General features: G+C 36.8%; 59 protein-coding genes and 1 other RNA gene (2 of these 60 running past the window's edge). 19 read left to right on the top strand and 41 right to left on the bottom strand.

From position 1 onward, the window contains the following. On the bottom strand, positions 1-921 hold the 5' portion of the coding sequence (locus RCG25_RS09630) for a formate--tetrahydrofolate ligase (protein WP_308083450.1). It extends 759 nt beyond the left edge of the window; only the first 921 of its 1,680 coding nucleotides appear in the window; it begins with the start codon at positions 919-921; its stop codon lies off the left edge, out of view. A gap of 241 nt (positions 922-1,162) precedes the next feature. Between RCG25_RS09630 and metA the strand changes: the two genes are divergently transcribed. Together metA and RCG25_RS09620 are read left to right on the top strand one after the other, a co-directional pair. Continuing rightward, on the top strand, positions 1,163-2,071 hold the full coding sequence (gene metA / locus RCG25_RS09625; protein ID WP_308083449.1) for a homoserine O-acetyltransferase MetA: 909 nt from the start codon (positions 1,163-1,165) through the stop codon (positions 2,069-2,071). Positions 2,072-2,188: 117 nt separating this feature from the next. Continuing rightward, positions 2,189-2,401, top strand: coding sequence for a DUF3892 domain-containing protein (locus RCG25_RS09620; RefSeq protein WP_308083448.1), 213 nt, complete (start codon positions 2,189-2,191; stop codon positions 2,399-2,401). A 40-nt stretch (positions 2,402-2,441) separates the two neighbouring features. Here RCG25_RS09620 and mntR read toward each other — a convergent pair whose 3' ends face one another. From mntR to RCG25_RS09605, 3 genes are all read right to left on the bottom strand, one after another. Then, the gene (gene mntR / locus RCG25_RS09615) at positions 2,442-2,861 is read right to left on the bottom strand and encodes a transcriptional regulator MntR (protein WP_308083447.1); all 420 of its coding nucleotides are present in this window, start codon (positions 2,859-2,861) and stop codon (positions 2,442-2,444) included. Positions 2,862-2,954: 93 nt separating this feature from the next. Then, positions 2,955-5,123 carry a DNA topoisomerase III gene (locus RCG25_RS09610; protein WP_308083446.1) on the bottom strand — a complete coding sequence of 723 codons (2,169 nt, stop codon included), beginning with the start codon at positions 5,121-5,123 and terminating at the stop codon, positions 2,955-2,957. Between the two features lie 101 nt (positions 5,124-5,224). After that, positions 5,225-5,506 carry a hypothetical protein gene (locus RCG25_RS09605; protein WP_308083445.1) on the bottom strand — a complete coding sequence of 94 codons (282 nt, stop codon included), beginning with the start codon at positions 5,504-5,506 and terminating at the stop codon, positions 5,225-5,227. Between the two features lie 278 nt (positions 5,507-5,784). Here RCG25_RS09605 and cspD point away from each other — a divergent pair, with 278 nt between their 5' ends. Next, complete coding sequence (cspD, locus tag RCG25_RS09600) at positions 5,785-5,985, top strand: cold-shock protein CspD (protein WP_026563856.1); 201 nt, start codon at positions 5,785-5,787, stop codon at positions 5,983-5,985. A 225-nt stretch (positions 5,986-6,210) separates the two neighbouring features. Here the strand turns inward: cspD and RCG25_RS09595 are convergent, their stop codons facing one another. Both RCG25_RS09595 and RCG25_RS09590 read right to left on the bottom strand, forming a co-directional pair. Then, positions 6,211-6,396: a zinc-finger domain-containing protein gene (locus tag RCG25_RS09595; protein ID WP_308083444.1), complete on the bottom strand. Its 186-nt coding sequence runs from the start codon at positions 6,394-6,396 to the stop codon at positions 6,211-6,213. A gap of 20 nt (positions 6,397-6,416) precedes the next feature. Continuing rightward, the gene (locus tag RCG25_RS09590; RefSeq protein WP_308083443.1) at positions 6,417-7,073 is read right to left on the bottom strand and encodes a reverse transcriptase-like protein; all 657 of its coding nucleotides are present in this window, start codon (positions 7,071-7,073) and stop codon (positions 6,417-6,419) included. A 166-nt stretch (positions 7,074-7,239) separates the two neighbouring features. On the opposite strand from RCG25_RS09590, the gene RCG25_RS09585 reads away from it, so the two are divergent. After that, positions 7,240-7,650, top strand: a complete 411-nt coding sequence (locus RCG25_RS09585; protein ID WP_308083442.1) for a reverse transcriptase-like protein — start codon at positions 7,240-7,242, stop codon at positions 7,648-7,650. Between the two features lie 6 nt (positions 7,651-7,656). Further along, positions 7,657-8,577 carry a DMT family transporter gene (locus tag RCG25_RS09580; protein ID WP_308083441.1) on the top strand — a complete coding sequence of 307 codons (921 nt, stop codon included), beginning with the start codon at positions 7,657-7,659 and terminating at the stop codon, positions 8,575-8,577. Between the two features lie 54 nt (positions 8,578-8,631). Here RCG25_RS09580 and RCG25_RS09575 read toward each other — a convergent pair whose 3' ends face one another. After that, positions 8,632-8,901 carry a DUF6123 family protein gene (locus RCG25_RS09575; RefSeq protein WP_308084144.1) on the bottom strand — a complete coding sequence of 90 codons (270 nt, stop codon included), beginning with the start codon at positions 8,899-8,901 and terminating at the stop codon, positions 8,632-8,634. A gap of 41 nt (positions 8,902-8,942) precedes the next feature. Beyond that, a complete protein-coding gene (locus RCG25_RS09570; protein ID WP_308083440.1) occupies positions 8,943-9,434 on the bottom strand; it encodes a divergent PAP2 family protein in 492 nt (163 codons plus the stop codon). A gap of 83 nt (positions 9,435-9,517) precedes the next feature. On the opposite strand from RCG25_RS09570, the gene sspL reads away from it, so the two are divergent. Continuing rightward, positions 9,518-9,655, top strand: a complete 138-nt coding sequence (gene sspL, locus RCG25_RS09565) for a small, acid-soluble spore protein L (protein WP_307287041.1) — start codon at positions 9,518-9,520, stop codon at positions 9,653-9,655. 54 nt (positions 9,656-9,709) lie between these two features. Here sspL and RCG25_RS09560 read toward each other — a convergent pair whose 3' ends face one another. The 6 genes from RCG25_RS09560 to RCG25_RS09535 form a co-directional block, all read right to left on the bottom strand. After that, complete coding sequence (locus tag RCG25_RS09560; RefSeq protein WP_308083439.1) at positions 9,710-10,603, bottom strand: 5'-3' exonuclease; 894 nt, start codon at positions 10,601-10,603, stop codon at positions 9,710-9,712. Between the two features lie 111 nt (positions 10,604-10,714). Further along, on the bottom strand, positions 10,715-11,542 hold the full coding sequence (locus RCG25_RS09555; protein ID WP_308083438.1) for a sulfurtransferase: 828 nt from the start codon (positions 11,540-11,542) through the stop codon (positions 10,715-10,717). A gap of 27 nt (positions 11,543-11,569) precedes the next feature. Continuing rightward, the gene (locus RCG25_RS09550) at positions 11,570-15,229 is read right to left on the bottom strand and encodes a dynamin family protein (protein WP_308083437.1); all 3,660 of its coding nucleotides are present in this window, start codon (positions 15,227-15,229) and stop codon (positions 11,570-11,572) included. A gap of 539 nt (positions 15,230-15,768) precedes the next feature. Next, positions 15,769-16,338, bottom strand: coding sequence for an isoprenylcysteine carboxyl methyltransferase family protein (locus tag RCG25_RS09545; protein ID WP_308083436.1), 570 nt, complete (start codon positions 16,336-16,338; stop codon positions 15,769-15,771). Next, positions 16,339-17,427: a type III polyketide synthase gene (locus RCG25_RS09540; protein WP_308084143.1), complete on the bottom strand. Its 1,089-nt coding sequence runs from the start codon at positions 17,425-17,427 to the stop codon at positions 16,339-16,341. 204 nt (positions 17,428-17,631) lie between these two features. Continuing rightward, entirely contained in the window at positions 17,632-17,757 is a 126-nt protein-coding gene (locus RCG25_RS09535; protein ID WP_308083435.1) for a hypothetical protein, read from the bottom strand. 538 nt (positions 17,758-18,295) lie between these two features. Here RCG25_RS09535 and RCG25_RS09530 point away from each other — a divergent pair. Genes RCG25_RS09530 through RCG25_RS09520 form a run of 3 tightly spaced genes read left to right on the top strand, consistent with a single transcriptional unit; the run spans position 18,296 to position 20,611 of the window. Then, positions 18,296-18,445, top strand: a complete 150-nt coding sequence (locus RCG25_RS09530; RefSeq protein WP_308083434.1) for a cytochrome c oxidase subunit 2A — start codon at positions 18,296-18,298, stop codon at positions 18,443-18,445. Between the two features lie 22 nt (positions 18,446-18,467). Continuing rightward, positions 18,468-18,944 carry a cytochrome c oxidase subunit II gene (locus tag RCG25_RS09525; protein ID WP_308083433.1) on the top strand — a complete coding sequence of 159 codons (477 nt, stop codon included), beginning with the start codon at positions 18,468-18,470 and terminating at the stop codon, positions 18,942-18,944. Further along, entirely contained in the window at positions 18,944-20,611 is a 1,668-nt protein-coding gene (locus RCG25_RS09520; protein WP_308083432.1) for a b(o/a)3-type cytochrome-c oxidase subunit 1, read from the top strand. The genes RCG25_RS09525 and RCG25_RS09520 overlap by 1 nt, the downstream gene beginning before the upstream one ends. 27 nt (positions 20,612-20,638) lie before the next feature. On the opposite strand, the gene RCG25_RS09515 is transcribed toward RCG25_RS09520, so the two are convergent. From RCG25_RS09515 to RCG25_RS09500, 4 genes are all read right to left on the bottom strand, one after another. Continuing rightward, positions 20,639-21,550: a DMT family transporter gene (locus tag RCG25_RS09515; RefSeq protein ID WP_308083431.1), complete on the bottom strand. Its 912-nt coding sequence runs from the start codon at positions 21,548-21,550 to the stop codon at positions 20,639-20,641. After that, positions 21,547-23,055, bottom strand: a complete 1,509-nt coding sequence (locus tag RCG25_RS09510) for a carboxypeptidase M32 (protein ID WP_308083430.1) — start codon at positions 23,053-23,055, stop codon at positions 21,547-21,549. The genes RCG25_RS09515 and RCG25_RS09510 overlap by 4 nt, the downstream gene beginning before the upstream one ends. Before the next feature lie 209 nt (positions 23,056-23,264). Further along, the gene (locus RCG25_RS09505; protein ID WP_374121041.1) at positions 23,265-23,501 is read right to left on the bottom strand and encodes a DUF2249 domain-containing protein; all 237 of its coding nucleotides are present in this window, start codon (positions 23,499-23,501) and stop codon (positions 23,265-23,267) included. Positions 23,502-23,893: 392 nt separating this feature from the next. Beyond that, entirely contained in the window at positions 23,894-26,257 is a 2,364-nt protein-coding gene (locus tag RCG25_RS09500) for a nitric-oxide reductase large subunit (RefSeq protein WP_308083429.1), read from the bottom strand. 214 nt (positions 26,258-26,471) lie between these two features. Here RCG25_RS09500 and RCG25_RS09495 point away from each other — a divergent pair, with 214 nt between their 5' ends. From RCG25_RS09495 to RCG25_RS09475, 5 genes are read left to right on the top strand one after another with little or no spacing between them, the layout of a single operon-like run. Continuing rightward, the gene (locus RCG25_RS09495) at positions 26,472-27,164 is read left to right on the top strand and encodes a Crp/Fnr family transcriptional regulator (protein WP_308083428.1); all 693 of its coding nucleotides are present in this window, start codon (positions 26,472-26,474) and stop codon (positions 27,162-27,164) included. A 20-nt stretch (positions 27,165-27,184) separates the two neighbouring features. Continuing rightward, positions 27,185-27,418 (top strand): DUF2249 domain-containing protein, encoded by a 234-nt coding sequence (locus tag RCG25_RS09490; RefSeq protein WP_308083427.1) that lies wholly within the window; start codon positions 27,185-27,187, stop codon positions 27,416-27,418. A 48-nt stretch (positions 27,419-27,466) separates the two neighbouring features. Then, on the top strand, positions 27,467-27,673 hold the full coding sequence (locus RCG25_RS09485) for a DUF2249 domain-containing protein (RefSeq protein ID WP_308083426.1): 207 nt from the start codon (positions 27,467-27,469) through the stop codon (positions 27,671-27,673). Between the two features lie 14 nt (positions 27,674-27,687). Next, positions 27,688-28,932: a hypothetical protein gene (locus tag RCG25_RS09480; protein ID WP_308083425.1), complete on the top strand. Its 1,245-nt coding sequence runs from the start codon at positions 27,688-27,690 to the stop codon at positions 28,930-28,932. A gap of 13 nt (positions 28,933-28,945) precedes the next feature. Next, positions 28,946-29,245: a metal-sulfur cluster assembly factor gene (locus tag RCG25_RS09475; RefSeq protein ID WP_308083424.1), complete on the top strand. Its 300-nt coding sequence runs from the start codon at positions 28,946-28,948 to the stop codon at positions 29,243-29,245. 206 nt (positions 29,246-29,451) lie between these two features. On the opposite strand, the gene RCG25_RS09470 is transcribed toward RCG25_RS09475, so the two are convergent. The 8 genes from RCG25_RS09470 to RCG25_RS09430 all read right to left on the bottom strand — a co-directional run bounded on the left by RCG25_RS09470 (position 29,452) and on the right by RCG25_RS09430 (position 38,804). Continuing rightward, positions 29,452-31,377, bottom strand: coding sequence for an ATP-dependent DNA helicase (locus tag RCG25_RS09470; RefSeq protein WP_308083423.1), 1,926 nt, complete (start codon positions 31,375-31,377; stop codon positions 29,452-29,454). 95 nt (positions 31,378-31,472) lie between these two features. Continuing rightward, positions 31,473-32,615, bottom strand: coding sequence for a THUMP domain-containing class I SAM-dependent RNA methyltransferase (locus RCG25_RS09465; RefSeq protein ID WP_308083422.1), 1,143 nt, complete (start codon positions 32,613-32,615; stop codon positions 31,473-31,475). A gap of 176 nt (positions 32,616-32,791) precedes the next feature. Then, positions 32,792-33,189, bottom strand: an RNA gene (rnpB, locus tag RCG25_RS09460) — RNase P RNA component class B. A gap of 81 nt (positions 33,190-33,270) precedes the next feature. Next, entirely contained in the window at positions 33,271-33,573 is a 303-nt protein-coding gene (gpsB, locus tag RCG25_RS09455) for a cell division regulator GpsB (RefSeq protein ID WP_308083421.1), read from the bottom strand. 138 nt (positions 33,574-33,711) lie between these two features. Beyond that, positions 33,712-34,269, bottom strand: coding sequence for an SLOG family protein (locus RCG25_RS09450; RefSeq protein WP_308084141.1), 558 nt, complete (start codon positions 34,267-34,269; stop codon positions 33,712-33,714). A 127-nt stretch (positions 34,270-34,396) separates the two neighbouring features. Continuing rightward, positions 34,397-34,813, bottom strand: coding sequence for a CotD family spore coat protein (locus RCG25_RS09445; RefSeq protein WP_308083420.1), 417 nt, complete (start codon positions 34,811-34,813; stop codon positions 34,397-34,399). Positions 34,814-35,241: 428 nt separating this feature from the next. Further along, positions 35,242-36,510 (bottom strand): ribonuclease H-like domain-containing protein, encoded by a 1,269-nt coding sequence (locus tag RCG25_RS09435; protein WP_308083419.1) that lies wholly within the window; start codon positions 36,508-36,510, stop codon positions 35,242-35,244. Further along, on the bottom strand, positions 36,501-38,804 hold the full coding sequence (locus RCG25_RS09430; protein ID WP_308083418.1) for a DEAD/DEAH box helicase: 2,304 nt from the start codon (positions 38,802-38,804) through the stop codon (positions 36,501-36,503). Before RCG25_RS09430 ends, RCG25_RS09435 begins: the two co-directional genes overlap by 10 nt. Before the next feature lie 127 nt (positions 38,805-38,931). Here RCG25_RS09430 and RCG25_RS09425 point away from each other — a divergent pair, with 127 nt between their 5' ends. Beyond that, entirely contained in the window at positions 38,932-39,630 is a 699-nt protein-coding gene (locus RCG25_RS09425) for a Crp/Fnr family transcriptional regulator (protein WP_308083417.1), read from the top strand. 36 nt (positions 39,631-39,666) lie between these two features. Here RCG25_RS09425 and hcp read toward each other — a convergent pair whose 3' ends face one another. After that, on the bottom strand, positions 39,667-40,965 hold the full coding sequence (gene hcp, locus RCG25_RS09420; protein ID WP_308083416.1) for a hydroxylamine reductase: 1,299 nt from the start codon (positions 40,963-40,965) through the stop codon (positions 39,667-39,669). A gap of 190 nt (positions 40,966-41,155) precedes the next feature. Between hcp and RCG25_RS09415 the strand changes: the two genes are divergently transcribed. Further along, a complete protein-coding gene (locus RCG25_RS09415; RefSeq protein WP_308083415.1) occupies positions 41,156-41,638 on the top strand; it encodes an Hsp20/alpha crystallin family protein in 483 nt (160 codons plus the stop codon). Between the two features lie 54 nt (positions 41,639-41,692). Here RCG25_RS09415 and RCG25_RS09410 read toward each other — a convergent pair whose 3' ends face one another. Further along, complete coding sequence (locus tag RCG25_RS09410) at positions 41,693-42,247, bottom strand: YppG family protein (protein ID WP_308083414.1); 555 nt, start codon at positions 42,245-42,247, stop codon at positions 41,693-41,695. 380 nt (positions 42,248-42,627) lie between these two features. Between RCG25_RS09410 and yppF the strand changes: the two genes are divergently transcribed. Then, complete coding sequence (gene yppF, locus RCG25_RS09405; protein ID WP_308083413.1) at positions 42,628-42,837, top strand: YppF family protein; 210 nt, start codon at positions 42,628-42,630, stop codon at positions 42,835-42,837. A gap of 35 nt (positions 42,838-42,872) precedes the next feature. On the opposite strand, the gene RCG25_RS09400 is transcribed toward yppF, so the two are convergent. The 3 genes from RCG25_RS09400 to RCG25_RS09390 all read right to left on the bottom strand — a co-directional run bounded on the left by RCG25_RS09400 (position 42,873) and on the right by RCG25_RS09390 (position 44,915). Next, positions 42,873-43,229 carry a DUF1798 family protein gene (locus tag RCG25_RS09400; RefSeq protein ID WP_308083412.1) on the bottom strand — a complete coding sequence of 119 codons (357 nt, stop codon included), beginning with the start codon at positions 43,227-43,229 and terminating at the stop codon, positions 42,873-42,875. 86 nt (positions 43,230-43,315) lie between these two features. Then, positions 43,316-43,591 carry a hypothetical protein gene (locus RCG25_RS09395; protein ID WP_308083411.1) on the bottom strand — a complete coding sequence of 92 codons (276 nt, stop codon included), beginning with the start codon at positions 43,589-43,591 and terminating at the stop codon, positions 43,316-43,318. Between the two features lie 340 nt (positions 43,592-43,931). Next, complete coding sequence (locus RCG25_RS09390) at positions 43,932-44,915, bottom strand: DUF2515 family protein (RefSeq protein ID WP_308083410.1); 984 nt, start codon at positions 44,913-44,915, stop codon at positions 43,932-43,934. Positions 44,916-45,107: 192 nt separating this feature from the next. Here RCG25_RS09390 and recU point away from each other — a divergent pair, with 192 nt between their 5' ends. Further along, the gene (gene recU, locus RCG25_RS09385) at positions 45,108-45,710 is read left to right on the top strand and encodes a Holliday junction resolvase RecU (protein WP_308083409.1); all 603 of its coding nucleotides are present in this window, start codon (positions 45,108-45,110) and stop codon (positions 45,708-45,710) included. 48 nt (positions 45,711-45,758) lie between these two features. Beyond that, entirely contained in the window at positions 45,759-48,338 is a 2,580-nt protein-coding gene (locus RCG25_RS09380; RefSeq protein WP_308083408.1) for a transglycosylase domain-containing protein, read from the top strand. A gap of 201 nt (positions 48,339-48,539) precedes the next feature. On the opposite strand, the gene RCG25_RS09375 is transcribed toward RCG25_RS09380, so the two are convergent. The 10 genes from RCG25_RS09375 to panC form a co-directional block, all read right to left on the bottom strand. Beyond that, positions 48,540-48,899 (bottom strand): YpoC family protein, encoded by a 360-nt coding sequence (locus tag RCG25_RS09375; protein WP_308083407.1) that lies wholly within the window; start codon positions 48,897-48,899, stop codon positions 48,540-48,542. Further along, a complete protein-coding gene (nth, locus tag RCG25_RS09370; protein ID WP_308083406.1) occupies positions 48,892-49,554 on the bottom strand; it encodes an endonuclease III in 663 nt (220 codons plus the stop codon). Before nth ends, RCG25_RS09375 begins: the two co-directional genes overlap by 8 nt. 256 nt (positions 49,555-49,810) lie before the next feature. Further along, positions 49,811-50,509 carry a DnaD domain-containing protein gene (locus RCG25_RS09365; protein WP_308083405.1) on the bottom strand — a complete coding sequence of 233 codons (699 nt, stop codon included), beginning with the start codon at positions 50,507-50,509 and terminating at the stop codon, positions 49,811-49,813. Positions 50,510-50,650: 141 nt separating this feature from the next. Further along, positions 50,651-51,838 (bottom strand): pyridoxal phosphate-dependent aminotransferase, encoded by a 1,188-nt coding sequence (locus tag RCG25_RS09360; protein ID WP_308084140.1) that lies wholly within the window; start codon positions 51,836-51,838, stop codon positions 50,651-50,653. Positions 51,839-51,867: 29 nt separating this feature from the next. Beyond that, complete coding sequence (locus RCG25_RS09355; protein WP_308083404.1) at positions 51,868-52,341, bottom strand: cell wall elongation regulator TseB-like domain-containing protein; 474 nt, start codon at positions 52,339-52,341, stop codon at positions 51,868-51,870. A gap of 15 nt (positions 52,342-52,356) precedes the next feature. Continuing rightward, entirely contained in the window at positions 52,357-52,527 is a 171-nt protein-coding gene (locus RCG25_RS09350) for a YpmA family protein (protein ID WP_308083403.1), read from the bottom strand. Between the two features lie 121 nt (positions 52,528-52,648). Further along, positions 52,649-53,488 (bottom strand): ComEC/Rec2 family competence protein, encoded by an 840-nt coding sequence (locus RCG25_RS09345; RefSeq protein WP_308083402.1) that lies wholly within the window; start codon positions 53,486-53,488, stop codon positions 52,649-52,651. A 76-nt stretch (positions 53,489-53,564) separates the two neighbouring features. Then, positions 53,565-56,366: an ATP-dependent DNA helicase DinG gene (gene dinG / locus RCG25_RS09340; protein ID WP_308083401.1), complete on the bottom strand. Its 2,802-nt coding sequence runs from the start codon at positions 56,364-56,366 to the stop codon at positions 53,565-53,567. Between the two features lie 143 nt (positions 56,367-56,509). Continuing rightward, entirely contained in the window at positions 56,510-56,893 is a 384-nt protein-coding gene (gene panD, locus RCG25_RS09335) for an aspartate 1-decarboxylase (RefSeq protein ID WP_308083400.1), read from the bottom strand. Positions 56,894-56,922: 29 nt separating this feature from the next. Next, positions 56,923-57,671: the 3' portion of a pantoate--beta-alanine ligase gene (gene panC, locus RCG25_RS09330; RefSeq protein ID WP_308083399.1), read on the bottom strand. 103 nt of this gene lie beyond the right edge of the window; only the last 749 of its 852 coding nucleotides appear in the window; its start codon lies beyond the right edge, outside the window; its stop codon occupies positions 56,923-56,925.

Genomic DNA, 57,671 nt, shown 5'->3' with positions numbered 1-57,671 from the left:
ATCAGCTCCAAAGCCGCCTTCAGTAATGACGTAGTCGGCTAATTTGGTTGCTGCAGTTGTGGCAATTACACTATTGCATCCGTGGGCAATATTAGCAAAAGGTCCGCCGTGGATAAGTGCAGGAGTATGTTCAATTGTTTGAACTAAATTAGGCTTAATAGCCTCTTTTAACAACAAGGTTAATGCACCTTCAACTCCCAGGTCCCCAACTGTAACAGGTTCTTTATTATAATTATAAGCAACGACCATACGAGATAATCGTAACTTTAAATCTTTTAAATCGGTTGCTAAGCATAATACTGCCATAATTTCAGAGGCTACCGTAATATCAAAGCCGTCTTCACGTGGGACACCTTGAAGTGGGCCTCCTAGGCCAATGATGACCTTTCGTAAGGCACGGTCATTTAAATCAACGGCCCGTTTCCAAACAATTCGACGCTGGTCAATCTGTAATTCATTTCCCTGTTGGAGATGATTATCTATTAATGCTGCGAGGGCATTGTTTGCAGTCGTAATTGCATGTAAATCTCCAGTAAAATGCAGGTTAATATCCTCCATTGGAAGAACTTGAGAATATCCTCCACCCGTTGCTCCGCCTTTTATACCCATAGTCGGTCCTAAAGATGGTTCTCGCATCGCAATCATAGCTTTTTTTCCAATACGATTGAGGGCATCCCCTAATCCCACAGTGACTGTCGATTTTCCTTCACCGGCAGGAGTTGGATTAATTGAAGTGACAAGAATAATCTTCCCACTTTCTTTCGTTTTCAGTTTGGATAGAGCTTCATTGGAGATTTTTGCTTTATATTTTCCGTATAGTTCAAGATCATCTTCTACTAAACCAATTTTTTCAGCGATTTCAACAATCGGCTTCATCTTTGATTCTTGCGCAATTTCAATGTCTGACTTTACTTTCGTCATAACCAAATTAATCCCCCGCATTCAGCTATTAATATAAGACTACATTCTCATTGTATCAAATAAGCTGTTTCATTCCGATAAAAATTATGAACAAAATATTATCTTTTCTGAATTTATAATAATGTTTATAATGTAAATATCGAATTTTAAAAATATTCATTGACATGTATTACTTACGGTTGTATTAATGGATTAACTTATAAAAGTAAACGTGGAACTACAAAAATAAGGGGATGGTCACTTGCCTATTAACATTCCAAAGCTATTACCTGCTCGGGAAGTGCTGGAACAAGAAAATATTTTTATCATGGACAACGAACGTGCAACTACTCAGGACATCAGACCATTAAATATTCTTATTTTAAATCTGATGCCTGAAAAAGAAAAAGCAGAGACACAGTTATTACGATTACTCGGAAATACACCGTTACAGATTAACGTGAATTTCTTAAAAACAAATTCATATGAATCTACACATACTAGCAAACAGCATTTAGAACAGTTTTATACTACTTTTTCACAAATTAAAAATCAAAAATTCGATGGAATGATTATTACAGGCGCCCCAGTGGAGCTTTTAGAATTTGACCAAGTAAAGTATTGGCCAGAGTTAACGGAAATCATGGAGTGGACGAACACCAATGTTACTTCTACCTTACATATTTGCTGGGGTGCACAGGCTGCTCTGTACTATCAATATGATATTGGCAAATTCGAACTAGAACGAAAATGCTCTGGCATTTATGCACATCGAATATTTGAACAAAATGATATTTTACTACGTGGATTTGACGATATTTTTTATGCTCCCCATTCTCGCTACACAGATGTATCAATTGAAGCAATTAAAACTAATCCACAATTAAAATTATTAGCTGCTTCAGAGGACGCTGGAGCATTATTAATTGCGTCACGTGATCGAAAGCATGTCATGATTACTGGTCATTTAGAATATGAATCTGATTCTTTAGCACAAGAATATTCAAGGGATTTAAATAAAGGGCTAGAAATTCATATGCCTGAAAACTATTTTCCTAATAATGATCCTACTCAGCCACCAATCAACCGCTGGAGGTCACACGGTCACTTATTTTTTTCAAATTGGCTTAATTATTATGTTTATCAAGAAACACCTTTTACATGGGAATAGGAGCAATAAGCAAACAAGCACTGGAAATATCCAGTGCTTGTTTTTTGTATTTAACTTTCATTTTCGTTTATTATTCATTATTTTTAGAAACACTAGTGCGGAAAGGGGGAAATTCATATGGAAACAATCGTTGCCCTTCACCGCAATCATTTTGGAGAAATCATCAGCTTTGTGACATCAGAAGGACGGATTATTTCATACCGCAAAGCGTTGGTAGAGGCTGAAAATGGTTTAATTCAGGGTATACAAGCCATTGATGATGGGGAAGGAAGAGTTTCCTTACTGCCCGATCAGGATCAGTCCTTTGACCATTATCCAAATCTATTCTAAAAGAGAGGCTGTCATAGAAACAGCCTCTCTTCACTTTATTCTATTGTTCATTTTGTTTTTGGATTTCTTTTAATGCATCCACTCTGTTCTGGTCTTCTTCAAAAAATTGAACGAGATCACCAATTCGATCAATAGAGTCCCAGCTTAAATGATGTTCGATACCTTCAACATCAACATATATATTTTCTTCTTTTACTCCAATAATTTTTAGGAATTGTTCAAGCAATTCATGTCTAAAAACAAGCCGCTTTCCTATTTTATTCCCCTTTGAAGTCAATCGAAGCCCTCGATACTTCTCATACACTAAATATTCATCTTTATCTAACTTTTGTACCATTTTTGTTACTGAGGAGGGATGGACAGACAGCGCTTCGGCAATATCTGATACCCGAGCGTATCCTTTTTCTTCAATTAATATATAAATTTGTTCGATATAATCTTCCATACTTGGTGTTGGCATCCCGTACCCTCCATTGATAAGAATCATTAAAAGTTTACTATAGAAAAAATTAAGTGACAAGGTTCTTTATCACTTAATTCAAACATTCTTGTATTATTTTGGAACTGGTTCATTAAATAAAAACCTTATTTTTCTATCCTTCTCATCAAGAAAAAGTCGAGCGTTAAAGGTTTTCTCTTTGTTCATAAACCCTTCTATCACTTCGGTTTTCCCTTCGGAGAGCAGAAGTTTGATATTTTTTTGGGTAATAGTTTTACCAAGAATCTTTTTTGAAATGGTAAAGTCACACTTGTTTTTTTGATAATTTGAACATCCGTAAAAGCTTCCCTTATCAACAATAGTACCATCACATTTTTTACAAGGGCCCAGTTTAGTATACGATTGTCTTTTATTTTTTTGTTTACCAGGAGTAAATTGGTCACGAACATCCTCCGAAAATGACCACTTTTGTGCCTGTTCTAAACTAGATGAAATTAAATGTATTACCATTTTTCTTGTTTGTTCCATGAATTGCTTCGGTACGGCCGAACCCTCGGATATTTCTTTTAGTTTTTGCTCCCACTTAGCAGTCATTTCTGGTGAGGCCAATATTTCAGGTCCTATCGCCTCAATTAATATTTTGGCCTTAGCTGTTGCATACACCAAGTTCTTTTTTACATCAATATATAAACGATCCTTTAACATAGTGATAATGCCAGCTCTAGTTGCCTCTGTTCCTAACCCCTCTGTCTTTGATAGAATTTTCTCTAGTTCCTTATCATCAATATGCCTGCCAGCCGTTTTCATTAACGTAATTAGTTGACCTTCCGTATACCGTTTCGGTGGCTGAGTTTGACTCTCTTTTACTTCAACCTTTTCAGTTAACCCCTGTTCCCCTTTTTGGAGGGATGGTAGTGCGGGTTCATCCTCACGTTCTTTCGAATGTATTACCCTTTTCCATCCTTCTTCAATTTGTACTTTCCCTTTTGAAATAAAAGAGGCACGACCATCAACAAGTGTGATCACTGTTGTATATTCTGCAATTGATTTATTATAATGCGCTGCAATTAAACTAGTAACTACTAAATCATAGATTTTCCGCTCGTCTGGACTAAGCTTTTCAACATTGGGTATTTGTTCTGTAGGAATTATTGCATAGTGATCCGTAACCTTCTTTTCATTGACATATCGTTTATTATCAGCAATAGATTGGTTAGGCAAAGGAAAATAAGTAGCATAATCTTCCATTTGACTTAATTTATTAAGGATATCTGGGAAAGTATGGGCTTCTTCTTTAGTTACATATCGAGAGTCTGAGCGTGGATAGGAAACATTTCCTTTTTGGTAGAGCTTTTGCATGATATCAAGTGTTTTTTTAGGTGAGAACTTAAAGCGTTTATTCGCTTCCGCTTGAAGTGCTGACAGATTATAGAGAAGAGGCGGTAGAAATTCCTTTCTTTCAGACTGTACCTCGCTGACCTCAGCAGGTTTTTCTCTGCAAAAAGCAGCTATCTTTTCAGCTAACTCTTTCGTTTTCACATGGGTTTCCCCGTCATTTTGCCATTTTCCGCGATACTTTTTTCCATTGATCTTAAAATAAGCTAAAACTTCCCAAAATGGTTCAGACTTGAAATTCTCTATTTCTAGTTCTCTTTTTACAATTAATGCCAATGTCGGAGTTTGCACTCTCCCAACTGAAAAAACATCAGAAAATCCCTGCTTCTGAAGTAGTAAGCTATATAAACGTGACGCATTCATTCCAACTACCCAATCAGCACAAGCCCTTGTATAGGCTTCAAAATATAAGTTTCGAGTATCTTGTTCCTCTAGTAGTTTTTTAAAGCCGTCTCTTATAGCATTTGCCGTTAACGAAGAAATCCAAAGTCTTTTCATCGGTTTTCTACATTTTGTTAACCTAAGTATATTTCTAATGATCAGTTCACCTTCACGGCCCGCATCTCCTGCATGAATAATTTCCGTTACCGCTGGATTTGCCACTAACTGTTTAATGACTTGGTATTGTCTTGCCTTATCTTTTGTTACTTCATATTCAAATTGGTCCGGTATAATCGGCAAATTATCTAAGGACCACTTTTTCCATCCCGACGAATATTTTTCTGGAGCAACTAATTGACAAATATGACCAATTGCCCAGGTAACATAAGCTCCTTGTTGAAAAATATCATTAGGGAAAATTTCAATAAATCCATTTTGCTTTCTATGCTTAAAAATTGACGCTAATGTTGCACCTTGATCCGGTTTTTCTGCAATAATTAATTTCATACTAATTGCTCCCTTTTTACAAAGCATCCCAAATTTATTATATCAAAATAAACTAAATAAAGGTTACCTGATTTAGGTAACCCTCAAAGAATATATAATTCTTACTTTAATTTTTTGACAGCGGATTCTTGTAAATACCAATTTTCCTCTGGAACAATATTTGAAACGGTTAAAATAAGTGACGGAATTCTTTCTACATCAAAGACAATAGCACCAATTTTCTTTGTAAACATAATAAAGGCATTACCATGTGGAAAGTTCGCTAAATCGTCACCAATATGAAGCAGCGACATCAAGATCACCTGTTTTTCTGCTGCATCAATGAATACTTGTGGTGAGAATCGTAAAATCCATTCCTCCCCCGCAATTGAAAATCGAAACATGGTATCCCCGCCTCTATAACAAATATTTTTAATCTAACATATGAGCGAGCAGGAATTTTATGTTACTCTATCGTTAAAATTCTAATTATGTAAAATCCCAATGAAAGTTGATAAAATAACCAAAAAAACGTTTGCATTTCTTGACTGTCCAATTCCCATATTGTATATTTAAATCATCATGTAACAACTATATGCGAATGTATTTTTGCTGTTTTTTACATGATAATATTTATCTTTGGCACCTGGGGTGTCTTTAAGGGCTTAGGAGGAAGAAGTACATGCAAAACGGTAAAGTTAAATGGTTTAACAATGAAAAAGGTTTCGGTTTTATCGAAGTTGAAGGCGGAGACGATGTATTCGTACACTTCAGCGCTATCACAGGTGAAGGCTTCAAATCATTAGAAGAAGGCCAAGAAGTTTCTTTCGAAATCGTTGAAGGAAACCGCGGACCACAAGCTGCTAACGTAGTAAAACTTTAATCTTTACTAACTATAACCAATCAAAGGCTGACGTTTATCGTCAGCCTTTTTAATATGATCAGAAAGTATAAAATTCGACTTCGAGAATTGTCCAGCTCCAGCGCCTAGCCCCTCGGGTCAAATAACCTTCTGCAATAAAAGTCAAAGAGCGACTTTTTTTGCAGAAGAACATTTGCCTGTCGGGGCTGATCAAGGCGCTTCCGCTTTTCTTATTGCAATCAATTATTACCTCAGTTTCTTACCATATTCCTGGAGTTTTTCTCCTACAGTACATTGTGTGATACAGAAACGATGGGCTGCTCTTCTTCCACCCTCTATTTTTACATGCTGATGCAAAAAGCAGCCATCACAAAATTGAACCATAATGTTTTCTAGGTGATTTAACAATTCCTTTCTGCCAGTGTCTCTCACTAAGCAACCGCGCTCCTCGACTATAATATTAGTGTTTTCGCAAATATTTCTTTTCCTTCTAAGGCTTGGGTGGCTAAGCGATCAGCTTCCTTATTATCTTTTCTTGAAATGACTGTATATTTGGGGTTGAGATCAAGCGTTTTCATCTTTTCCTCAATTCGGTCAAGCCAGCGATTTAGTGTTTCCTCATAGCAAGGCCAATCACCGTCCAGCTGTTTTAATACTCCCTGAGAGTCACCCTTAAACTCGCATGACAAATGCTGAACGCCTAGATCCTCTAATATATTTAGTGCATAATAAAAAGCGGCGTATTCAGCTTCATTGTTGTTCTCCAATTGCTCCAAGCGTTCATTCGCCCGAATGCGGTATTTCTTTTTTCCTTGTTTAAAAAAAATAACCGTACCTAGTCCTGCGAGATTAGATTCCTTCTGATATCCCCCATCAAAATAAACCGTAATATCATGTGGCTCTTCCTCTACTTCAGTCAACAGTTTCTTCATTTCTTTTAAAATCCAAGATGTCTCTTTTTCATCATAAAAATATAGTTCGGTAACTTTTCCTGTTGCTTCAAGTTCTTCACCTATTTGTATGGCTGTTTCACCAGATACCCACTCAGATGAAAATTGTACTTTTTCGTTACTTTTTAATTTATATTTCCATTCTAACCTATATTTCATTGTATTCAGCCTCTCATGAATGATTTCAATACACACTTTGGTGTAAAACGTGCTTCTATTTAAATATATATGTTTATCATACCCACTTAAGCAGAAGAAAATATTTTCCTGCATTACTGTGTTAAAATATGATAAACTTTATTAATTAACAAATGGAGGAAACAGCATGATTGAAGTCTATATTGATGGGGCAAGTGCTGGTAACCCTGGTCCAAGTGGAGCTGGGATTTTTATTAAAGGGAACGGTTTGGCTGAAGAATATTCTTTACCACTTGGGACGATGTCAAACCATGAAGCCGAATTCCATGCTTTTATACACGCATTAAAAATATGCCTTGAAAAAGGATTGATGTACTCAGTTGTGTCGTTTCGAACGGATTCGGAATTAATTAATAGGGCTATGGAAAAGGAATTTGTAAAAAACAAACAATTCTCGCCTTTACTTGACGAAGCTTTAGAATTATCAAGAAAAATGGAATTGTTCTTTATGAAATGGATTCCAAGCGCCGAAAATAAGGTAGCAGATAGACTAGCAAGGCTTGCTATACAAAAAAACTCAAGTGAAGGAGCATTATAATTCAACATGAAAAGACCATTAGTTGCAGATTTGAGTTTGCTTTTTGTTACATTAATCTGGGGAACCACTTTTGTTATTGTCCAAAATGCAATTGATTTTTTGGAGCCTTTTGCCTTTAACGGAATTCGATTTTCTATTGCAGCTATATTATTAATTTTTTGTCTTCTAGTTTTTCAAAGGAAACAATTACAGAAATTAAATCTCAAACTAGTTGCCTCAGGAATCTTTATTGGTTTTTGGCTTTTTCTAGGATATGTAACCCAAACGATTGGTCTTTTATATACAACTACATCGAAAGCCGGATTTATTACAGGCCTAAGTGTAGTCTTGGTCCCACTGTTTTCGATGGTACTACTTAAGCAATATCCAAGCAAAAATGCCATAATTGGAGTACTAACTGCCACACTCGGCCTGTTTTTACTAACCATGACAGATGTAACTTCCTTAAATATTGGTGATGGGTTTGTTTTTGTTTGCGCGATTAGTTTTGCCTTACACATTATTTTAACGGGAAAATTCAGTAGTAAGTATCCCACCCTTTTATTAACTGTCATCCAGATTTCTACAGTTGCTTTATTATCAATTGGGTCATCTTTCATATTCGAAAATGGAAAAAAATCCTTTCAATTAGATATACTTATGTCTCAAGACGTTTTATTTGCTTTAATCGTCACAAGTGTTTTTGCTACAGCTTTAGCATTTTTTATTCAAACAAATTTTCAAAAATTCACTTCAGCCACTAGAGTGGCATTAATTTTTGCGATGGAACCTGTTTTTGCCGCCATTGCAGGTTATGCTTGGGCAGATGAGCGATTGTCCTTAAGTGCCTTTTTTGGATGTATTCTTATTTTTATGGGGATGATATTTGCTGAACTTCCAACTAATAAGATTCCCCTACTTAGAAAAAATAAAAGCCTAGAAGGTTGAAAATAGATAAGAACTGTACGAAAAAGAGGTTGACTAAGTCAACCTCTTTCTTCTTTATATTGCTAATAATTCTTTTTCTTTGATGAACTTTATAGCGTCTTTCCTAGTGTCTATTTGGTTTGATATAAGCGTTTCTAATAATGAAACATAAAAACTGCCATCAAAGCATTTCTGTGCTTTTAATGTCAGTTCTATTGCTGTATTGATCATTTCATCGGTTGCATTCGTATAATGTTTTCCGAAAAAAATAAAACCAATAGCATCTTCTTGGAATTGAAAGCCTTTTCCTTCCAAGTAATGCAAATACTCTTCCACTGTTTGCACTGACTTAACCAATCCTCTCCCCCAAATCTTTAAACATCCCTTTAAAATCTTACCTTAAAAATGGAGGATTTTCTATTCTTTTTTGTACAGAGATGACCAATGACCCCTACCAATACACCCATTATAGCTCCACCAATGACTTCTTCTGGTTGATGACCTAGCATCTCTTTAAGTCTTTTTGGTGATTCCTGTTTAAACTCCACACTTTCGTCTTTTTGGATTTTTTCAATTAAATCATTCATTGAGTTTACTTTTAAAGTTAACTCCCCTGTTTGCCTGCGAACACCCTGCGCATCATACATAACAATTAATCCATAGACGAGTGAAAGGGCAAAGTCAAACGTTGGCAGTCCTCTTTGTAAGGCAATATAAGTGGTAAGTGTTGATACGCCTGCCGAATGTGAACTTGGCATTCCACCTGTGCCAAAAAACAGCTCGGGCCGCCATTCTTTCTTTTTAACATAATGTATGGGGATCTTCATGCCTTGAGCTAACCCTATGCTAAAAAGGGCTAGATAAACTCCTTTATTCATGCAATCACCTCTACCATTATTGTTAGAAATCCAAATTTTTTTATTCCCTGTGGAAATACTAACTAAATGGGAGGTGAACGTTCATGAGTAAAAAACATAATGCTAATCGTGGGGTTAAAGCACCCGGTGTGAATCCACAAGGATATGGACAAGATGCTGAGTTCGCTGAAGAGCCAAAAAGCAAGCTTGAAAATGCCGCAAAGAAAAAAAACACTAAATAATATATTATAAAAAAACTGGCTGCCTTTACGGAGACAGCCAGTTCCCTACAAAAATTAAGAAATTATCGCTTCATTTAGCGGCAGCAGGCGCTGCAATCCACGAAGCTCTACTTCCATTAATTTATTTAAAGCTTTATCTTTTTCAATTCGAAGACCTGCTTCCTCCAAAACATAAGACACAGGGACATCACATTTTATTTCTGCAAGTCTTCTGGATAGGTGTAGCATTTCTAAATCCTGTTCAATCTTAGTTTTATTAGACTTTGATAAGCGATCCAAGTTGGAAATAATCCCCTCAATATGGTGAAATTCTTGTAATAGCTTAAGCGCTGTTTTTTCACCAATCCCCTTAACTCCGGGGTAATTATCACTTGGGTCGCCCATAAGCGCTTTTAAATCAACCATTTGTCTAGGTGTTATTCCTTTTTCCTCAAAAAAGGTTTGAGGAGTGTGCACAAGGTAATTCCCATAGCCTTTTTTCATCAGAATGACAGATATACTCTCGTCAAGTAACTGAAGAATATCTTGGTCACCCGTTAAGATTGAAACATGAGCAAAATCCTTTGCTTGTTGAGCAATTGTCCCAATACAATCATCTGCTTCATAGCCCGCTAATCCGATATTTGGAATATCGAATGAAGCAACTACATCTTTCACTAAATCAAATTGTGGAATAAGCTCGATAGGAGCTTCTCCACGATTCCCTTTGTAATCAGGGAATAACTCCGTCCTAAACGTCTTACTCCCCATATCCCAGCAAACGGCAAGGTGAGTTGGTTTGAAAGAAGAAACAGCAGTAAATAAGTGTTTTACAAAGCCGTGAATTCCATTGGTTGGAATCCCTTTTGAATTAATCATAAATTGTCCTGTTACTGCAGTTGCATAAAAGGCTCGGAATAATAATGCCATCCCATCAACAAGCATTAATGAAGGCTTTTGATTATTCAATTTCTAAGTCCCCCTATATTTAAGCGGCAACATCTAAAGATTCAATTTGCCTGCTTTTGAATGGTATTCTAATCACACGCTTTCCATTATATCATAGGTTTGACTTGTCATTTATTCGATTTTATTTCCAGCATAAGAAATCCAGTCACTAAAGCTCCCCACATAAAGCTTTACTTTCTCATATCCAGCTTCTTTTAAAGCAAGGAAATTAGGGGCAGCTGTTACTCCGGAACCGCAGTAAACAATAATTTGACTTTTAACATCGATATTTGAAAATCTTTGTCTTTGTTCCTCAACTGACTTATATTGGTAAGAATGTAAGCCATCCATCCAAGGCTTATTTAGTGCTCCGGGGATATGTCCTGCTTTTTTATCGATTGGTTCTTCCAAACCAAGGTAGCGCTTTTCTTCTCTGGAATCGATCAAAATCCAGTCTTTTAACCGATTTTGGACAACTTCCTCGACTTCATTCGTTGTAGCTAAAATATCAGGATTTAGTTCAACATGAAATTTTACTGTTTCAAACACAGGAATGTCTGCTGTCACTGGGTAACAGGCTTCCAGCCATTGTTTATATCCTCCATTAAGGACAAAGACATTTTTATGACCTAGGTATTTTAGGAGCCACCAAAATCTGGCTGCATAAGCTCCTTCCCCATGATCATAAGCAATAACTGATTTGCATTCATTTATTCCTGCGTTTTCAAGTTTCCTGATCAATTCCTCCATATCTGGCAATGGGTGCCTTCCACCATGTTCCATAACAGGAGCTGACAGATCGTTCTCCAGATCAAAGTAAACCGCACCTGGAATATGGCTTTCGAGATATTCTTTTTTTCCTTTATGCGGATCCGCTAAGGAAAATCGGCAATCGACAATTACGAAATTACTATCATTCATGTTAGTAAACAGCCAATCCCTGTCTTTCACAAAATTCATCCAAGTTCACCCCTTCTCAAAACCAATCTATTTTGGTAACTTTTGCTGAATCTCCATTAACCTTTGGATTGAAACGCCTCCATCCAATGCAGAGAGAAGACTTAAGTAAAAATCATCCGCTTGTTCCTGTAATTTGGTTACTAAACAATTTGTTTCCTTCAGTAATTCAATTTCATAGTGACTTTTCAAATGATCTCCTGACTGCTTTAAGTAATCGTCAGCTGAGACACTTAGAATTCGATTCAGTTCTTCCACCATGTATTGCTTCTCGTTCTTTTCAAAAAAGGATTTTGGATTTTTAAAATGAGCCAATGCTTTAGTAAATTGCTGGTGATCCATCTCTTTAAATGCTAAGGAAAAATCAATTTTTTCATACTTGGATTTCTCAAAGGCCGAAAAGGATAGATCCCCATTCACTTCTTGAAGGTTTCGAATTAGTTGTCCATGATAATCTGTAAGAATCTTTTCAATAAACCGGTCCAATCTTACAGTAGTTGCCCTCATTTCTTGTGCAAGGTCAAAACCAATACTTTCTAGGAATTCATCAAGTGCCGCTTGCAGTGCTTTTTTCAAATTGCGTCCGTCGTCCCTAAGTGTTGACGGATTAAAAGCCTCTTTAAAGAAGTCTCCAAACCTTAAAAATACCCTTTGCTTAATATAGTAAATTAATTCTTCCGCTTCCTGTATTAAACGATTTTGTAGGCTTTCCCCGGATTGTTTTTCTAATAACCCCTTAATTTTAGCCTTTTCTTTTTCAAACTCTGTTCGCTTTTGCTCCTTAACCGTTATGTCTTCTTGTGAACTTTGTATTAACTTATTTACCAATTCAACGACACGATCCAGCTCCTTATCAGCAGAGGAAATAGCCATTTCCGTTAAGTCATTGGAAATAAACTGATAAAACGCCTGTTCAAAATAGTTCATCCCTGATTGCGTGCTTTGAGTTTTATTTTGTTTTTCGTTTAATGCAAGCAAGCTTGATAAGGAATACAAATGTGGATTTCGAATTCCATATTTAATTAATTGGTCCGTCACATATTCAGCCACCAGTTCTTTCTCTTCATTGTTTTCAGCAAGATCAATCGCATTAATGATAAAGAACATTTTATCCATCTGGAAGGATTCTTTTACACGTCCCAGCTGGATTAAAAATTCACGGTCTGCTTTTGAAAAAGCATGATTATAATAGGTGACAAATAAGATAGCATCTGAATTCTTAATATAATCAAAAGCAACCCCTGTGTGGCGAGCATTTATACTGTCTGCTCCAGGTGTATCAACAAGCGTAATCCCTTTTCTTGTTAGCTCACAATCATAATAAAGTTCAATCCACTCTACATAACAGGATTTTTCCTCTTTTGCCACAAATTCATTAAAATCACTTATATCCGTTTCTTTGGTGGTTCCTAGCAGAGGTACTAAAGAGGCAAAGCCTTTTTTGAATGCCTGTAAAAAGGCAAAATGTGTTTTTTCAAGTACACCTTCTTGGCTTTTATCTAGTAAAATCTGGTCAATCATTTTCACTGCATAGTTAAAATCTATAGCATGCAAATCAAAAACCTTTAAGGAGCGATTTACATCTTCGAGCATGGAGCCCTGATCTTTAAATTTCACAAGGACCGTTCCATGCTGCCTTTCAGCTGTAACAGGTTTAATTTTATTGATAGCAGCAGTCGTTGGATTTGGCGATACCGGTAAAACCTTCTCCCCCATTAAAGCATTCGCAAATGAGGACTTCCCAGCACTAAATGCCCCGAATAACGCAACAGTAAACCCTTTATTCTCCAACCTATTTGCCTTTTCTTCCAATTCCTTTGAAATTTTTTGAAAACCGGCTAAATCTTTTATCAGGTTCGATGAAAGATGAAGTCGTTCAACTGTTTGCTTTAAATGATTATCTGACTGCTCTAACATCTCCCCTGCATCCTTGGAAACAATCTTTGTATTCACTATGTTTTTAGATATAATTTCTTGGTTAGTAATAACTTGGGAGTCCTCTTGAATTTTAATCACATCATATTCTTCATCATGCTGACTAAATAGTTGGTTACGATCCTCCTGAAGAATCTCATGTTTTGTAAACAAGTCATCAATCTTTTTATCTTTTATAAAAATAGACTGTTCTGCCTTTTTCAATTCTGTTAAGGCATTAACATACCTTTCAATTTTGGTAAATTCCTCTTCATATTGTTGTTGTAATTTCGATGTTTGAATAGTTAGACATTCTACGAACTTACTTTTGAATTCAGAAAGTTGATTTCTTGCGGATCTTTTTATCTCATTGGCCACATCCTCAGTATAACGAAGTACATATTCCCCCGATACACGTGCTCCAGACTTAACAGCATCCTCTAATAACTGCATAGGAATAGGGATGGAGAAAGCTTGAGCTAACCCTTGCAACTCAATATCTTCAATTTCAGCCTCCTTTATACTGCGGAGTAAAAATTCTCGAATATGCCACTCAAGCTGTGACTTTACTTTATCTAGTAAATCTTGATAGAAACTCTCTAATCTCTTACTTTTCTCTTCGTTTGTCTTTTGTTTGGAGAACAAGAACCCAACTTTAAATTCCGGCTGACAGGATTCTAAATAACTCTCCGCTAAAGCTCTTGTCTGAAATGGCATAATGATTGCATTTTTCAGGATTTGTGAAATTTCATTTTCAAAGTTTTTTTCCTTTATCCCCGTACCTTCACTTATCTTTTTGAGATCTTGAGAGACTCGTTGATGGGATGCTTCTAATTCTTGTCTTTCCTTCTCCGATAGTTCATTTAGTATTTTTAGGATAGGAATGAGCTCTTCATCAGCTAACTTATGTGATTGGTCGATATGATCCTGGGTAATTTTTCTTAACGAATGAAAAACTGACGGGATTAATAAATGTTCTTTCTCACTCAACTTAGATTGAATGAACTGCTGAAGTTCAGAGAAATCATTTAAAGGATGATTTTCAGCCTTTAATGACGTGTAAAAAATCCTTGCTGGTCTTACACCCCAAGATGCGAAAGAGTCAACTACACTTTTTTGGAAATCGGTAAAACTTAATTCGTCATTTTTGTGTTTATCGATTTGATTAATGACTAAATAAACCTCTTTCCCTGCTTCCGTTAATTCCTTTGTAAACAAGAAATTTAATTCTGCTTGGACATGGTTATAATCCATGACATAAAAAATAAGATCCGCAAGATGCAATGCTGACTCTGTTGCAATCCGGTGAGCATCATCTGCAGAGTCAATACCTGGTGTATCCATAATCACCGTATTTTCAGGTAAACGAGAATCCTTGTGGCTGATTTCAATGGATTCAATTTTGTCCCCATCCTTACAATAATTTTTGACTAACCCATAATCATAGGGTGCTAGATATAACCTTGGTTTTTCATTTTTAAAATAAACTTTGGCGTATTCCTCTCCTGCCTTTACTCTTACAAGGTTTGCACTAGTTGGGATTGGACTTGAGGGTAATAAATTCTCACCAACCACTCGATTGATCATTGTCGATTTCCCAGCTGAAAAATGCCCGCAAAAAGCAATGAGAAACTCCCTATTCATTAATTTGTTTGCAAGTTGTTTCACTTTTTCAGCCTGTACTTCATCTTTTTCGTCGGCTAATAAATTATATAAAGAAGCAATCTTATTTTTAAGTGTTTCAAAAGTTTCAATTTGACTGGCAGTTTTAACCATTACATATTCCCCTTAGCAACTTAGTAATGTTTTTATTTTATACGATAATTCAAACATTTCCTATCTTGACACACTTTTTCTAGAACAATTTTGTTTTTTTCTTGTTGGCTTTGTTAAACTTGTCTGTTGATTTCCGCTCCAGGTGCTTCGCTTTCCGTGGGCGTTTCGGCGAGCCTCCTCGGCGCTTGCGCCTGCGGGGTCTCGCCTGAACCGTACTCCCACAGGAGTCTTCGCGCCTTCCACTCCAATCAACAGGGTATAAATATCAACAATGTTCTTTAACACAGCCTTCTTATTGAACGCAAAGAAAAAAGCCAAGGATTTCTCCTTGGCTTTTGAAAGTATTTCATTTAATGAGTTGCATTTCGTAAGACGTGCTTCATGACAAATGCATAAATAACTACGGTTCCTCCAACAAAAGCAAAAGCCATATGTAACACCTTCCCTTTTTGAACTCTGATTGAGAATGATTTTCATCGTTGAGATTAGTTTAACATAGCTGATAATCGTTTTCAATAACGTTTTATCAACTGTCACAATTATTTAACAATCTTAGGGAGAAAACGATTACAATCTTGAAAGGCATCAACATATTCAGTTAAATCCTGAAGAGCCTTCTCCTCCTCTGGAATTCGACGAGACAAAATCATCGCATTAAACATGGTAAACAAGATAGCCGTGATATAAGAAGAGAATAATAATGGAACAACCAGTAGCTCGATAGCTACGACAAAATAATTTGGATGTTTTATAAAACGATAGGGCCCCTTCCTTATAACCTTCGCATCGGCTAAGACAAGAATTTTTGTGTTCCAATACTTTCCAAGCGAAGTGATTGCCCATAATCTGACTAACTGAGCAACTATAAAAACGGTCAGCAATAAAGGCCATATTGGGGATAATCCGCGATTCAGCCCAACCTTCTCGCCGAAAAAAACAATAAAAAACAGAATATGCATGACAACCATATATCTATAATGCTTTACTCCAAACTCGATGGCACCATTTTTCTTCATCCATCTTTCATTACTTTTAGCAATAAGAAGCTCTGTTACTCTTTGAGAAATGATGACTTCAAATAAAACAAGGAATGGAAGAAGATTATTCATTTACACCCACCTCATTAGTAGCAGTTCAGAACTAAACCCTGGACCTAGAGCTGTTCCAAGCCCGATAGTATTCTTCGGAATATCCTTCTCCATGATTCGTTTCAGTACATAAAGGATTGTAACCGACGACATATTGCCAAATTGTTTTAGCACCTCTAAGGATATATCTGTCATGGAAGTAGGGATATCTAATGATTTAACATAGGCATCTAGCACTTTTTTACCGCCAGGGTGGGCAATAAAATAGTCTACCTGACTTAGGCTCATGTGATATTGATCTAGAAATTCCTTCACATTTGGCTTTAACCATTCTTCAATAATTCGAGGTATATCTCTCGAGAATACAACGTACAAGCCTGAATTTTTAATCTCCCAACCCATTACATCCAACGAGTTTGGCATGAGTGTAGATTTTGTCCCGATAATCGATGGGTATGCTGCTTTTTTTCTATAACTCTTTGTATTCGAAGAGTCGCCACAAACCAATGCACAGGCAATCCCATCTGCAAATAGTGAGACCCCTATTAAATTACTCTTTGACAGATCATTACGTTGAAAGGTTAGACTGCATAGTTCAATTGAAAGAACAAGCACCTTTGCTTCAGGAAATGCCAAGCAATACTCAAATGCTCTTGATAATCCCGCAGCCCCACCGGCGCATCCAAGCCCCCAAATTGGTATCCGTTTCGTGTGTGGACTAAAAGGGAGTTGATTCATGATTCTCGCATCAATACTTGGAGTTGCCACACCTGTAGTTGAAATAAAAAAAATCGCATCAATTTCTTCATAAGGCAGGGGATTTTCAAGAAAAATAGTATTATTTAAGCATTTGGTAATCGCCTCACTACCAAGTGTTACAGCAGCCTCTATGTAAGCATTATTTTTCTCCTCAAACGTATGGTTATCTTTAAACCAATCTAACCCTTTCACAAAATGCCTTTTTTCAATTTGTCCATTTTGAAAGGCTTTTAAGAGTCTTTCAATATCCTTAAATGAGTCTGCAAAAAGATCACGTGCAAACTCTACTGCTTGATTTTGATTAATTTCATATGGGGGTATTACTTCTGAAACAGAAAGAATAGCGGGCATCATACATTCTCCTTCATCCTATGTACGGGTATTTTTTCCAGTAATCAGGAGAATTATTCGAATGATTATTTCACTACATGGGCAAAAAAAAAGCCTCCCTACGACAGGGAAGCAAACGTTTTGAAGGTTGTTGTTGTTGTGCTCTTAAATTATATCGCGATTTTAAATTTCCTTCATTACATAATCTTTACCAATTTTCGTGGCTTATTGTTTTTCTGGTTGAGCTTGAACCTCAATCTTTATTTTTTTATTTGCCATTAATCCGCAAACTTTACACTCTTGTTCTGCGTTATATAATAATCGACATTGTTCACAATAATATTTTTCCATAGAAGACCCTCGCTTCCTTATTAAACTAGGCTCTGTTAACTTGTCTGTTGATTTCCGCTCCAGGCTCGAGCGGTTCGTGGGCGTTTCGGCGAGCCTCCTCGGAGAAACGCGCCTGCGGGGTCTCCCCTGAACCGTACTCCCACAGGAGTCTTCGAGCCTTCCGCTCCAATCAACAGGTTTTAAAAAGCAACAATGTTCTTTAACACAGCCTTAAACTAAGTCATTATGATTTATCTTATTTTTTCTATTTCAGGAATGTGACTTGGTTTCTAAAACATGGATTTTTGCTTGTGAAACTTTAATCAATTACTTTTATCACAGGTAAAGTGTGATGGTTCACATTTATGTCACATTTACCCCAAGGTTAATGTGACATAAATCACTGTTATATCAGGTTTTTAACATTAACATTGTAGTTACCTAAGGAATGAACAATTTGTGAACTTCCAAATTTTATAGTTTAATTTCACAATTGTTTTGTATTATGAAAGAGAACTTATTATTTAATCTTTACTTTTCTTGAAGGGAGTGCAAGGGGATGGCAAAAACAGAATTAAAAACAAAACAAAAAACCGAGATCGAAGACAGCTCTTCTCTCAAAGGAACATTAGCGTCCGTTTTCTTTTTGGGATTTTTCATTGTTGTCACTTGGGTAGGCGTCTATTACCTATTTGTAGAACGTTTTTAATGATTGAAGGGGGAAAAAGATAATGCATATGCATAAATTTGAAAAAATATGGCTCGCATTTGGAATAGGTGCCCTTGTAGTATTTTTGGTCACCATTGGCGTTAGTGCTTTTTATCTAGGTAACAAACCACCTAGTTGTTTAACTACTATTAATCCTGAGAAGGTCAATCAAACAAAACCATTTACAGAGCCAGGCCTTCACAAAGTTGAAGGGAAAGAATGGGACTATGAATTAGTGTATGTGGCTTCAGCCTTCTCATTTAATCCTGTGCAAGTAAAAGTACCACTAGGTGCGAAAGTAAGGGTCATTGCAACAACAACAGATGTTGTTCATGGATTCGAAGTAGCTGGAACTAATATTAATATGATGCTTGAACCTGGTTATGTCAGTGAATATACGACAACCTTTGACAAGGCTGGCGAATATCTAATTGTATGTAATGAATATTGTGGTGCTGGACACCATCTAATGAGTTCAAAGATTGAGGTGGTAAAATAATGGTTAACAATACAGCTGTAAAAGTAAAAGTTGACCCACGTGATGCAAAGCTTTCGATGGCACACTTTTTTGTCGCCTTCTCCGCTCTTGCTCTTGGTGGTTTAATGGGACTTCTCCAAACCCTCGTTCGTTCTGGTAAATGGGAACTTCCTTGGGGAATCGATTATTATCAAGTTTTAACTGTCCACGGAGTATTAATGGGACTTGTTTTAACCACTTTCTTTATTATGGGATTTCAATATGCTGCGGTAAGCAGAACAACTGGCGGACATTCCCCAGCAGCAAGACGTACCGGCTGGATTGGCTTTTGGGTCATGTTAATCGGTACATTAATGGCTGCAACAATGGTTTTGCTTAAAGAAGCATCTGTTCTTTATACGTTCTATGCTCCACTAAAAGCACACTGGATTTTTTATTTGGGCTTAACCTTTGTAGTTGTCGGAAGCTGGATTGATGGTTCTGCTCAGATTCTGACCTATGCAAAATGGCGTAAGAATAATCCAGGACAGCCAAGTCCGTTATTAAGCTTTATGGCTGTAGTGAATACTGTTCTTTGGATCGTTGCTACATTAGGTGTTGCTGCAACCGTTTTATTCCAATTACTGCCTTGGTCACTTGGCTTAGTGGATACTGTTGATGTTTTAGTCAGCCGTACATTGTTCTGGTATTTTGGTCACCCATTAGTTTATTTCTGGTTATTACCCGCTTATATGTGTTGGTATGCCATCATCCCAAAAATTATCGGTGGGAAAATTTTCTCCGATTCCTTAGCTCGTTTATCTTTTATTTTGTTCTTGCTTTTCTCTATACCGGTAGGATTTCACCACCAATTAACCGAACCTGGAATTGATCCAGCATGGAAATTCTTACAAGTAATTTTAACATTCATGGTTATTATCCCATCATTAATGACTGCTTTCTCTTTATTTGCAACCTTTGAGAGATATGGCCGTTCAAAAGGCGCAACTGGTCTTTTTGGCTGGTTCAGAGTTCTACCATGGGGTGATGCTCGTTTTATCGTTCCATTTATCGGTATGGCTGTTTTTATCCCAGCTGGTGCCGGTGGTATTATTAACGCTTCAAACCAGATGGACCAAGTAGTTCATAATACTATATGGGTAACAGGCCATTTCCACTTAACGGTAGCAACATCTGTTGCGTTAACATTTTTTGGAATTTCCTACTGGTTAGTACCGCATTTAACAGGACGTAAATTAACAAAAGCAATGAATAAACTAGGTATTATTCAAGGCTGGGTATGGACAATTGGAATGGCCTTCATGTCAACTTCCATGCATGCACAAGGTTTGCTTGGTGGCCCACGACGTTCTTCCTTCTCAACCTATGGCGGTGCGAAGCAAGCGGCAGAGTGGATCCCTTACCAAATTGCTCAAGCAGTTGGTGGCTCCATCCTTTTCTTAGGTATTATCTTAGTGCTAATTATCTTTATCAATCTAGCATTCTTTGCTCCAAAGGGAGAAGAAGAATTCCCAGTTGGTGAAGCAGAGCGTCCGGAAGAAAAAGCACCAATGGTATTTGAAAACTGGAAATTATGGCTTGGTATTACAGCTGCTTTAATTCTTTTTGCTTACACCATACCGTTTATTGATATCATTCAAAATGCACCACCAGGATCGAAAGGTTTCCAAACTTGGAGTAAATGGTAGTTTGAAATATATGAGAAAAGGCTTCAATCATTGGATTGAAGCCTTTTCTTCGTATATTTGGTTTGAATTATTTTTTGACCGATTTACAAGCAAAACAGATAAAAGAATCAAGGAAGTACCGATCCCCTGGGTAACACTGAACCCTTCCCGATAAAGAAAAACGCTTAAAAGCGTGGCTACTACAGGTTCAACCGTTGCAATAATAGCAGCTTTACTAGTGTCTACTTTTTCGAGTCCTTTTGTATAGAGTAAATAAGCCAATACCGTTGGAAAAAGCCCCAAACCAATCCCGTATAGAAGAACTTCATGACTTACCAGTAAGGAACCCTTTTCCCAAATATTTGTTAAAGGCAGTAATGTGATAGATGCAATGACAAACGTATAAAAAGTAACCGTAAAGGGTTGATATTTTTTTAAAGCAAATTTGCCAAAGATACTATATAAGGCATATCCAAAGCCGGCCCCGAGTCCTGTTAATATTCCAATAAAACTAAAGCTTGTCGCATGAAGGTTTACCCCTGCAACCATTACACACCCTGCAATTGTCCCTAAGACTGATAATAATTTTACTGAATCCATTTTCTCTTTTAAAAATAGAAAGGATAAAGCTGTAACAAAAACAGGGGCTGTATATAATAGTATGACAGCAATGGATAAACTCATCTGATTGATTGCAGAAAAGTAGCACCAATTGAATAACACAATGCTGCAAACGCCGGTTCCTATAAACAATTTAAGATCCATCCATTTGATTTTCATCTGTGATGAATATTTACTGATACCAAGGATTCCAAGCAATACTGCTGCAGTCACTACCCTTACTGTGACAATCTCCATCGGTGTAAAACCTAATTCGGTTAGCTTTCTAACAAATATGGCAATAATCCCCCATAATGCAGCACTACTAGAAATGAAAATGATCGGAATGAGCCTTTTCACTGCAATTGATATACCTTTTCATATTTATCAATGAGATACTCAATTAAATACTCTGCATTTAAGCCCTCACCTGTAACATCTCTTAGAATTTCAAGTGGTTTCTTTAATTTCCCGTATTGATGAATATTTTTCGTTAACCACTCTTTAATCGGCAGCAAATTCCCTTCTTCTACCAATTGGTTAAAATGAGGGATTTCCTCAATCATCTTATGCTTAAATTGCGCAGCATACATATATCCTAATGCATAGGAAGGGAAATATCCAAAGCTTCCTCCCGCCCAGTGAACATCCTGGAGAATACCCTCCCCATCATTCTTCGGAACAATTCCCAAGTACTGTTCATACATATCATTCCAAATCTGAGGCAGGTCCTTCACTTGTATGGTACCATCAAATAAGCCTTTTTCTATTTCGTAACGAATCATGATATGAAGCGGATAGGTTAGTTCATCTGCTTCTATTCTAATAAAAGATGGTTTAGATTCATTAATTGCCCGGTAAAAACTTTCAATATCAACATAATCAAACTGGCCATTTGCATATTTCTTAAGGAGTTCAAAATTATTTTTCCAAAAAGGAAGGCTTCTTCCAACAATATTTTCATAGAAAAGAGATTGGGATTCATGAATACCCATAGAGGCAGCAGAACAAAGAGGTGTGCCGATTAACTCTTTTGAAAAGTTTTGTTCGTATAAGGCGTGGCCCCCCTCATGAATGGTACCAAATATAGCCGTCCGAAAATCATTTTCATCATACTTTGTAGTGACACGAACATCCCCAGGATTCAGCCCAATCGCAAATGGATGAACAGTTTCATCCAGCCGTCCAGCCTGAAAGTTATATCCCATCTTTGCCAGGATTTCTAAGCTGAAATCGCGTTGACTTTCCTTTTTAAAAGTTTTAAATAAGAAATCTGTATTTGGCTTATTATCTGCTTCAGAGATTTTCTTTACTAAAGGAACAATCCTCTCTCTGAGTTTACCAAATACATCATCCAGTACCTCTGTCGTCATACCTGGTTCATACATATCTAACAAGACATCATATCTCTTTTCCGTATGCCCCCAGTAACTTATGAACCTTCTTGTCATCTCTACCAGCTTTTCTAAATACGGACTAAACATAGCAAAATCAGCTTTCTCTTTCGCTTCCTCCCATATACTCTCAGCTTTTGATTGGAGGATCACAAACTCTTTGTATTCTTCCGCTGGAATTTTTTTATTACGTTCATACTCTTTTTTGCACTCTTCAAGAATTTTTCTTGTTTTATCATCTACTTCAGCTTTTGATAAACTTGCTATGTAAGCAGCCATTTCTTCAGAAGTAGACATTTTAAATACTTCCGAAGATAACATACCGATTACTTCTGACCGCTGTTCTACCCCCTGTTTGGGCGCTCCTGTTCTTAAATCCCAATAAATAACGCCAAGTGCCTCATGATATGCAGTCATTTTTTTCACGTAATCCAAAAACTCTTTTTCTATTTGAATAGTTTTTGTACTCACAGCATTGCCCCCTTTCATAACGTTTAAATTTTACCATATAATTCTGAAAAGTTGGCCTTTTGAGACTAATAATGATAAAAAAAACAACAGAAAGAGTTTTCTGTTGTAAAATATATTCATAGGGAAAAAACTGAAAATTAAATATTCACACGTAAAATGATTAGAAAGAGTTAAGCAGCCTGGAAAATTCAAAGGTGTAAATTCCTAGCTTACTTTTTACTGATTGCAACCTTCCATGTTTCAGGACCCTCTTCTAGGTATTCCCAAGAAAATTGTTCAGGTCTCTCCATCATGAACTGGTATAAAAGTGGTCTCGGATCATGATCGTTAACAATCATCATGGTTTCTCCTGATGATAGCTCATCAAATCCGTTAAAGATTGTTGGATGCTTTTCACGTGGTGGGTAGTCTGGCACATGGATTACTTTTGCATACGTTTGCAACATTATCACTCCTTTTATTTTGTTTACTTCTATTTCATTATAAGAAATCCTTTTCTCATTTTTAGTGCATCTTATCACACCCAAGAAATGATTTTATTAATACTCTTTTCTTAGTTAGGAGGTTAGAAAAAATGAAGGAATTAGTAGGCTCATGCAAGTGCTGCAACAAGAATATATACTGTTTAGATGGCTTTTTTAACGGCATCCATACAGAAAAGAATGAAATACTTTGTTTTGAATGTTACGAAAATCTATTACAGGAAAAAGAAAGAGGCTGACTCATAAGGGGTCTGACACACTAAAAAAACAATATCCAGACTAGATTTCACTAGGTTTTAACTAGATATTGAATTGTGGGGTCAGACACCTTTGCTTTTGAGTCAGCCTCTCCCTAATTACTCTTCGTCGATAGAAAGATCTTTAACAGGAAGTTGCTCTTCTTCCTTATGAGTTGGTTTACGTAAGTTAAAGAGTGCTTTTATACAGAATATTACTAAAATTAACACACCAATAAGGAAAATGGTATCAGGTACCGCACGCCATGTTAGTAGAGTTTGCACGATATCCTTTTGAAGGAATGATGCAGAGCGGCTTGCTGCATAACCATGATAGAAGGCTTCTTTAATTTGAATGAAACCAACTGGTAGTAATGATAGGAATACCATACCTGCAAGACCGATATTTAATAAAACACAGCTAACTTTAATCCATTTATCATTCCAAGCCTCTGGCTTAACAATGTTTCTTAGTGAATACAATAGAACTGCTACTGCAAACATTCCGTATACACCCATCATTGATGCATGGCCGTGTGTTGGTGTTAAGAATTGTCCGTGTTCAAAATAGCTTACTGCTGGTAAGTTGATTAAGAATCCAAGTACACCTGCACCAACCAAGTTCCAAATTGCGACAGAGATTAAGAACCAGAAGGTACCTTTATAAGGGAAATTAATTCCACCCTCACGCATCATTTTGTATTGCTCATATGCTTCAAGGATTAACAAGGTTAATGGGATAACTTCTAACGCTGAGAACACCGCGCCAAGTCCTAACCATACTTCTGCAGAACCGTTATAATAATAGTGGTGACCAATACCGATTACACCGCTGCCTAATAGCAGGATTAATTGGAAGTATAATTGTCTTACGGTTGATTTCTTGGTTACTAGACCTAATTGAACCATTAAGAAACCAATGACGACTACTGCAAAAACTTCAAAAATACCTTCTACCCATAAGTGAATAATCCACCAACGCCAATAATCTGCGAATGTGAAGCTAGTACCAGGATTGATAAATAATGCAAAAATATAGAATGCCGGTACAGCAATAGCTGAGTAGAATAATAGGTGGATAAGTCCGCCGCGATCTGTCTCACGCTTTAGACCTGCTTTAACACCTCTAAATACAATGAACAACCAAATCAACATACCAACAATTAATATGAGCTGCCATACGCGGCCGAGTTCAATATATTCCCAACCAGTGTGACCGAATAAGAACCATTGATTTCCTAAATATCCATTTGCTCCAAGCCATTCTCCAACCATACTGCCGCCCACCAGGACAACAAGAGCCCAGAATAAAATATCTACCAATAAGCCTTGTTTCTTAGGCTCATAACCACCGACTAATGGAGCTACATAAATCCCCATACCTAGCCATGCTGTTGCAATCCAGAATATTGCAAGTTGTAAGTGATAGCCTTTAGTGATGTTAAATGGAAGAATATCATGGATCCACTTAATTCCAAAGAATGTATCAGGTTCAATATAATAGTGAGCAAGTAACGCACCAAACATACACTGAACAAAGAATAATACAGATACGATGGTAAAATATTTCCCTGATTTTACTTGTGAATTTGTCACTGGCATTTTACGTAAATCAATTTGTGGAAACTTGCCTTCTTTATAAGCCTCTTGCATACCAAACTGATAACGGTAGAATAAATAAAGAATAATACCAATCATTAAAATAAGTATGGTTACACTTGCACCGCTCCACCAAATAGCAGAGAAGGATAAATGATTTCCAGCGTCTTCATAGTAGGGCCAGTTATTTGTATAGGTGATTTTATCACCTTCACGTACTGTACTTGAAAGCCAAGCCGTCCAAAAGAAGAAGTCTGAAATCTGGGTAATCTGATCACCCTTTGCAACATAGGCACGATCCTTAGCAGGTATATCCTTTTCTTTAATAAGGTTTGCCTTTAATCCCCAGCCGTCACCCTTTGTAAAGATATCTTTATAGTAGGCTCTCACTTTCTCAAGACCAAAAGCTTGAGCATTTGTTAGCTCCATTGTATCTTTGCTGCTGTCATATCTATTTTTGCGCATTTCTTTAATTACTTTATTTTTAATAATGACTTTTTCATCTGCATTTAATTTCGAATAATCTTTGCCATAATCTTCATTAGCTTTAAAATCCTGCATACCTTCTGTATAGATTTTTAATGCTTCCGCTGTATAATCTGGACCCATGTAGGATCCATGCCCTAAAACCGTTCCATAATCCATTAAGCCATATTTTTGGAAAACTGCCTGACCACCCATTATGGAGTCTTTTGTAAATAATACCTCGCCTTTTTCATTGGTTACCTCTATTGGTCTAGGGGCCTGTTCCTTAAATATCCAATAGCCTCCCGCTAATAAGACAGTGAAACTAAGTAAAATGGTAATAATTAATGTGGACTTCAACAAGGCATTTTTATTTGCCTTTACCACTTTTTTTGCCTGTGTTCCCCGCTGAATTTCCATACCCTTTCATCCTCTCATGTTTCTTTACACTCGTATTGTAACTTTGATAGCCATCTCACAAAGTGAAGCGCCTCATCCTACCCCTGTGATATTTATCACGCAACCGAGAATTATTTTCAAAAAGATCTCTAGCTATGACGGAGGTCACATATCCAGTGTGAAATCCTTGCTACAATGAAGCTAAGTTGAATTACTAATATGAAGGTGATGTTAATTGAAGCAAGTGGATATTATCAGAAGATTGTCCGAGGTTCCAATCTTCAAGGAATTAAGTACACAAGAACTTGAACCCATCGTAAAAATTGCACAAACCCGATTTTATAAACATAAGATGTATGTTTTCATGCAAGATGACCCACTTGATAGAGTCTTCTTTATTCATAGTGGAAAAATTAAAATCTATAAGACAGACCAAGCTGGGAAAGAACAAATCATATCCGTTCTCGAACCTGGAGAGATGTTTCCACATGCTGGATTTTTCAGAAAAGGTAATTTCCCCGCACACGCGGAAGTTATGGAAGATGCTCATTTAGTGGTAATTCCTATAGACAAGTTTGAAGAAATATTAATTTCCTATCCGGAGCTCTGCATTAAACTTTTTAAAGTGTTAGGTGAAAAAATTGTAGATCTTCAAGGAAGGTTAGAAGCGCAAGTACTTCATAACACATATGAACAGATCATTTTATTACTTATTAGATTATGCAAAACTAACGGTGATAAGGTTGGAGATCGATATCGGTTTACCACTCAATTTACGAATAGAGAATTAGCCAATATGATTGGTACTTCTAGGGAGACCGTAAGCCGCACAATAAATCAAGTTAAAAAGAAAGAATACGTCATACAGGACGATGAGGGATATTACTTAATCGACCGTGAAGCACTTCAACAGGAATTATTCTATTAAAATTAGAGGAGTTGTCATAAATGGCACAACGAATTATTGAACTTGATGTCCGCGAGGATTTAAAAAATAAATTGGAACCTTTCCAAAAGATTATGGAGGCCGTTAAGGAGTGTAAAACAAATGATCTCTTTATCCTACATGCCCCGTTTAAACCAGTTCCACTTTTCAGCGTACTAAAGGCAAAAGGTTTTACCCATGAGGAAGAGGAAATTGATAAAAAACACTGGAAAATAACCTTTACAAAAACAAGATAAATAAAGAGCGATAGAGGTAAGAATTTTAATACATGGAAGGTGAATACGTTGATTTTAGATAATCGGGGGTTAGAACCCCCACAGCCAATGATGAGAACGTTAGCCGCTTTAGAAACATTGAATGAAAATGAGGTTTTAACAATAATAAATGATAGAAGACCCATGTTTCTTTACGAACAGTTGGAAGAATTGGGCTACAAGCAACGAACAGAACAACAAAATGACGGAAGTTTCAAGATTGAAATCTTCCGGTAAGTAGGTGATCATGTATGCTTCCTCAATCTATGGGAAGTGAAACAAATATTAAGCTTCCTATTTCCTTTATCTTTTTTAGTTTGATTGCATTGGTTCTTTCCCAATTGATCCTATTAATAAATGGTCAAATGTTGGCAGCTGGAAGCTTTAGAATTCCTGCAATCTGGTCTTCTGCTCATTTATTAGTCTTAGGATGGGCATTAATGGCCGCCATGGGCGCTATGTATCAGCTAGTACCTGTAGCATTTTTAACAAAAATATGGAGTGAAAAGTTCGGTTTTATTCAATTTTCTATCACGGCAGCAGGAATTCTGTCCTTTTCTGGTATGTTATATTGGGCACCGCAAAATGCCTTGATTCCTGGAAGCCTTACACTATTGGGAATAATGATGTTTTTATTTCAAATGTATATGACATTAAAAAAACAAGCAAAGCCGAATATTCTTACAGCATTTGTTGGCACAGCATTAGTTTGTTTATTTATTACTATCATCTTGGGAATTACCATGATTTATAGCCTGAAAACAGGTTTTGGTGCTGCAAATTATCAATCTATATTTAAAAGTCATTTATTAATGGGCGTAACCGGTTGGTTTACATTACTAATTTTTGGATTTTCTTATAAAATGGTACCTATGTTTTCCCTATCTCATGGATTTCCCATGATACACGCTAGATTTGTTTATGGGCTTTATACTGGAGGTCTTGTCACTTTATTGACTTCCTTCTTTATGGATAATCATATTCTTTTAAAAATGGGGTTCTTTTTACTGTTAGCAGGATTTTCCGTTTTTAGTTATCATATAAGCATTATTATTAAAAAACGATTGAAAAAGAAGCTGGATAAGCCTTTTACGTTTGCATTAGTTGCGATTGGATTAGGGAATATCCTACATTTAGCGGCATTCATCCTAGTATGGACAAAAGCCATAACTTCTCTTGCTGGTCCATTCATTTATTGCTATTTATTTTTATGGGTTGTCCTGAGCATAATCGGATATCTCTACAAAATCGTTCCATTCTTGTGGTGGACCTATAAATATAGTAAGGAAATTGGAAAAAAAGCGGTCCCATCCTTAAAGGACATGATGAATGAGAAGATTGTTGTTCCTCTCTTCTTGTTTTTCATTCTTTCAGTATTAGTGATCTTTGTTTCTTTTGTACTAAAAGTAACGATTCTTTTTACTATTGGCCAGATGATTTTGTCGGTGGTATTTATTGTATTTGCAGTTAGTATTTTAAGCGTTCTAAAAAAATAGTGAGGTGTACATCATGATTGTAAAAGAAAAAGTCCTAGAAGCATTAAAAAGTGTCTACGATCCAGAATTAAATATCAATGTGGTTGACCTTGGATTAATATATAATGTTGAAGTTTCTGATGAAGCCGATGTTACGATTACCATGACATTAACAACACCTGGCTGCCCGTTGCATGATAGCATCACAACAGGTGTCCGATATAGTGTTCAAGGACTGGAAGAAACAAGAAATGTGGAAGTTAATCTTGTTTGGGAACCAGCATGGTCCCCAGAAAAAATGACACCAGAAGGTCTAAAACTATTAGGACGTTAAAAGAAAAGCGGAAGCGCCTTGTTCAGCCCCGACAGGCAAATGTTCTTCGGCAAGAAAAGTCCGCCTTTTGACTTTTATTGCCGAAGGTTATTTGACCCGAGGGGCTAGGCGCTGGAGCTGGACAATTCTCAAAGTCGAATTTTACATTCTTATTAGGTAAAAAGAAAAGCGGAAGCGCCAAAATTGGCTGCTTCCGCTTTTTTGTTTTATTGTTCTTTTGCTTCCGTAGGCAATGCATTCTTAACTTTTTGTAATACCTCAGAATCGATGTTTTCATCTAATAGGATGTGCACCATTCCCTCGTCGGTTTCACTCCTGATTAAACGTCCTATTCCCTGACGCAGGCGAAGGAGCATATAAGGTAAGTCCACCTCTTCAAACGGATGAGCAACTCCTTCTCTTTTTGCAGTAAAAACAGGATCATTAGGTGGATATGGTAGGGAATAGATAAACACGTTTTCAAGTGATCTTCCTGGGATGTCAAGTCCTTCCCAAAGATGAATAGAACATAGAATTGCCTGCTCTTCATTTTGAAACTTGGAAACAAGCGTACTTATCTCTTCATCACCTTCAAAATAAATTGGATATGGAACAGCCCCTAATAGCTTACTTTTCAAGTAGGTCAGTTCTTCTTTATTATTTAAAAGGATAAGTGCACGACCCTCGGTTTTCTGAATCATTTTTACTAGGTATTTTGTTTTTTCAACAAAATTGCCAGGTAAAAACCGCGGGAGATAGATTTTCATTTTTTCATCATAATCAAATGGCGATGAAACAGAAAATGACAGGTAGTCCTGTACACCAAGACTTTTAGCAATATAATCAAAGGATTTTTGATTAGCCAGTGTTGCTGAAGAGAAAATAAACGGTTTCTTCTGTGAAAATACCTCTTCTCTCATCACTTCTTCAACCATTTTTGGCATAATGACAAGTGTCCGTTCACCTCTGTTCTCTTCAAACCAAGTAATTCCGTTTAATTCTTGTAGAAAAAGTGATAAAGAGTACGTAATTTGTTCTAAATACTCCTCTACAATTCTTAAGTCATATTCATTAATAACATATAATTCACTTTCAAAAACCAACTCTTCTTCTAGCGTTTGAAGAGTCGAGAGCAGTTTTCTACAAGATTTCATTACTAATGGATGTTTAGTAATTATTTGTTTTTCTGAGCCTATTGATTGAGAGGAAAATTGTGTAATGGTGTTAAAAAATGCTTCATTCTCTAGTAAAGCCTCATCAATCGTATACAATGTCTTTTCACGTACTTCGTTTTCCATTAACCTAGTTAACAGTGTTTCCAATGTGTAATCGGTAAAGCGGTAACTTAATGCCTTTTGTGCGGCATATTCAAGTAAGTGTCCTTCATCAAAAACAACAGATGAATGTTCAGGTAATAATGGGAGCTGTCCTTCTCGTTTTCGTGATTCTTTCGTCCAAACGTGTTCCATATAAAAATCATGGGAACAGATAATTAGATCTGTTGAATGACGATAATATTCACGGTGTAATGTCAGACCACATCGATGGCGTTTTTCACAGGAAAAACAATCTTGTAGGGAATCCCAATTAACATGACTCCATTTATCATCAGAAAGACTTGGAAACTCCCTTCTGTCACCATATTTCTCAAACGCTTGCATCGAACTTCCTGTGTGAACAAAATCAGGTAATTTCTCATAGATTTCAGAAATATCATCTGAAAAGTCATTATTCCTCACTTGATCAAGCTTCTTTAAACATAAATACTGATCCCTTGATTTTGCCAAGCGAACATCGATATTTAATCCAAGTACTTTTTCCAGTTTCGCAATGTCGCCCTCTTTTTTCACAAGCTGTTCAATCAATGTTTCATCTGCACAAGCAATCACTGCGGGTCTATTGGTATACCGAGCGTACATAATCGAATAAAGTAAATAAACAATCGTTTTTCCTGTTCCTACACCGGCTTCAGCAAACATTATTTTTTTGTCCTTGAACGCTTTTTCTAATTGAAAAGCCATGAAAATTTGCTCATCCCTTAATTCAAAGCCAGCTTCTGGCAATATATCATAAAATAAATCGCCAATCCATTCACTTAATTTGTCATAAAAGGATTCTGTTTTTGAGATTTCAAACGGCATCCGATTTTGCATAATATCCCTCCAAAAAAAGAAGAGCGCCTCTATTAGACACCCTAGTTCTAAAGAACTTATTTTTCTTTTTACTATTTAATAATAGCTAATTATTTCTATTCCTCTTGTCTTGGTGGACGCTTTCCCCAGTATTGATATAGATCTGTTCTAATAAAACCATTGAAAAGTTTTCTTTTCTTTGTAGCTGGTTTTCCGTAAAATTGCTCAAACTCTTCATTAGATGTCAAAATATAAATGGACCATGTATCTAGCTTACTAAGTGCTTGACCCATTTCTTTATACATTTGTTCAACAGCCTTCTTTTCCCCCAGTCTTTCCCCGTAAGGAGGATTTCCTACTATTACTCCATATTCCTTCGTTGTAGAGATATCTCTTACTTGCATTTGCTTAAATTGAATGAGGTCCCCAAAACCAGCCTCAAAAGCGTTCTCTTGGGCGACTTTTACCATTCGGTGATCAATATCTGTACCTAAAATATCTAAAGGCTGATCATACTTCGCCAAATCTTCCGCTTCACTCCGTGCCACATCCCATACCTTCTGAGGGATCCAATTCCAGCCTTCCGAAACAAATTCTCTATTAAAGCCTGGTGCTATATTTTGCCCAATCATGGCAGCTTCAATTGGAATCGTTCCTGAGCCGCAAAATGGATCCATGAACGGTCGGTCAGCTTTCCAATTTGTAAGCATAACAAGAGCAGCTGCAAGCGTCTCCTTTAACGGAGCCTCCCCTTGATCAATACGGTAACCTCGTTTATGAAGACCCTGGCCGCTAGCATCAATTGTTATGGTTGCAACATCCTTAAGCAAAGCAACTTCAATGCGGTAAAGAGCACCACTTTCTTCAAACCAGGTGCTTCGCTTATAATGTTTTTTCAGCCGTTCGACAACAGCTTTTTTAACAATTGCCTGGCAGTCCGAAACACTAAATAGCTTCGATTTGACTGATTTACCAATAACAGGAAATTCAGCATCCTCTGGAAGGAATTGTTCCCATGGAAGTGATTTTGTCTTCTCGAATAATTCATCAAAGGTATAGGCCTTAAATTCTCCAACCTTAATTTTTATTCGGTCTGCTGTTCTCAGCCATAAATTACTGCGCGCAATCGCAGATTCATCTCCAGTGTAGATTACCTTTCCATTTTCAACCTCACAGTCATACCCTAATGACCTAACTTCTTTTGCAACTAGTGCTTCAAGCCCCATTGCCGCAGTGGCGATTAATTGATATTTTTCCATTTTTTCACCCTTAACTTATTACATTTATGTATTGTTTACTTTACAGAATTAACCTATGATTTGCTATCATTATTGACAAAAAACACTTAACGAATGCAACTTACTTAGTAAAATAATAAAAAAGCTCCCCTATCAGGAGAGCCGTTTATATCCAGCATACATTCCCATTAATAACGTTCTGTAAGCCATGTTCTGTACCATAGTACTGCAAGCGACTGTTAGTCTCGTACTTAGGTGGTAATCATCTATCTACAGATTCATAAAGAATCTGTCCTTCTCCTCGTTCAATTCCTCAGAGAAAGCGCCCCTACCATAATTTGGGTTTCTCGCTCGTGGGGTTTACCCGTTCCACCCTTTCTATTTCTAGAAAGGTTACGTCACTGTGGCACTTTTATAGGTATTCATACCATATCCTAATGGACTTAGGTATTTTCCCGGCCGTCAACTGGATGCTAGACCCAGCTGCCCTAGCTTATGATTTCACTAGGCACGAACACTACAAGCATCGCAGCTTGTGCGAGCATGGACTTTCCTCTACAAGATGCAAAGCACCTCGCAGCGATTACCCGAACGTCATTAATGAAGACATTTATTATTATATGTAATTCATGCTGTTTATTCAATGGTTATTATTAGGAAATGACCGTACAATCTGTTAATCGTAGAGTTTATTGCCAAAAACATGTTTTTCTAAGTTAGATAATCGCTTTAAAATATCGAAGTTCGTCGTTCCAGCAGGTTGTGCCACTGGCTGTCTTTTCGAACTATCTTCTACTTGTTTACGAAGTCTAAGATTTTCTTGCTGTAAATCCTCGATTTCCTGATGAAAAGTTTCATAATCCTTAATTATTAAATCTAAAAATTTATCAACGTCTTCTTGTTTATAACCACGTACACCAGTCTTGAACTCTTTTTCTAAAATATCCTTAGCTGTTAACTTAACTTTATCGGAAAGCATTAAAATCACCTCAGTATTCGCCAATCGTTACCTATTATTTTTTCAAAAATATGTGCTTTTGTCAATTTTCTTTTGTTTTAAGAAATGAAGGATTTATAAATCATTATAAAAATATGCAATAAGAGTACAAAACATACCCTAAAAATCCATTTGTTTTAATTGTTCTTCTTCGACAATCGTTTGTAAATCGTAAAACGTAATTAACTCTGCAGGGTACTCGTGATTTTTTTGAAATTGTATAGCCATTTCATACAGGTATTTAGGGCTTCCCTCTTTTTCCAGATCAAAAAACAGGAGAAGACCGTCGCTCTTTTCAATAAAAAATTGATTTTTTAATCTAAATTGCCATGGTTTTTCATATCCCTTTTTTGTTACAGAATCAATAAAATCTGCTCTTGCTAGAACGGATTCGTACCATTCTTTATTATTTTCATTCCAAGATGCTTGCTGGTCAAGGAAAGGGGTGATGACTGCCAGTTTTATCCCAGGATATTCGGTTTGTAAATCAAACAAAACTTCGGCCGCCCATAATTCAGCTCCCAATTGTCCACTAATTAATACCCATTCTAATCCTTGTTCCATCATTGGTATTAAAGCCTTCTTAAAAGCCGCTTTAATATATTGGACAGATGGGTGATCCTTCTTAAAAATTCCTAATTCAAATGGTTTATATCCTGAAATCGCAAGCACTTTTATCAAAGAAATGTTCTCCTTTATATAAAAATTTTAAAATAGGACAAACATTTTTATAAAGCAAGCATACAATATTGTAAACATAAATAAAAAACAAGGGCTAGAAGCCCTTGCAATTGAAACATTCTCCTTAGGGACGAGGTCCCATGAATGGTCCTGGTGCAAAGCCTGGGGCACCTGGGCCAAAGCCTGGGCCTCCTGGTCCAAATCCCGGGCCTCCTGGTCCAAAGCCTGGGCCTCCTGGTCCAAAACCTGGGCCTCCTGGAGCTCCCATACCTGGTAGCATATTTGGCACGGCATTTGGAGCAGGCATTGCTGCCGGCATAACTGGTGCACATGGATTACAGCAGTTAATATGCTGATTACATTCCTCTTCGCAACATGATGCTGTTTGTGGGCAGAAGTGTTTATGTTGGTACATATGGTGATTTACCGTTGTAGTGTGTACTGGATGAATATGTGGCACCACCGTTGTTGAAAAAGTGTGGTTCACAATTTGTTGTGTCGGATGAATGACTGGCGGCATAAAATTAGTTCCTAAATACATTATAATGCTCTCCCTTCAAATATTCTGTTTACATTAACAGCCTATGTTGAAGGAGTTACTCTTGTACTAAGGAAAACACCTATTTTTTACAAATCAGAGAATCCAAAAAGTCTGATTGTTTATTAATGTTTAAATGGACAAGCAATCTATAACATCGAATAAAAGCTATCTTTCAAGCTTGTAAAAACAACAGCAGTCAAACATACGACAATAAAAAATAAGAATAAAATGGCTTTATACAAAATTACCAGCTCCATAAGTTTTATAGTCGTTTTTTTCTCAATCCAATTTCAAATTTTACCTTTTTCAACTACAATAAACAATATGGAAATGCTGGTTTTTTATAATAAATTGTTAAAAATTCGTGGCAATTAATCGAACTATGGCGAAAATAACCATTTAACTAATAATTTTGACGAATTTTGCGCTTACCTGGGAAATTTCGCAAATTTTCGTTCTAAACGTTTAAACCTGTTTTCAAGCTGCTCCAAGGATATTTGTCCCTTCAAAGACTTTAGATTTTTCGATTGATTTCGTAGGTAAATCGCTTTTTGGCAATATTCAATTGCACGTCGGAACTCTTTTTGTCTATGTTCAAAAATTTTCGCTAACTCTACACAAGCTTTTAACATCATCTCTTCTACACCGGATTCAACAACATCCTCGAACAATATCCGAGCTTGCTCCCAATTACCTTCTTGTTTCAATTGAAACGCAAGGGTAAGCTTTGCTTGAAATGACGTAACATCTCTTTCTGTAGTAAGCTTGGTCAATACTTTTTCAGCTTCCTGCTTCTCTCCTAAGGTGGAAAACCAACGACCCACCTCATATGTTTCAGCCCTTGTCTGATTTTTATCGATTCCACACAATTGAAAGGTTAAATGGGTATACAAAGTAACGAGCGAAAGGATGTCTATCTCATTATGTTTTAATATACCAAGCATCCCTTCAGGTTGATTGCTTTCAATAAAATCAAAATATATCATCGGTGCTAAAAATCCTGGAATATCATCGATCCTTTCAACACCCAATACCTCTTTTTCAACAATTGACAATTTTAAGCGCTCCAATTTGTGCTTCCATAGCCTTCTTGCAGCATGAAATAAATCAAAGTGTCCAAATTTCGGTAACTTTGGTACATGCTCTCTCACAAGCATGTGTCTTGTTTTCACCTGTGGCCAATCAAACGATTTCCCATTATAGGTAACTAATGTTTTATAATTGACGTTTTCCAAAAAGCTTTGGTATAAAGGCACCTCCGCTCCCGGATGAGGAAGAATATGTTGCCTCAAAATCAGCTCTTCTCCAGAAAAACTAGCATATCCAAGCAAAAAAATTGTATTCCCCACTCCACCGCCAAGACCTGTTGTCTCTGTGTCAAAAAAGAATAATTCCTCCGCGTTATGTCCTTTTGCTGACAAGGGATGATTAATAGACTGCTTATTCCATACATCAACAGCGGTAAGAAAATCACGAAAACAGTATTGTCCATGCTTCTGGGAAAGTGGATATTTCACTTCTCTAATTAAACAGAAATCCTGGTCCATAAAATACGGAAAAACACCTTCTTGCTCCCATCGTTCCCTGTAAGGAACTTCTTTGACTGGGATCTCCGTTGGAAGAGGTTTATTAACCTCTCCTGTTACTCCTGCTGATAAATGAGGTTTTAGCCGTTTCAACTTGTTTTTTAAAGACATGGCTCCACATCCTTGTCAATTCCAGAAACACGAAGGAATGCTTCAAGAATGTTTAAGGCATCCTTTTTAGCTGTCTCACTTACTGTATCTGTTCCAATACACGATGGACATCCTGATTCACATTGACACCGATTAATCATATTTTTTGTTTCTATGAACACCTTAGACATGCCAGTGTATAATTTTTCACTTAAGCCTATTCCACCGGGATAACGATCATAGAAAAATATGGTTGGCTTTTCATTATGATCCGCTTTTACTTGTGGAATCACATGGATGTCTTGAGGGTCAGCCATTACAAACAGTGGTGCGATGGACCTCAGTGCATGTGCAGTACCAATCAGACCTTGTTCAAGCCGCTCATGTCCCATTTCGCCAAGTGGTCTATTTAGTGAAATCCAAGCCGCATTCGTATGAAGCTCCTCTTCTGGAAGATGGATGGGTCCGGAGCCTATATTTTCGTGTGTTTCAAATTTGATTTTTTTAAAAATTGTTGCCATAGCCCTTACACTTACATCACCAAAACCTATTTCTGCCTGCTGCAATGGTATAAGTTTGTCCACTTCTAATACTTTTAATTGAACGGCTAAATTAGCATCTGTAAAATAGTCAACGTCCACTTCCCTCACGAACGCCTTCTTTTCTTCCCAATCCAATTTTTCTACTTGGTACTGGTTACCTTGATGCAGATAGATAGCCTCATCATGTAGGAGTGTCATGGCCGAGAAACGGTCCATTTCTCCAATTACTTTCACATTTGCCACATCCGATTGATCTACAATTATCACATTCTCTTGAGATGCCGATCGCAAACTAATATTATGTGCAGGGAATGAATCATTCATCCAGAACCATTTATCCCCATTCCGATATAAAACTCTTTCCTCTGTTAAATACTCCAAAAGTTCTTCAGTCCCAACAGTACCAAACTGTTCTCCCGCTTTAAATGGCAGCTCGTAGGCAGCGCATTTCATATGGTCAATCAAGATAATCAGGTTATCAGGATTTATCCTAGCTGTCTCTGGGCTCTTTTCCAAAAAGTATGCAGGGTTCTGAATGATATATTGATCAAGTGGACTTGAACTCGCCACCATAATAACAAGAGCTTCTCCGTGACGTCTTCCTGCCCTTCCTGCCTGCTGCCAAGCGCTGGAAATGGTTCCTGGATAACCAGTCATAATGCAGACCTGGAGTTGACCAATATCAACCCCTAATTCAAGTGCATTTGTGCTGACAACACCGTATATCTCTCCTGAGCGCAGCCCCTTCTCAATTTTTCTTCTTTCTGTTGGAAGATATCCTCCTCGATAGCCCATTATGGACTTGTCCCCTAACTGATTCTTTACCAACTCCTGCAAGTATGTCAGGATGATCTCAACTCTTACTCTACTTCTTGCAAAAATAATCGTTTGAATTTTATTTTTCAACAATTCTCCCGCTATTTTTCGAACCTCCAGAGTTGCACTTCTTCTAATATTTAACGGCTTGTTTACAATGGGGGGATTATAAAAGAGAAAATGCTTTATACCGCTTGGTGCACCGTTATTATCAATAAGACACATTTTTTCTTCTGTTAATTTCTCCGCTAGTTCTAATGGATTTGCTATGGTTGCAGATGTACAAATAAAAACTGGGTTGCTTCCGTAGTAACGACAAATTCTCTTCAATCTTCTAATTACATTGGCAACATGACTTCCAAACACTCCACGATATGTATGGAGTTCATCAATAACAATGAATTTTAGGTTTTCAAAAAGAGACACCCATTTTGTGTGATGTGGGAGGATCGCTGAGTGAAGCATATCAGGATTTGTAATCACTACATGTCCAGCCTGTCTTACCCTTTGGCGAATATTAGCAGGTGTATCACCATCATAGGTATAACTATTTATATTTACCCCTGCTGCTTGAATAATTTCATTTATTTCACTTTTTTGGTCCTGGGCGAGTGCTTTCGTAGGGAATAAATACAATGCTCTCGAATTAGGATCCTGTAGAATCGATTGGAGAACTGGGAGGTTATAGCAAAGGGTTTTCCCTGAAGCCGTCGGTGTAACAGCAACGATACTTTTCCCACCCATAGTTTTCTCATAGGCTGATTTTTGATGGATATATAGCTGCTCTATTCCCTTTGTTTTTAATGATTGTTTCAACACCGGGTTCAACTCATCTGGTAGTGAAACAGATTGTGCTGGTTTTTCCGGGATCGTATGCCAAGTAACAATATTTTCTTTAAAATCTTGTTTTAATTTCAATTCTATTAACATTTCTTGCAGGCTTTTCTTTCCATACATGCTCTTCACCTCGTTACTTCTATTCCAGCGAATGAACGTTCGTTAAAAAAGTATATCATAAAAATAAACTATTGATGGAATTTTTGTTACAATAGAAGATAACTGAAATAAATTTGTAGGTGATGGAATGAAAATAGAAACAATTAAGAAAGTTCTTTCGGAATTCTCGCTTTTTCGAGAATTAAATGATCTGGAATTAACAAAAATAACTGACATCGCTATTGCACGAGATTGGAAAAAACAGAGCCATGTGTTCCTTCAAGGTGACCCGCTTGAAAATGTTTATTTTATTTATGATGGCAAAATTAAAATTTACAAAAGTGATATTAATGGGAAAGAACAAATTGTAGCCATAGCAAAAAAAGGAGAAATGTTTCCTCATGTTGGTTTTTTTAGAAAAGGAGATTACCCAGCTTATGCTGAAGTTATCGAACCATCAACACTAATTGCTGTTCCAATATCAAAATTTGAATCTGTACTTATAGATAACCCTGAACTATGTATTAAAGTGTTTAAGGTACTTGGTGAAAAAATTGTAGATTTACAAAACCGATTAGAAGAGCAAATTTTGAATAATACGTATGAACAGATTATCAAGCTAATCATTCGTCTAGCACAAAAGCACGGTCAAGAAAAAGGTGATGGAACCATTCTATTAAAATCAGAATTCACCAATAAAGATTTGGCCAACATGATTGGTACCACACGGGAAACTATCAGCCGAACACTTACTAAGATGAAAAAGGATGAATTAATCGAAGTAGATGAAGAAGGCAATATGATTGTTGACATAGAGATACTAATGGAAGAAATTCATTTAATCTAAAAAATAAACAAAAACCCGTCAAAGACGGGTTCTTGTTTATTTTACAGCAAGCTGAAGCATTTCTTCCATATCTTCTTTTGCCGTACCTATTAATTTTAAGTTAAATGTTTCTTGGAGGACTTGAAGAACTCCTTCAGAAATAAATTCTGGCGGCTTAGGTCCAATGCGGATATCTCGGATACCTAAGCTGAAAAGCCCAAGCAGAATAGCAACCGCTTTTTGTTCAAACCAGGATAATACAATACTTACTGGAAGCTCGTTAATTTCACATTCAAAGGCATCAGCTAATGCCATTGCAATTTTCACCGTTGAACCGGAGTTATTACATTGCCCAAGATCGATGTATCTTGGAATATTTGTCCCAGGAACAACCCCATAATCCACATCATTAAAGCGGAATTTTCCACAAGAGGTGGTTAAAATAACTGCTTCTGGTGGCAGGGATGTTGCCAGTTCACGGTAATAATCCCCTCCATGCCCAGGAGCATCACATCCAGCAATAACAAAGAACCGCTTAATCTTCCCTGTTTTTACCGCCTCTATTACTTCAGGTGCCAAGCCTAAAACAGTTTCATGATGAAACCCTGTTAGTAATGTTTCATTAGAATCTACTGCCGCTTCAGGAAGCTCTAATGCTTTCTCAATTAAAGGAGAAAAGTCATCGTTCACAATTTTTTCTACATTCTCTAGTCCGGCCACTTCATATGTAAACATTCTATCCGCATAAGTCCCTTTAATAGGCATAACACAGTTTGTAGTTGCCAGGATAGCTCCAGGAAATGCCTCAAAAAGGCGGCGCTGATCATACCATGCTTTACCGATATTACCTTTTAAATGGGTATATTTCTTTAATGCAGGATAACCATGAGCGGGCAGCATTTCAGAGTGGGTATATATATTTATGCCCATTCCTTCTGTTTGCTTTAATAACTCTTCTAATGCAAAAAGGTTATGTCCAGTAACAACAATACATTTCCCCTCAATTTTGTTTTGACTTACACGGATAGGTTCTGGAATGCCTAGACGATTTGTATGGGCTTCATCAAGCATTCCCATCACACGGACAGCTGCCTGCCCTACTTTCATCGCCATGTCGATATGTTCCTGCACGTTAAAGTTAGAATTGGTTAACGTTAAGTATAATGCTTCATGTGTGGTTGCATCTACAAAAGCATCTGTATATCCTAGTTGGTTAGCATGTGTTCGATAGGCTGCTATACCTTTTAATCCAAAAATAATCGTATCTTGTAAACTGGCAATGGTTTCATCTTTTCCACATACTCCAATAACTTTACAACCACCTGATGGTGTTTGTTCACATTGATAACAGAACATGTATTTTTCCTCACTTTCCTAAAACTACTGCCTAGCATACAAACAATCACCCAATATTAATGTGATATATATCACAGAAATTCAAGTTGTAATAAATCGTTCAAAAGTTTATAGCCATATTATGGCGGCACCTCCCTAGTTTCATCTGCATATTATATGAAGTGAAATATTGGAAAGAGGAGGAACTATTATGTCATCTATGCTGCCTGAAGATAAAAATAACGGAAAGAAACCATTGCCTGAGCCTTTTCGTGAATTATTTAAATCGATGAATGATTTCTTCACTGAAAAACCAGTAAGGGGATTTTTACAATCAATTGATGATTTCTTTAAAACTCCTTTTCCAGTTGGATCTGGTTTTCATGTAGAAACGGTTGAAACAGGAAAAGAATATATCATCACGGCTGAACTTCCTGGGGTACAAAGAGAGCAAATCAATTTAAATATTACGGGAAATTACTTAACCATTACAGTAGAAAATAAAGAGCTAGAAACAGAAGAGGACGACATAAATAAACTATATCGCCAAAGAATTACTCGACAGCAATCATCCCGAACCATTTCACTTCCACATGCAATTAATGAAAAAATGGTAAAAGCCTCCTACAGGGACGGTTTACTACAAATTAAAATCCCGCAAGAAAAAGGAAAAATGATTGAAATTGAAGATTAAAAAAGCACTAAAAGCAATGAGGCTGACTCACGTAGCTATGAGTCAGCCTCTCTCTTATACTTTAAATATTCCACCAAATCCTTTTACAAGCGATGATACTTGATTGACAGCATTCATCATTTGTCCTGCAGTATTAACCATTTTCGTAAAATCTACCGATCCATCTTGTGACTTAAAGGAATTTAATAATGATTGTACCCCACCTGGTTGTTTAGGAATCATATTTGATTTTGGATAAGGATTCATCATCGGGTATCCATTCATAGGCATGTAGGATTGGGGGGGATTCATTTCCTCCTTTGGCTGCAACGGGTTCTGAAAAAGAAATTGCGAATCCTTTTGAGAATTTGATTGATTCTGGTATGGCACATTTTGTGGAACATAGCCTTGTTGATAGTTTTGATTAAATGGCTGAAATGTCTGTGGGTAGTATGGATTTTGTTGTTGATAGGGATTCCATTCATAATTTTGAACTTGATTTTGGTAAGGATATGGCTGGTTTCGATTCATATACGGTTGCTGCCATTGAGTGCTTACCGGATCTTGGTGCATCATTTGCCCCGAGTATCCATAATTAAAGAATTGATTTGGTCTTTTTCCACTGATCATGGGCAAACATCTCCTCTTTATCATTCTCTATTACACAGTTTATGAAGAACAGAATAAAAAGGTGATTATTTTATAGCAATGCTCTGTTAAACTAGTCTGTTGATTTCCGCTCCAGGCACTTCGCTTTCCGTGGGTGTTTCGGCGAGCCTCCTCGGCGCATGCGCCTGCGGGGTCTCCCCTGAACCATACTCCCACAGGAGTCTTCGTGCCTTCCGCTCCAATCAACAGGGTGTAAAAATCAACATTGTTCTTTAACACATCCTCTAGCAAAGGACATTGTCAAATAAAGAGGAATTTTGTCTAAAGTTTAAATATTTTAAAAACTAGGAATCCTTTCATTTCGTGTTACGATAGAAAAAAGGATGAAGGAGGAGCTAAATATGGACATTCACGAATTAAAAAGCAAATTTATTCAAAGTCGGGACTATCAAACAGATGACGTTAACGCATTAATGGATTTTGCTAAGAAAGCGTATATTCATAACGAAATTAGCATAAAAGAATATCGCCTACTTGTCCGTGAACTTGAAAATCAAGGTGCGGCAATACCTAAGACAGAAAGCGAAAACTCCCTCATCGAAAATTCATAAAACACCTATTAAAGAGATGCCTCAGCATCTCTTTTCTATTTTTTTAATTCTTTTATAACTTCCTGCAAGAAATAGTCTACTGTACGATGAGCATTTAAAAACCTTGTTCTACTAGTTTCAGGAAAGAAGGCTTGAATGGATAATTGTTCAATATGTTCTGATGTAGTATCAATTTGCTTTAAATGAAGATTTTTATGATCGGTCACTGTCAGCCATCTTTTCATTTCCTTTTTCCACTCGTCATTTATGCCTTTCACTTCATCTGAAAATGGTTTAATTACATCGTTAAATTCATACTTTATGCCTGTATTCCGACCTTCCTGGTAATATTTCATGAATAATTGGTTATAATTCAAAAGTTTTTCTGTTAAATGGAAAATTTCTTCTAACATTTCTTTTATTCCCTTCTACTAATACAAAATAAAAAAGTAGCAGTTCCCATTGCTACTTTTGGCAAGTACTTTCATTTTAGCGGAAATTAAAATCCTAATTCAAGTTTTAGAGCTTTTGCTACTTGGTTGTTGTCTGAGTACTCATCTACTATGTCTTGAGTAGCACTTTGGTTTTCTATTTTATTTTCTATGGCTGAAAGTTTTTGAACGGGTAATGTTAATTTTTCCTGTTCCTCTTGATTTAAACTGGAGCGTAGGTCGGAGAAAGATGCTTCTAGAACAGACTCCAATTCTTCTAATTGATCGTATATCTCTGTCAGCATAGTAAGCAATTTTTCCTTTTCGGACAGCGGCTTATTCATATATATATCCTCCTCGCATTATTCTATTAGGTATAATTCTCCTTCTTTCATAGGCTTCCTTCCGGCATGACAAAACTAGAAGCAATTCGTCAAAGATAGTGTCAAAACTGCATATTCATAATGTCCATTCGACAACTTATAAGTTCGCATGAAAAATTGAAAAACCGCACAAGCTACTATTGGAGGTGTTTTAAAAATGGCAAAAAAGACAAACCAAACCACTAAACAAACACAATCAGAAACAGCAAAAAGAACAGGCTATGGTGATAAGAAGCTAGAAGGCCCTAATCGCCCAGCAGAGTAAAAAAACAGCAAAAAAAGCAAGGGAAGCCTTGCTTTTTTATTCCCACTTTTTTAATTGCAATACTTGATGGAGTGACAGCATTAATTGAAGCTGGTGTGATTTTTTAAAATACCAATCTGTAAGATGTATGGGATGTCGATGGCGGGCAGGGAAATATAACCAAACTGGAGATACTCGCCTCTCTAAACTCCAGTCCTCGTAAAAATGCTGATAATGTTCAATTACTGGAAAAGTGGCCCTAAGTACCGGTGTCCTTCTCACTGTCTTATTCTTAAAATACTTTTCATAATCATATCTTGATCCAGTATGTGGTGTTTTCTCAGCAAACTCTAAAAAGTATGGAAACAACCTTGGATGAAAAAGAATACTTGCCAATCTCTTTCCTAAATTTATTCTCTTCGATAATGATTTAAATCCATTAACACTAGCACCATACACTTCCCCCCCGCAAGTTGGAAACAGGACACAGCTAAAATGCAGCCAATCCTGGAAAGAAAAAATCATAGAATGAAAGACCTTTTTCTTATATACAGGATGCTCAATCACAGGTGTATGGATCACATTTTGCTCATTTATTATCAAAGCCCTTGTGAGCCTTTCCTTATCATTATTAAACCAGTATCTCTGCCACTCATTTTGTATAAAAGAAGATACATGGAAATAAGGAAGTAAATGAAACATTGGTCGATTTATTTTCGTCGAATATTGATAGAGCAGCAATTGTGGAAAAACGTCATGAAAAATAAGCCAGTTAGCTCTCTCATACGTAAGGAAAAGCTGTTTCCTAACTTTTTCTGCTAAAAGATGCGGAAATATGTGTCCCTCGAGATCACACATATTCCATCCGCCGTTTCTTGAAACCATACTTGCAAGAAAGGACCAAATGATATCAGGATTTTTCTTAAAATATGTAAAATAGGCTTCTGTTCTTGATACGTTATCAATGTTTTTCTTATTCGATTCATGTATAATTTGACGAATGATTGTTTGTTCCTGTATCGTTAGGTGATTCAAATTCATTGTTCATCTTCCCTTATATTTTTTAATAGAGAATGAGTCCTATGGAATTACGTCTTCTAAGAAAAATGAATCATGTTTATGTGTAACTTTCACGGTACAATTGTTATTAGAGTGTGTTAACAACAATATATTATACACCTCGATTACTCTAAGATTTGGTATGATAGGGAATAGCTTGAGAGGTGCAAAAATATGAATTTTAACTATCCAAATGGAAAAAAGTACAAACCCATTGAACAGGAATCTGGAAATACAAACAAAAAAAAGAAAAATAGTTCTTATAGTAACCGAGGTATGACACTAGAGGAAGATTTAAATGAAACAAATGAATACTATCGTGAAAGAAAAATTGCCGTGATTCACAAAAAACCTACACCTGTTCAAATCGTTCAGGTTGACTATCCAAATCGAAGCGCTGCAGTTATTAAAGAAGCTTATTTTAAGCTTGCGTCAACTACTGATTATAATGGGGTATATAAAGGTAAATATATTGATTTTGAAGCTAAGGAAACGCAGAACCCTACCTCCTTTCCATTGAAAAACTTCCACGAGCACCAAATTCAGCATATGGATGAGGTCATTTCTCAAGGAGGTATTTGTTTCGTTATTCTTCGTTTTACCAAATTTGAACAAGTTTACCTGTTAGAAGCAAAACATTTGTTAATGTATTGGGAACGAATGTTGAGCGGTGGCAGAAAATCAATTACCAAAGAAGAAATTGAAGAAAAAGGTCATCGCATTCCACTTGGATTTCAACCTAGAATTGACTATATTAAAGTAATAGAAAGACTGTAGATCTTCTAAAAGTGGAAAAGTGGAAGTTAGAAAGGAAGGAATTATTATATGTCTGAACAATACAAATCAAGAGAGGAGCGCCGAAAGAAACTCCAATCCAAAGGTAAACCAAAAGCCAAGAAAAAATCAGGCGGACTTTTTAAGAAAATTTTTTTAAGTCTTGTTATTCTTGGAATCGTAGGTATTATTACTGGAGTTGGGACTTTCGCCTATTTAGTAAAGGATGCTCCCGCACTTGATCCAAAACTATTGAAAGATCCAATCCCTTCTAAAATATTAGATAAAGATGGCAAACCGATTACTGAAGTAGGTGCCGTAAACCGCGAATATGTGAATTATAAAGACATACCAAAGCAAGTTGAAAATGCCATTTTAGCGACAGAAGATTATCGTTTTTACAAGCACCACGGGATTGACCCCATTCGCCTTGGAGGAGCCGTTATAGCAAACTTCCAACACGGATTTGGTGCAGAAGGTGGTAGTACCATTACCCAGCAGGTAGTTAAAAACTCATTTTTAACTCATGAAAAAACATTAAAGCGAAAAGTTCAGGAAGCATGGCTTTCCTATAAGCTTGAACAACAATATACCAAGCACCAAATCTTTGAAATGTATGTAAATAAGGTGTTTGTATCACAAAACAGTCATGGTATTGCTACTGCGGCAAAAATTTATTATGGCAAAGAACTAAAGGATTTAACGTTATCAGAAGCTGCTCAAATTGCAGGGATGCCTCAAAGTCCCAATAATTATAATCCGTTTACACACCCTGACTTAGCTGAGAAAAGACGGAACATCGTCTTAACATTAATGCATCAGCATGGATATATTACAAAAGAGCAAATGGAAGAGGCACAAAAGGTTTCAGTTGCATCGACCGTTTTACCACCGGATCAGCGTAAGGTAGATGAAGACCCTTACGGTGCATTTGTTGATGCTGTTATTGATGAAGTAAAAGCAACTACCGATTTTGATATTTTTACAGATGGTTTAACGATTTATACAACCTTAGATACGAATGCCCAAGATCAAGTAGAAAAAATCCTAAATTCAAAAGAAGGAATTATTAACTATCCAGATGAGGAATTTCAAGCTGGTATTGCCCTTTTAGATACAAAGACAGGAGAAATTCGGGCCATTGGTGGTGGACGGAACCAGCAGGTAAAACGCGGTTTCAACTACGCAATCGATACTCAGCGCCAGCCAGGATCAACGATAAAGCCTGTTCTTGATTACGGTCCTGCGATTGAATATTTAAATTGGGGAACATATGAAATGATTGAAGATAAACCCATTACATATTCAACTGGGAAAAAATTCGGAAACTGGGACCAAAAGTATAAAGGCCCAATGACAATTAGAACTGCCCTGCAATTATCTAGGAACACTCCTGCCGTCCAGGCACTGCAACAAGTGGGATTAGATAGAGCAATGGGATTTGCTTTAGGTCTTGGTATACCTTTAAAAGAAATATATGAATCCTATGCCATTGGAGGATTTGGCGGGAAAACCGTTGGTGTTTCCCCACTAGAAATGGCTGGAGCCTATAGCGCATTTGGAAATAATGGTCTTTATACAAAACCACATGCTATAAATAAAATAAAATTGCGTGATGGTACAATGATAAGCTCTGACCTTAAACCAAAGGTAGTCATGAAGGATTCAACTGCCTTTATGGTTACAGATATGTTAAAAAGTGTTCTCGTATCTCCTGGAACAGGAACAAGAGCAAAAGTACCAGGACTTCCAATTGCCGGAAAAACAGGAACAACAAATTATACAGATGAAGAAATGAAGAAATGGAATATAAAAAGCAGCAGCTCTGTCCCGGATGCTTGGTTTACTGGCTATACAACAAATTACACTGCATCCATTTGGACAGGATACAAAGACCGCTCAACACCAATTACAGCTGTCGGAGACAATCAAAGAATTGCACAGCTAATCTTTAAAAAACTTATGGCTTATGTCTCAAAAGATATCGAAACACCTGATTTCAAGATACCTAACAGTGTGCAAAAGGTTAGAATCGAAAAAGGATCCATGCCTCCAGTACTTGCTAGTGAATATACACCGGATAGTGAAATCACTACAGAATATGCTGTAAAAGGGCATGCTCCTAAAAAGGTATCCGAGAAATATACCAAACTTGAGGCACCAGCAAATGCAGCTTCAAAATATGATGAAGTTTCTAAAAACATTACATTAACATGGAACTACAACAACCCTAAAAACTTACCAGTTACGTTCGAAATTACTGTCAATGATGGTTCTGCTCAAAAGAAATACACACAAGCAGAAACTACATTAATGATACCAGCAATTCCAGGAGCAAAATATTCCTTCTCAATTATTGCAATTGTAGATAATAAAAGGAGTGACCCTGCTACTACTGCCATAGAGATTCCAACCCCTGAAATTGATCAAGGGAATGGGAATGGCAACAACGGTGATGGAAATGGTAACGGTAATGGTAATGGTAATAACAATGGTAATGGAAATAACAATGGAGACGGCAACGAAAATGACGGTGGAGATGGTGGAGACCAAGGTGGTACCACCCCACCGGCTACACTTCCTGGAACTCCTTCAAGTGGGCAAGGATCGGGCTCGCGTGAACCTTATTAATAAAAAGCCTGTGTTAAAGAACAATGTTGATTTTATAACCTGTTGATTGGAGCGGAAGGCACGAAGACTCCTGTGGGAGTATGGTTCAGGGGAGACCCCGCAGGCGCATGCGCCGAGGAGGCTCGCCGAAACACCCACGGAAAGCGAAGTGCCTGGAGCGGAAATCAACAGGCAAGGTTAACAGAGCCAATAAAAAATCGTCTAGGCTAATGGCTTAGACGATTTTTTTATTAATTTCTTTGCATAAAGCTTTTGTTGTTCCAACATCAGTTCTGACAACTGACGGTAAGAATGAAACAAAGTAGGTCTTGATTGGATAAACTCCAACCTTTCTACAATATTTACCGGTTTAAATCGGAAACTTTCATATGGTATTGGTCCACGGTCGATGTACTCAGTATCATTTGAAACCATTAAAAAATGAAGAAATAGGGTGATCCCCTTTTCCATCGATTCTTTTGTGTTTTTTTGGTCACGTTCAGAAAATAGTTTTTCAAGCTGTCTTTCAATTTGTTTCCATTCACTCAAAATCGTAGAAGCCACATCACTTTGTTTATCCATGGTTTTCAACCTTTCCCTTCATCCTCTTCCTTCCTTCCCTGCATACCTCTAACAGCGGGCAGCTTGGACATTGTGGATTTTGGGCTTTACAATGATATCTTCCAAAAAAGATTAACCGATGATGGGTAACGCCCCATTCCTCTTTTGGAACTTTTTTCATTAACGTTTTTTCCACTTCTAAAACTGAATCCTTCCAACGACAGATCCCTAAACGCTTACTTACTCTTTCAACATGTGTATCAACAGCAATAGCAGGGATATTATAGGCAACTGACACAACGACGTTTGCCGTCTTCCTACCCACTCCCGGAAGTTTGGTTAACTCATCTCTGTCCTTTGGTATTTCTCCACCGTATTCATTCAAGACCAATTTGCATAGACTTTGTATGTTCTTAGCTTTGTTTCGATAAAGGCCAATAGACCGAATATCATTCTGCAGTTCTTCAAGTGGGACTTTTAAGTAATCTTCTGGTGTTTTGTATTTTTGAAATAAGTCTTTTGTCACCTTGTTCACAAGTACATCTGTGCATTGTGCTGAAAGTGCGACAGCAATAACCAGTTCAAAAGGATTGGAATGGTTTAATTCACAATGTGCGTCAGGAAACATAGCTCCCATCTGGTCTAAACAAAAACGAATCTGTGTATTATTTAGCAAAGATATCACCTAACCTGTAATAATAATATAACTCGTAAACTTGTCTGTTGATTTCCGCTCCAGGCACGAGCGGTTCGTGGGCGTTTCGGCGAGCCTCCTCGGCGCTAGCGCCTGCGGGGTCTCCCCTGACCCGTACTCCCACAGGAGTCTTCGTGCCTTCCGCTCCAATCAACAGAGTATTAAAATTAGCAATGTTCTTTAACACAGCTAATATAAAAATCAAATAAAAACGAGAGATGATTCTCTCGTTTGTAATTTATTGCTCTAACCAGTTATAAAATGGTACGGATGGCTGATGGGGTTCATCCTTAATGCTTGCTTTTTGTGTTTGCTTTTGTCTAAATTTTTGTCCATGGTTTTTCGCTTGGTCAATGGTTCGAATACCGTTTTTCTTCCACTCAAACAGAATTCTATCTATATATCGAAAGTTTAATTTTCCGGACATAACGGCTTCTCTTAGTGCTGCTTTTATTATGATAGGGTCATGGTGGTCGTCATCCATCCACATACCAAGAGATTCACATTCAAATGGTGATAGAGGGCGGCCAAATTCCTTCTCAAAGCAAGTATAAAGGTCTGTTTCTTCAGTCTTTTTGTCCAGTTTGTTAACCATTTTTTTGCTTAATAAGAACTGGTCAACAAGTTTCTCCCAAAGAGGATTAACTGAGTATGTTTCATAACGAATGCCATCAGTTGAGTAGGAATCAATGATTTCGATAAAACCTCTTTGAATCAATCTTCTTAACATTTCATTACAATCAGCAATGGAAATAGTCATTCGAGCGGAAAGTTCTTCTGGGGTAGGAAATTCGTTTCCTTTTTCTAAAAAGGTTAGGATATTTAATAAAAGAACAAGTTCTGTTTCGTTTAAATTAAGATTTCGATATTCAGAAAATAATAAGCTAGGAACTGTTATTGTCCCTTCTTGAAGCCATGCTAAAATATTTGTTTTCATCTTTGGACACCTCCTGATTAGTATACCACGAACAATCCTTCCTAGTAAGAGTATTAGGTATCCAGCTTTGGAAAGGAAAAGCAAAAAGCCTGCATAACGCAGACTTTTAAATTAGGTTAATAAATTTAATTTACTAAGGTTCTACAATTGAGTTTTCTGGATAACAAATTGGTTCATTCTTTCAACAGCTTTTTCTAATTGTTCCAATGAAGTTGCATAAGAGAGTCTGATATTATCAGGTGTTCCAAAACCAGAACCAGGAATGACAGCCACTTTTGCCTCTACTAGTAGTGCTTCAACAAAGTCATCCACATGATTAAATCCTGTCATTTGTGCTGCTTTTTTAACATTTGGATACAAGTAAAATGCACCTTGTGGTTTTACACAAGTGAATCCGGGAATGGCCGTTAGCTTATCAAAAATAATCTCTAAACGATCTTCAAAGGCTTTTCTCATTTCCTCCACCGGCTCTTGTGGCCCATTATAAGCGGCAATTGCTGCATATTGGGCAGTGGTTGTCGGGTTTGACGTGCTATGACTTGCTAAGTTTGTCATTGCTTCAATAATCTGCTGATTCCCTGCCGCATAACCAATTCTCCAGCCTGTCATAGAGTGAGACTTTGAAACACCATTGATTATAATCGTCTGCTTTTTCAGTTCTGAAGAAAGCTCTGCAATTGAAACATGTTTATGATTTCCATAAACAAGTTTTTCATATATCTCATCAGAAACGATAAGAATATCTTCTTCAAGGCATACCTTACCTAATTCTAAAAGTTCTTCAGCAGTATACAATACTCCTGTAGGATTACTTGGGGAATTAATAATTACAGCTTTCGTTTTGCTCGTAATGTTATTTTTTAATTGGTCAGGTGTAATTTTAAATTGATTTTGTTCTAATCCGTCAATATAAACAGGAACACCACCAGCTAACTTAACCTGTTCAGGGTAGCTAACCCAATAGGGAGTCGGGATGATTACCTCGTCACCATCATTTAAAAGTACTTGAAATAAAGTATAGAGTACATGTTTTGCACCATTGCCCACAATAATTTCATTTGGTTTATATGCTAAACCTTGATCTGATGCAAACTTTTTGATAATGGCCTGTTTTAACGCCGGTAATCCTGCTGAAGGTGTATATTTCGTATATCCTTCATTCATTGAGATTACTGCAGCGTCTAAAATATGCTGTGGAGTATTAAAATCAGGCTCCCCCGCACCTAATCCGATGACATCTTCACCTTTTTCCTTTAATTCCTTTGCCTTTGCCGTAATAGCTAATGTTGTAGAAGGTGTGAGTGCCAACACCCTTTGTGCTAATTCCATTACCAATACTTCCCCCATTCTCCATCCCTCTATAGGTTTTCAATTTTCTTTAGCCACTCACCTGTTTCAAAGTGAACATAATAATAATTTATTAAATTATTTTCAGAACGGTAATAAATTTCCCATAATGGGATATTTTTTTCCATTCCTAGGCGAACGGATATAATCTTTTTAGGGTTCTTTTCCTGCAGCAGTTTTTGTACAGCCTCTTCTTTAGAGAGTCCATTTTTAGCTTTTTTCACAAAAACCTTCTTACTTTTTTCAGGAATCCAAACAATAATCTTGTCACCCTTTTTATTTTTCCCCTCAATGACATTAACTGTCTCTAAGCCATTGTAAAGATGAAAATCCTGTATTTCAGTTAATTGTGCCTTTTTACTTGCCAGTAAAACCGCTTTTTCTTCAGCAGCCTTCACTGGATTCATTGCAGATAAATACACCTTAATAAAAATCCCAATAAGGACTACAAAAAATATGACAATAGAGAGAATCCACTTTTTCACTTTTAGTTCACTTCTTTATGTACGATATATTGTAAAAATCGCTTTATTTTTATCATCTTGGTCTAAAGCAAGCCCAAACATGAGATCTTTTTGCTTTAAGGTTCGATTTAAGGCATCCACAATTTTATATAAATCAGAACTGTACTGAATTTTCACTGTAGACAAAACTTCAATTTTACTTTCCATCCATATTTCTCCTTTTCCTACCAAAACTCCGCTTGTGAAGAATCTTTCTCCTATTATAACAGGATAAGTTGAAACCGTGTTATTAATAATAATTAAATTAATTGAATTTTTTAGAGGTAGATTATTCATCTAACTTTACTGGAATCCTAATGACCTCATAATTATTTTCTGTAAATTTAACTGTTACAGTACCATGCTTTTTTGTAGAGTAGACCTCTGACCAAATTTCATCCAAATCACGAAGAGTTTTAGTGTCCATACCATTATTCCCTTCGAATAGAATAGATATTTCAGGGTTAAGATATTGTATCAATTGTTCTGACAGAGGTCCTTCCATACTGCAGTTGGGTATCTTAAACACATTAATATTCCTTAAATTTTTCTTCATAAGAACTTGTTCAGCTCGCGGACTATTGGAACTCATCAAAAAAATAGTATGGTTAAAAAATTGCAATTTTAAGTCCATACCTTCATTTGATTCTTCTCCTACAAATTCCACTTCTGCTGTCATATCAGGAAGAATTTCCTTCTTAGTCCCTGCTCCCCACGCAAAGATTGGTATATGATTGATTGTTTTTAACTCATTAGTTAGCTGGGCAGAGATTTCAGAAGTAGTGATAATTTCTTTTATTTTATAGCTAGAGATTAACTGTTTGATTTTATCTAACGATACATCATCATTTGTTAAGAAAAGAGTTGAAATTTCTTTTACATCATAAAGAGAAAGCCCTTCTTCTAGTTCTGCCCTCGTTCCTTTCCCACCCATATTGATCAATATATTTTTACCATTTGCGGCTTGAAGCAACACTGCTTCACCTTCTGAAAGACCAAAAAAAGTGACTACAGCTTCATGGTCATTTAAGTGTAAATCGATGTTCTCCACTTGATTGTCAATTGGTTCCTCAGCCTTCATTAATGTACAAGGGATAAATAGGGCTAATAAAATGAGCAGTGTTCTCATACACATTCCTCCCATTATGAATAGAATGTGTAATTTTCCAAATTTTATGCTGTATAATGCTTATAATCAAATTCTCCTACTTTAACCAAGGCTGAATCCGTAAAACAAGCTCATCAATTGTTCCCTTCTTTATTGGAACTGAAGGTATAGATTGTAAAAATGACTTTCCGTATTTAGTGGTGATAATTCTTTTGTCAAAAACAAACATAACTCCTCGATCATTCTCGGTGCGAATCAATCTCCCAAATCCTTGTTTGAATCGCAAAATGGCTTCAGGCAAAGAGTACTCTGAGAAGGGGTTGCCTCCCCCCTGTGCAATTAATTGACATTTTGCCTCCGTTAATGGTTCATCTGGTGGGCTAAAGGGCAATCTTACAATCACAAGGCAAGATAAATCCTCACCAGGAATATCTACTCCTTCCCAGAAACTGCTCGTCCCTAAAAGTATTGCTTTATCATATCGTTGAAAATTTCTCGTAAGACGCGTACGGCTTCCGCTCGTTATCCCTTGAGCTATTAGGACAAATTCATCTAAAAAACCACTTTCCTTAATCAACTCATAGGTTTTCTTAAGCATGTCATATGCAGTGAAAAGGATAAGCATTCTTCCTTTTGTGGCTTCTGCAATGGTAATAATATGTTCGGTTATTGCTATTACATAGTCATCTAACGTTACGGTATTAACTTCTGGCAAATCCTCAGGAATAAATAGTTGAACTTGTTTGTTATATTCAAAGGGTGATGGAATGGTCATTTGAATAGGAGAGTCGCTATCCATCCCGATTTCCTTCATCATATAATCAAATGAGTTATTAACGGTTAAAGTTGCAGATGTTAGGATCACTGCCTTTTTCTTTTGAAAAAAGAACTTCTTTAGTGATGCAGCCACTGAAGCCGGCTGTGCAATAAAAGTTGTCACGTTTTGAGGTGACCGGGTATCCATCTCAATCCATTTAACGTCCTTCGATTCTTTAATAAAACAATTCATTATGGTATCTCTAAGTTCACTAAGTTCTTTTAAGAACAAATAAATTTCTTCTATTTTATTTTGCTGCTCTTTTGATAAGGATTCACTATCGTTATTAATCAAATCAAGACGTTCGCTAATTTTAGCGTGTAAATCCTTTAGTAAAAAGGAAAATCTCTCTGCACAATGCTTTAACCCATTTCCTTCCTTGCCACCGTCTGAATGAGCATATCGGACCTTCACTCGATTAAATCCTTTTTTATTGGAAAGCTTTGTTTTTGCAAACAAAGCAATCATTTTAAAAAACTCATCCATTTCATAATTAATATCAATTACAAGTTGATTCATTTCAGAAGTTTGGAAATTTAGCTTATTAACATTAGTTTGTGAAAGCAATTTCTCTAGTTCATACAATAGCTGTTTTTGTTCAAAAACGCCAAATTGACCCACAAGCAGCCGAGTGGATAAGTAATCTAATGAATCACCAAAAAATTGTCCCGCCACTTTTTCAAGATGATGACCTTCATCAATCACAACATACTCAAACTTTGGCAGGATAGAGCCGTCTCCCTTAATATCACTTAGTAATAAAGAATGATTGGTAATGATGATATCTGCATCATGTGCGGCTCTTTTCGCTTTACTATAAAAATCCCTTTCTTGCCACTGCTGATTTTGCGAATACACGGTTGTTTCGTTTTTAATCTTATTCCAATAAATCAGACCCCCAGAAGAAAGATTTAATTCATCTTTATCTCCAGTTTCCGTTTCAGTCAGCCAAACTAGTATTTGCATCTTCGTTAAGGTCGTATCATAATTATCATTTTCGTCCATTAGTGTTTGATAAAACTTTTCCAGACTTAAATAATGGTTCCTCCCCTTCAAAAGAACAGTTCGAATCCTAAAAGGTAGAATAGCAGCCAACAATGGAATTTCCTTTTTTAAAATTTGTTCCTGAAGTTGAATGGTATGCGTGCTTACAACAATTGGATGTTTATGTATTTTTGTAAAATAAGCCATTGGTAATAGATATCCTAGGGATTTCCCGACACCTGTTCCGGCTTCAATCAGAGCATGTCTTTGAGATTGTAAAGCCTGGTAAACGGTATCCATCATTTTAAACTGGCCTGACCTCTTCTCAAAAACATCAAAGCCATGTTTAACGACATCCGTTTTTTCCTCTTCAGTTAATGGGTAAGACAAGTCACTCTCTGTCGCTATCTCTCGTGACTCAATCTGATTTTTTCTCAAGGCAATATCATGAAATATTTCAATAGTTTCTGGTAATTTATCTTGTTTCTTATCCTTTTTTATCAACAATTCATCTAAAAGCTGTTGCAAATCACTCTTTAATCCCCCTGAAAGGTGTGTGATCTGCCTTAGTGTTATTGATGGGAGTGCTGTCAACCGATTCAATAGAATCAAAAATAATTCAGCAGTAACCTGGGCATCACTATCAGCCTGATGTGGACGGTCATGACGCAAATTCTCTTTCTCTGCTAAATCAGAAAGCTTATACCCATCAGCAGTGGGATAAAGGATTCTTGCCATTTCAACTGTATCTAGTACTGGACCATAAAATCCCTCATTGCCAGCTTGAATGAGTTCCTCTTGAAGAAAAGATAAATCAAATAAAACATTATGAGCTACAAAATAGGCTTCTTCCAATAATGATTGGATTTTTTCCGTAATCTCAGAAAATAAGGGAGCCCCCTTCACCATTTCATCATTTATACCTGTCAATTCTTCAATAAAAGCAGGGATGGCCTTTTGAGGATTAATAAGTGACGAGAATTGCTCTGTGATCGTTCCGTTTTCAATGACAACTGCAGCAAATTGTATAATCTTATCGCCCTTTTTTGGAAGATTCCCTGTCGTTTCCAAATCAATAACGACGAATTTATTTAACATGTTATTTACACCCCAAACCTTCGTTCATTAAACGGTATCACAAAATTAGTAAAAAGAAAACAATTCTACTTTACACTAAAAGTTATCCACTTAATTTTATTATTCATTTATTAAATAGAAAAATCCCCAAAATGGGGATTTAGCTACATAATAGTGAGTGCTGGTTCTGCATGTAAGAGTTCTTTTATGCGATTGTTTTCATCCATTATCGCAACTTTCGGTGTATGAACCCTGACCTTTTCCTCAGGTACAAGGACATAGGAAATAATGATAACAATATCCCCTACCTGGACAAGGCGTGCGGCGGCACCATTTAGACAGATAACACCACTTCCTCTTTCACCAGGAATTATATAGGTTTCAAGTCTTGCACCATTATTATTGTTAACAATTTGAACTTTTTCATTGGCTGTCATTCCAACTGCATCTAAAATATCTTCATCAATAGTAATACTGCCAACATAGTTCAAATTGGCTTCTGTAACTGTTGCCCGATGGATTTTGCCACTCATCATGGTACGAAACATCGTATTCCTCCTCTATGGATGCCTTTACCCTAGTCTTCTATATGAATAATGGAATTGTCTATTAATCGAACCTTAGAGAATTTTACTGCAAGTGCTACAATTATGGTACCCTCTAATTTTTCCAGTGGTTTTAGCTGTGGATAAGATAAAATCTCAACATAATCAATCAAGCCGTTGGATTCACTGGTGATCATTTCAGTGATTTGTTTAATTACCCTTTCTGAATGACGTTCTCCAGTTTCAATGGCATTTTTTGCTTCTAGTAGGCTTTTATATAAAACAGGTGCCTGTTGTCTTTCTTCAGGTAATAAGTTAACATTTCGAGAGCTTTTTGCAAGCCCGTCCTCTTCACGAACGATGTCTACCGCAATCAACTCAATTGGAAAATTAAAATCAGCAATTAATCCCTTAACCACTGCAACTTGTTGAGCATCTTTTATTCCAAAATAAGCCCTCGTTGGCATGACGATGTGAAACAGCTTCGTCAGCACTGTTGCAACTCCGTCGAAATGGCCTGGACGGGATTTTCCGCACAAGACGTCCGTTCGCTCCTGAACGACTACTTTGACAGATGGGGCACTTGGATACATTTCCTCTACGGATGGATAAAAAAGAAAGTCCACCTGTTCACATTCAGCTAAAGCCCGGTCCCGTTCGAAATCTCGCGGATAGGATGAATAATCTTCTTTTGGTCCAAATTGTAATGGATTAACGAATATACTTAAGACGACGATATCATTTTCTTGCCTTGCTTGCTTTATTAGTGTTAAATGACCTT

Origin of the sequence: Neobacillus sp. PS2-9 (assembly GCF_030915525.1) — a bacterium.
GTDB lineage: Bacteria > Bacillota > Bacilli > Bacillales > Cytobacillaceae > Neobacillus.
This window is presented reverse-complemented; position numbering and strand designations above follow the sequence as displayed.

Coding starts and splice junctions, on each gene's coding strand:
- yppF (WP_308083413.1), top strand. CDS start 42,628: ATGGACATTCACGAATTAAAAAGCAAATTTATTCAAAGTCGGGACTAT.
- RCG25_RS09435 (WP_308083419.1), bottom strand. CDS start 36,510: ATGTCTTTAAAAAACAAGTTGAAACGGCTAAAACCTCATTTATCAGCA.
- RCG25_RS09410 (WP_308083414.1), bottom strand. CDS start 42,247: ATGATCAGTGGAAAAAGACCAAATCAATTCTTTAATTATGGATACTCG.
- RCG25_RS09555 (WP_308083438.1), bottom strand. CDS start 11,542: ATGAATTTTGTGAAAGACAGGGATTGGCTGTTTACTAACATGAATGAT.
- RCG25_RS09480 (WP_308083425.1), top strand. CDS start 27,688: ATGCTTCCTCAATCTATGGGAAGTGAAACAAATATTAAGCTTCCTATT.
- RCG25_RS09525 (WP_308083433.1), top strand. CDS start 18,468: ATGCATATGCATAAATTTGAAAAAATATGGCTCGCATTTGGAATAGGT.
- RCG25_RS09535 (WP_308083435.1), bottom strand. CDS start 17,757: ATGGAAAAATATTATTGTGAACAATGTCGATTATTATATAACGCAGAA.
- cspD (WP_026563856.1), top strand. CDS start 5,785: ATGCAAAACGGTAAAGTTAAATGGTTTAACAATGAAAAAGGTTTCGGT.
- RCG25_RS09550 (WP_308083437.1), bottom strand. CDS start 15,229: ATGGTTAAAACTGCCAGTCAAATTGAAACTTTTGAAACACTTAAAAAT.
- RCG25_RS09425 (WP_308083417.1), top strand. CDS start 38,932: ATGAAAATAGAAACAATTAAGAAAGTTCTTTCGGAATTCTCGCTTTTT.
- RCG25_RS09610 (WP_308083446.1), bottom strand. CDS start 5,123: ATGAAATTAATTATTGCAGAAAAACCGGATCAAGGTGCAACATTAGCG.
- RCG25_RS09590 (WP_308083443.1), bottom strand. CDS start 7,073: ATGAAATATAGGTTAGAATGGAAATATAAATTAAAAAGTAACGAAAAA.
- RCG25_RS09430 (WP_308083418.1), bottom strand. CDS start 38,804: ATGTATGGAAAGAAAAGCCTGCAAGAAATGTTAATAGAATTGAAATTA.
- RCG25_RS09445 (WP_308083420.1), bottom strand. CDS start 34,813: ATGTATTTAGGAACTAATTTTATGCCGCCAGTCATTCATCCGACACAA.
- RCG25_RS09580 (WP_308083441.1), top strand. CDS start 7,657: ATGAAAAGACCATTAGTTGCAGATTTGAGTTTGCTTTTTGTTACATTA.
- RCG25_RS09605 (WP_308083445.1), bottom strand. CDS start 5,506: ATGTTTCGATTTTCAATTGCGGGGGAGGAATGGATTTTACGATTCTCA.
- RCG25_RS09400 (WP_308083412.1), bottom strand. CDS start 43,229: ATGTTAGAAGAAATTTTCCATTTAACAGAAAAACTTTTGAATTATAAC.
- RCG25_RS09415 (WP_308083415.1), top strand. CDS start 41,156: ATGTCATCTATGCTGCCTGAAGATAAAAATAACGGAAAGAAACCATTG.
- RCG25_RS09465 (WP_308083422.1), bottom strand. CDS start 32,615: ATGGAAAAATATCAATTAATCGCCACTGCGGCAATGGGGCTTGAAGCA.
- RCG25_RS09475 (WP_308083424.1), top strand. CDS start 28,946: ATGATTGTAAAAGAAAAAGTCCTAGAAGCATTAAAAAGTGTCTACGAT.
- RCG25_RS09390 (WP_308083410.1), bottom strand. CDS start 44,915: ATGAATTTGAATCACCTAACGATACAGGAACAAACAATCATTCGTCAA.
- dinG (WP_308083401.1), bottom strand. CDS start 56,366: ATGTTAAATAAATTCGTCGTTATTGATTTGGAAACGACAGGGAATCTT.
- RCG25_RS09395 (WP_308083411.1), bottom strand. CDS start 43,591: ATGAATAAGCCGCTGTCCGAAAAGGAAAAATTGCTTACTATGCTGACA.
- panD (WP_308083400.1), bottom strand. CDS start 56,893: ATGTTTCGTACCATGATGAGTGGCAAAATCCATCGGGCAACAGTTACA.
- RCG25_RS09500 (WP_308083429.1), bottom strand. CDS start 26,257: ATGGAAATTCAGCGGGGAACACAGGCAAAAAAAGTGGTAAAGGCAAAT.
- RCG25_RS09345 (WP_308083402.1), bottom strand. CDS start 53,488: ATGAGAACACTGCTCATTTTATTAGCCCTATTTATCCCTTGTACATTA.
- RCG25_RS09545 (WP_308083436.1), bottom strand. CDS start 16,338: ATGAATAATCTTCTTCCATTCCTTGTTTTATTTGAAGTCATCATTTCT.
- hcp (WP_308083416.1), bottom strand. CDS start 40,965: ATGTTCTGTTATCAATGTGAACAAACACCATCAGGTGGTTGTAAAGTT.
- recU (WP_308083409.1), top strand. CDS start 45,108: ATGAATTTTAACTATCCAAATGGAAAAAAGTACAAACCCATTGAACAG.
- sspL (WP_307287041.1), top strand. CDS start 9,518: ATGAGTAAAAAACATAATGCTAATCGTGGGGTTAAAGCACCCGGTGTG.
- RCG25_RS09520 (WP_308083432.1), top strand. CDS start 18,944: ATGGTTAACAATACAGCTGTAAAAGTAAAAGTTGACCCACGTGATGCA.
- RCG25_RS09490 (WP_308083427.1), top strand. CDS start 27,185: ATGGCACAACGAATTATTGAACTTGATGTCCGCGAGGATTTAAAAAAT.
- RCG25_RS09375 (WP_308083407.1), bottom strand. CDS start 48,899: ATGGATAAACAAAGTGATGTGGCTTCTACGATTTTGAGTGAATGGAAA.
- mntR (WP_308083447.1), bottom strand. CDS start 2,861: ATGCCAACACCAAGTATGGAAGATTATATCGAACAAATTTATATATTA.
- RCG25_RS09505 (WP_374121041.1), bottom strand. CDS start 23,501: ATGTTGCAAACGTATGCAAAAGTAATCCATGTGCCAGACTACCCACCA.
- RCG25_RS09620 (WP_308083448.1), top strand. CDS start 2,189: ATGGAAACAATCGTTGCCCTTCACCGCAATCATTTTGGAGAAATCATC.
- RCG25_RS09365 (WP_308083405.1), bottom strand. CDS start 50,509: ATGAAAACAAATATTTTAGCATGGCTTCAAGAAGGGACAATAACAGTT.
- RCG25_RS09350 (WP_308083403.1), bottom strand. CDS start 52,527: ATGGAAAGTAAAATTGAAGTTTTGTCTACAGTGAAAATTCAGTACAGT.
- RCG25_RS09360 (WP_308084140.1), bottom strand. CDS start 51,838: ATGGAATTAGCACAAAGGGTGTTGGCACTCACACCTTCTACAACATTA.
- gpsB (WP_308083421.1), bottom strand. CDS start 33,573: ATGCTTTCCGATAAAGTTAAGTTAACAGCTAAGGATATTTTAGAAAAA.
- RCG25_RS09470 (WP_308083423.1), bottom strand. CDS start 31,377: ATGCAAAATCGGATGCCGTTTGAAATCTCAAAAACAGAATCCTTTTAT.
- RCG25_RS09585 (WP_308083442.1), top strand. CDS start 7,240: ATGATTGAAGTCTATATTGATGGGGCAAGTGCTGGTAACCCTGGTCCA.
- RCG25_RS09530 (WP_308083434.1), top strand. CDS start 18,296: ATGGCAAAAACAGAATTAAAAACAAAACAAAAAACCGAGATCGAAGAC.
- RCG25_RS09570 (WP_308083440.1), bottom strand. CDS start 9,434: ATGAATAAAGGAGTTTATCTAGCCCTTTTTAGCATAGGGTTAGCTCAA.
- RCG25_RS09380 (WP_308083408.1), top strand. CDS start 45,759: ATGTCTGAACAATACAAATCAAGAGAGGAGCGCCGAAAGAAACTCCAA.
- RCG25_RS09540 (WP_308084143.1), bottom strand. CDS start 17,427: ATGCCCGCTATTCTTTCTGTTTCAGAAGTAATACCCCCATATGAAATT.